The organism is Pseudomonas sp. A34-9 (genome assembly GCF_029543085.1).
Taxonomy (GTDB): domain Bacteria; phylum Pseudomonadota; class Gammaproteobacteria; order Pseudomonadales; family Pseudomonadaceae; genus Aquipseudomonas.
Genome location: NZ_CP119967.1, coordinates 4373041 through 4430711 on the forward strand (window position 1 = coordinate 4373041; position 57671 = coordinate 4430711).

At 58.2% G+C, this 57671-nt stretch carries 53 protein-coding genes and 1 pseudogene (2 of these 54 only partly in view); 23 read left to right on the forward strand and 31 right to left on the reverse strand.

Going from position 1 to position 57671, the window contains the following annotated elements:
* A protein-coding gene (locus P3G59_RS19415) for a sce7725 family protein (RefSeq protein WP_277758582.1) crosses the window boundary here: on the reverse strand, positions 1–270 show its 5' end (the start). 648 nt of this gene lie to the left of the window's left edge; only the first 270 of its 918 coding nucleotides appear in the window; its start codon is at positions 268–270; its stop codon lies beyond the left edge, outside the window.
* Complete coding sequence (locus P3G59_RS19420; protein WP_277758583.1) at positions 231–1115, reverse strand: sce7726 family protein; 885 nt, start codon at positions 1113–1115, stop codon at positions 231–233. Before P3G59_RS19420 ends, P3G59_RS19415 begins: the two co-directional genes overlap by 40 nt.
* 273 nt (positions 1116–1388) lie before the next feature.
* Between P3G59_RS19420 and dusA the strand changes: the two genes are divergently transcribed.
* Positions 1389–2384, forward strand: a complete 996-nt coding sequence (gene dusA, locus P3G59_RS19425) for a tRNA dihydrouridine(20/20a) synthase DusA (RefSeq protein WP_277758584.1) — start codon at positions 1389–1391, stop codon at positions 2382–2384.
* A 75-nt stretch (positions 2385–2459) separates the two neighbouring features.
* Positions 2460–2831, forward strand: coding sequence for a DUF2388 domain-containing protein (locus P3G59_RS19430; RefSeq protein ID WP_277758585.1), 372 nt, complete (start codon positions 2460–2462; stop codon positions 2829–2831).
* Here the strand turns inward: P3G59_RS19430 and P3G59_RS19435 are convergent, their stop codons facing one another.
* Positions 2832–3665 (reverse strand): undecaprenyl-diphosphate phosphatase, encoded by an 834-nt coding sequence (locus P3G59_RS19435; protein ID WP_277758586.1) that lies wholly within the window; start codon positions 3663–3665, stop codon positions 2832–2834.
* A gap of 505 nt (positions 3666–4170) precedes the next feature.
* Here P3G59_RS19435 and P3G59_RS19440 point away from each other — a divergent pair.
* From P3G59_RS19440 to P3G59_RS19450, 3 genes are all read left to right on the forward strand, one after another.
* Positions 4171–4911, forward strand: coding sequence for a winged helix-turn-helix domain-containing protein (locus tag P3G59_RS19440; protein WP_277758587.1), 741 nt, complete (start codon positions 4171–4173; stop codon positions 4909–4911).
* A 279-nt stretch (positions 4912–5190) separates the two neighbouring features.
* Entirely contained in the window at positions 5191–5823 is a 633-nt protein-coding gene (locus P3G59_RS19445; protein WP_277758588.1) for a winged helix-turn-helix domain-containing protein, read from the forward strand.
* Positions 5824–6214: 391 nt separating this feature from the next.
* Positions 6215–7609 carry an undecaprenyl-phosphate glucose phosphotransferase gene (locus P3G59_RS19450; RefSeq protein ID WP_277758589.1) on the forward strand — a complete coding sequence of 465 codons (1395 nt, stop codon included), beginning with the start codon at positions 6215–6217 and terminating at the stop codon, positions 7607–7609.
* A 484-nt stretch (positions 7610–8093) separates the two neighbouring features.
* Here the strand turns inward: P3G59_RS19450 and P3G59_RS19455 are convergent, their stop codons facing one another.
* From P3G59_RS19455 to galE, 6 genes are all read right to left on the reverse strand, one after another.
* A complete protein-coding gene (locus P3G59_RS19455) occupies positions 8094–10172 on the reverse strand; it encodes a YjbH domain-containing protein (RefSeq protein ID WP_277758590.1) in 2079 nt (692 codons plus the stop codon).
* Entirely contained in the window at positions 10169–10927 is a 759-nt protein-coding gene (locus P3G59_RS19460) for a capsule biosynthesis GfcC family protein (RefSeq protein ID WP_277758591.1), read from the reverse strand. The genes P3G59_RS19455 and P3G59_RS19460 overlap by 4 nt, the downstream gene beginning before the upstream one ends.
* Positions 10927–11592 (reverse strand): YjbF family lipoprotein, encoded by a 666-nt coding sequence (locus tag P3G59_RS19465; protein WP_277758592.1) that lies wholly within the window; start codon positions 11590–11592, stop codon positions 10927–10929. The genes P3G59_RS19460 and P3G59_RS19465 overlap by 1 nt, the downstream gene beginning before the upstream one ends.
* A gap of 11 nt (positions 11593–11603) precedes the next feature.
* Positions 11604–12665: a polysaccharide biosynthesis/export family protein gene (locus P3G59_RS19470; RefSeq protein ID WP_277758593.1), complete on the reverse strand. Its 1062-nt coding sequence runs from the start codon at positions 12663–12665 to the stop codon at positions 11604–11606.
* Between the two features lie 144 nt (positions 12666–12809).
* Positions 12810–13046: a hypothetical protein gene (locus tag P3G59_RS19475; RefSeq protein ID WP_007910552.1), complete on the reverse strand. Its 237-nt coding sequence runs from the start codon at positions 13044–13046 to the stop codon at positions 12810–12812.
* Between the two features lie 230 nt (positions 13047–13276).
* On the reverse strand, positions 13277–14293 hold the full coding sequence (gene galE / locus P3G59_RS19480; protein ID WP_277758594.1) for a UDP-glucose 4-epimerase GalE: 1017 nt from the start codon (positions 14291–14293) through the stop codon (positions 13277–13279).
* Positions 14294–14685: 392 nt separating this feature from the next.
* Here galE and galU point away from each other — a divergent pair, with 392 nt between their 5' ends.
* Both galU and P3G59_RS19490 read left to right on the forward strand, forming a co-directional pair.
* A complete protein-coding gene (galU, locus tag P3G59_RS19485) occupies positions 14686–15519 on the forward strand; it encodes a UTP--glucose-1-phosphate uridylyltransferase GalU (protein ID WP_277758595.1) in 834 nt (277 codons plus the stop codon).
* A gap of 29 nt (positions 15520–15548) precedes the next feature.
* Positions 15549–15953 (forward strand): mannose-1-phosphate guanylyltransferase, encoded by a 405-nt coding sequence (locus tag P3G59_RS19490; protein ID WP_277758596.1) that lies wholly within the window; start codon positions 15549–15551, stop codon positions 15951–15953.
* A 186-nt stretch (positions 15954–16139) separates the two neighbouring features.
* Here P3G59_RS19490 and P3G59_RS19495 read toward each other — a convergent pair whose 3' ends face one another.
* The 8 genes from P3G59_RS19495 to P3G59_RS19530 all read right to left on the reverse strand — a co-directional run bounded on the left by P3G59_RS19495 (position 16140) and on the right by P3G59_RS19530 (position 25863).
* Positions 16140–17270, reverse strand: a complete 1131-nt coding sequence (locus tag P3G59_RS19495; RefSeq protein ID WP_277758597.1) for a GDSL-type esterase/lipase family protein — start codon at positions 17268–17270, stop codon at positions 16140–16142.
* Positions 17271–17521: 251 nt separating this feature from the next.
* Positions 17522–18568 carry an acyltransferase gene (locus P3G59_RS19500; protein WP_277758598.1) on the reverse strand — a complete coding sequence of 349 codons (1047 nt, stop codon included), beginning with the start codon at positions 18566–18568 and terminating at the stop codon, positions 17522–17524.
* Between the two features lie 12 nt (positions 18569–18580).
* The gene (locus tag P3G59_RS19505; protein WP_160058802.1) at positions 18581–19684 is read right to left on the reverse strand and encodes a hypothetical protein; all 1104 of its coding nucleotides are present in this window, start codon (positions 19682–19684) and stop codon (positions 18581–18583) included.
* Entirely contained in the window at positions 19675–20907 is a 1233-nt protein-coding gene (locus P3G59_RS19510) for a polysaccharide biosynthesis C-terminal domain-containing protein (RefSeq protein WP_277758599.1), read from the reverse strand. The genes P3G59_RS19505 and P3G59_RS19510 overlap by 10 nt, the downstream gene beginning before the upstream one ends.
* Complete coding sequence (locus P3G59_RS19515; protein WP_277758600.1) at positions 20904–22016, reverse strand: polysaccharide pyruvyl transferase family protein; 1113 nt, start codon at positions 22014–22016, stop codon at positions 20904–20906. Before P3G59_RS19515 ends, P3G59_RS19510 begins: the two co-directional genes overlap by 4 nt.
* Positions 22017–22031: 15 nt before the next feature.
* Positions 22032–23114: a glycosyltransferase family 4 protein gene (locus tag P3G59_RS19520; protein ID WP_277758601.1), complete on the reverse strand. Its 1083-nt coding sequence runs from the start codon at positions 23112–23114 to the stop codon at positions 22032–22034.
* A gap of 40 nt (positions 23115–23154) precedes the next feature.
* Positions 23155–25383 (reverse strand): polysaccharide biosynthesis tyrosine autokinase, encoded by a 2229-nt coding sequence (locus tag P3G59_RS19525; protein ID WP_277758602.1) that lies wholly within the window; start codon positions 25381–25383, stop codon positions 23155–23157.
* Positions 25384–25422: 39 nt separating this feature from the next.
* On the reverse strand, positions 25423–25863 hold the full coding sequence (locus P3G59_RS19530; protein ID WP_277758603.1) for a low molecular weight protein-tyrosine-phosphatase: 441 nt from the start codon (positions 25861–25863) through the stop codon (positions 25423–25425).
* A gap of 294 nt (positions 25864–26157) precedes the next feature.
* On the opposite strand from P3G59_RS19530, the gene P3G59_RS19535 reads away from it, so the two are divergent.
* Both P3G59_RS19535 and tal read left to right on the forward strand, forming a co-directional pair.
* A complete protein-coding gene (locus P3G59_RS19535; RefSeq protein WP_277758604.1) occupies positions 26158–27111 on the forward strand; it encodes a cellulase family glycosylhydrolase in 954 nt (317 codons plus the stop codon).
* Between the two features lie 202 nt (positions 27112–27313).
* Complete coding sequence (gene tal / locus P3G59_RS19540; RefSeq protein ID WP_016986723.1) at positions 27314–28240, forward strand: transaldolase; 927 nt, start codon at positions 27314–27316, stop codon at positions 28238–28240.
* A gap of 215 nt (positions 28241–28455) precedes the next feature.
* Here tal and rssC read toward each other — a convergent pair whose 3' ends face one another.
* Both rssC and rssB read right to left on the reverse strand, forming a co-directional pair.
* Positions 28456–28938 carry an anti-sigma factor antagonist RssC gene (rssC, locus tag P3G59_RS19545; protein ID WP_003226553.1) on the reverse strand — a complete coding sequence of 161 codons (483 nt, stop codon included), beginning with the start codon at positions 28936–28938 and terminating at the stop codon, positions 28456–28458.
* Complete coding sequence (rssB, locus tag P3G59_RS19550) at positions 28938–30119, reverse strand: two-component system response regulator RssB (RefSeq protein WP_064392805.1); 1182 nt, start codon at positions 30117–30119, stop codon at positions 28938–28940. The genes rssC and rssB overlap by 1 nt, the downstream gene beginning before the upstream one ends.
* Positions 30120–30394: 275 nt before the next feature.
* On the opposite strand from rssB, the gene P3G59_RS19555 reads away from it, so the two are divergent.
* On the forward strand, positions 30395–30694 hold the full coding sequence (locus P3G59_RS19555; protein WP_277758605.1) for a PilZ domain-containing protein: 300 nt from the start codon (positions 30395–30397) through the stop codon (positions 30692–30694).
* A gap of 52 nt (positions 30695–30746) precedes the next feature.
* Here the strand turns inward: P3G59_RS19555 and P3G59_RS19560 are convergent, their stop codons facing one another.
* A complete protein-coding gene (locus P3G59_RS19560) occupies positions 30747–31436 on the reverse strand; it encodes a VacJ family lipoprotein (protein WP_277758606.1) in 690 nt (229 codons plus the stop codon).
* A 199-nt stretch (positions 31437–31635) separates the two neighbouring features.
* Here P3G59_RS19560 and P3G59_RS19565 point away from each other — a divergent pair, with 199 nt between their 5' ends.
* From P3G59_RS19565 to P3G59_RS19575, 3 genes and pseudogenes are all read left to right on the forward strand, one after another.
* Positions 31636–32256: an HAD family phosphatase gene (locus P3G59_RS19565; RefSeq protein ID WP_277758607.1), complete on the forward strand. Its 621-nt coding sequence runs from the start codon at positions 31636–31638 to the stop codon at positions 32254–32256.
* Between the two features lie 108 nt (positions 32257–32364).
* On the forward strand, positions 32365–32628 hold the full coding sequence (locus tag P3G59_RS19570; RefSeq protein WP_083368391.1) for a DUF4404 family protein: 264 nt from the start codon (positions 32365–32367) through the stop codon (positions 32626–32628).
* Between the two features lie 54 nt (positions 32629–32682).
* A pseudogene (locus P3G59_RS19575) lies at positions 32683–32790 on the forward strand (metal ABC transporter ATP-binding protein); the annotation flags it as partial.
* 26 nt (positions 32791–32816) lie between these two features.
* Here P3G59_RS19575 and queF read toward each other — a convergent pair.
* Together queF and P3G59_RS19585 are read right to left on the reverse strand one after the other, a co-directional pair.
* Positions 32817–33647, reverse strand: coding sequence for an NADPH-dependent 7-cyano-7-deazaguanine reductase QueF (gene queF, locus P3G59_RS19580; RefSeq protein ID WP_277758608.1), 831 nt, complete (start codon positions 33645–33647; stop codon positions 32817–32819).
* 61 nt (positions 33648–33708) lie between these two features.
* A complete protein-coding gene (locus P3G59_RS19585) occupies positions 33709–34242 on the reverse strand; it encodes a cupredoxin family protein (RefSeq protein WP_277758609.1) in 534 nt (177 codons plus the stop codon).
* 164 nt (positions 34243–34406) lie between these two features.
* On the opposite strand from P3G59_RS19585, the gene P3G59_RS19590 reads away from it, so the two are divergent.
* On the forward strand, positions 34407–35087 hold the full coding sequence (locus P3G59_RS19590; protein WP_277758610.1) for a heavy metal response regulator transcription factor: 681 nt from the start codon (positions 34407–34409) through the stop codon (positions 35085–35087).
* Entirely contained in the window at positions 35087–36433 is a 1347-nt protein-coding gene (locus tag P3G59_RS19595) for a heavy metal sensor histidine kinase (RefSeq protein ID WP_277758611.1), read from the forward strand. Before P3G59_RS19590 ends, P3G59_RS19595 begins: the two co-directional genes overlap by 1 nt.
* 117 nt (positions 36434–36550) lie before the next feature.
* Here P3G59_RS19595 and P3G59_RS19600 read toward each other — a convergent pair whose 3' ends face one another.
* The 3 genes from P3G59_RS19600 to P3G59_RS19610 form a co-directional block, all read right to left on the reverse strand.
* Positions 36551–37795, reverse strand: coding sequence for a lipoprotein-releasing ABC transporter permease subunit (locus tag P3G59_RS19600; RefSeq protein WP_141127466.1), 1245 nt, complete (start codon positions 37793–37795; stop codon positions 36551–36553).
* Between the two features lie 63 nt (positions 37796–37858).
* Positions 37859–38542 (reverse strand): lipoprotein-releasing ABC transporter ATP-binding protein LolD, encoded by a 684-nt coding sequence (gene lolD / locus P3G59_RS19605; protein WP_277758612.1) that lies wholly within the window; start codon positions 38540–38542, stop codon positions 37859–37861.
* A 7-nt stretch (positions 38543–38549) separates the two neighbouring features.
* Entirely contained in the window at positions 38550–39800 is a 1251-nt protein-coding gene (locus tag P3G59_RS19610) for a lipoprotein-releasing ABC transporter permease subunit (RefSeq protein WP_277758613.1), read from the reverse strand.
* 94 nt (positions 39801–39894) lie between these two features.
* Between P3G59_RS19610 and P3G59_RS19615 the strand changes: the two genes are divergently transcribed.
* Positions 39895–40476 (forward strand): PilZ domain-containing protein, encoded by a 582-nt coding sequence (locus P3G59_RS19615; RefSeq protein ID WP_034156427.1) that lies wholly within the window; start codon positions 39895–39897, stop codon positions 40474–40476.
* A gap of 14 nt (positions 40477–40490) precedes the next feature.
* Positions 40491–41213: a glycerophosphodiester phosphodiesterase gene (locus tag P3G59_RS19620; protein WP_007910500.1), complete on the forward strand. Its 723-nt coding sequence runs from the start codon at positions 40491–40493 to the stop codon at positions 41211–41213.
* A 42-nt stretch (positions 41214–41255) separates the two neighbouring features.
* Here the strand turns inward: P3G59_RS19620 and sthA are convergent, their stop codons facing one another.
* Together sthA and P3G59_RS19630 are read right to left on the reverse strand one after the other, a co-directional pair.
* Complete coding sequence (sthA, locus tag P3G59_RS19625) at positions 41256–42650, reverse strand: Si-specific NAD(P)(+) transhydrogenase (protein ID WP_064117858.1); 1395 nt, start codon at positions 42648–42650, stop codon at positions 41256–41258.
* Positions 42651–42847: 197 nt separating this feature from the next.
* Entirely contained in the window at positions 42848–43864 is a 1017-nt protein-coding gene (locus tag P3G59_RS19630) for an FAD:protein FMN transferase (RefSeq protein ID WP_277758614.1), read from the reverse strand.
* 105 nt (positions 43865–43969) lie between these two features.
* Between P3G59_RS19630 and P3G59_RS19635 the strand changes: the two genes are divergently transcribed.
* On the forward strand, positions 43970–45271 hold the full coding sequence (locus tag P3G59_RS19635) for an MFS transporter (protein WP_277758615.1): 1302 nt from the start codon (positions 43970–43972) through the stop codon (positions 45269–45271).
* Positions 45272–45441: 170 nt separating this feature from the next.
* Here P3G59_RS19635 and P3G59_RS19640 read toward each other — a convergent pair whose 3' ends face one another.
* On the reverse strand, positions 45442–46905 hold the full coding sequence (locus tag P3G59_RS19640) for a glyceraldehyde-3-phosphate dehydrogenase (protein WP_007910488.1): 1464 nt from the start codon (positions 46903–46905) through the stop codon (positions 45442–45444).
* Between the two features lie 354 nt (positions 46906–47259).
* Between P3G59_RS19640 and mfd the strand changes: the two genes are divergently transcribed.
* From mfd to P3G59_RS19655, 3 genes are read left to right on the forward strand one after another with little or no spacing between them, the layout of a single operon-like run.
* Positions 47260–50709: a transcription-repair coupling factor gene (gene mfd, locus P3G59_RS19645; protein WP_277758616.1), complete on the forward strand. Its 3450-nt coding sequence runs from the start codon at positions 47260–47262 to the stop codon at positions 50707–50709.
* Between the two features lie 10 nt (positions 50710–50719).
* On the forward strand, positions 50720–51286 hold the full coding sequence (locus tag P3G59_RS19650; protein ID WP_277758617.1) for a CsiV family protein: 567 nt from the start codon (positions 50720–50722) through the stop codon (positions 51284–51286).
* A gap of 11 nt (positions 51287–51297) precedes the next feature.
* Complete coding sequence (locus tag P3G59_RS19655; protein WP_277758618.1) at positions 51298–53988, forward strand: DEAD/DEAH box helicase; 2691 nt, start codon at positions 51298–51300, stop codon at positions 53986–53988.
* A 126-nt stretch (positions 53989–54114) separates the two neighbouring features.
* Here the strand turns inward: P3G59_RS19655 and P3G59_RS19660 are convergent, their stop codons facing one another.
* The 3 genes from P3G59_RS19660 to P3G59_RS19670 all read right to left on the reverse strand — a co-directional run bounded on the left by P3G59_RS19660 (position 54115) and on the right by P3G59_RS19670 (position 56741).
* A complete protein-coding gene (locus tag P3G59_RS19660) occupies positions 54115–54852 on the reverse strand; it encodes an S-methyl-5'-thioinosine phosphorylase (protein WP_277758619.1) in 738 nt (245 codons plus the stop codon).
* A 12-nt stretch (positions 54853–54864) separates the two neighbouring features.
* The gene (gene nagZ / locus P3G59_RS19665) at positions 54865–55875 is read right to left on the reverse strand and encodes a beta-N-acetylhexosaminidase (protein ID WP_277758620.1); all 1011 of its coding nucleotides are present in this window, start codon (positions 55873–55875) and stop codon (positions 54865–54867) included.
* Between the two features lie 158 nt (positions 55876–56033).
* On the reverse strand, positions 56034–56741 hold the full coding sequence (locus P3G59_RS19670) for a TetR/AcrR family transcriptional regulator (protein ID WP_007910473.1): 708 nt from the start codon (positions 56739–56741) through the stop codon (positions 56034–56036).
* 229 nt (positions 56742–56970) lie between these two features.
* Here P3G59_RS19670 and lexA point away from each other — a divergent pair, with 229 nt between their 5' ends.
* Complete coding sequence (gene lexA / locus P3G59_RS19675) at positions 56971–57579, forward strand: transcriptional repressor LexA (RefSeq protein WP_003226590.1); 609 nt, start codon at positions 56971–56973, stop codon at positions 57577–57579.
* Between the two features lie 10 nt (positions 57580–57589).
* Positions 57590–57671, forward strand: the 5' end (the start) of a protein-coding gene (gene sulA / locus P3G59_RS19680; RefSeq protein ID WP_007910472.1) for an SOS-induced cell division inhibitor SulA. It continues 392 nt past the right edge of the window; 82 of the gene's 474 nt are visible here — the first part of the coding sequence; the start codon lies at positions 57590–57592; its stop codon lies beyond the right edge, outside the window.

Here is a 57671-nt window from a genome sequence, read left to right on the forward strand (position 1 = left end):
GGTAAACTTATTAGCTGATTTCAAATTCGACTGAAGCTGACCAAACACATTTGCGGAAGAAGCAGATGAAAAATATCCTTGAGAAGGATTTATCACAACCAATGGAATCACAGAATGCTTGTGCAACTGTTCTACTGCATCGATCACTTCTCGAGCCGAGTTATTTACCGGCTCTATAACCGGTCTATATTTTACCGCACTCAACCTACTTGACAGATCATACAACGTATTCAACTCGTGCCGCTTAGCCTTAAGAATTGGGTAGTACATAAAGTTTCCTTACTAAAATGTAAATTTAAATTTTCCAACAGCCCAACTTTATCCGCTGCCGAAATGCGATATTCGATACCAGCAGCCAACAAACTAACCGGCAACCCCTCAATATAGGACCTATCTATCTTCCGGGTAGCCTTCAGAACCTTACAAAAGGCGCTTCTTAATTTATCAGAATCCGCCCCTTCGAGAGCGATGCGACACTCATCATAAATTTTTGTATTCGGAGCAGTAGGTACATCTCCATACAATTCCTTGACCAAAGCAAGATACTCATGACGCCGTAATGAGGCCATTAAAACACCCACATCAACGGATGCAGAAGTTTGAAGAGCAGGTCTAACCTCAGTAAAACCATGCCTTTTGCTCAAGGCCAAAATACCAACACACTCCGGAATTCTTTTTTCTACTTTTGATAGATGCCCATCACCGACCACAACGTTAACTTTGTCAAATATTCTCAAGTAAGAATTGAGTTGATCCGAAAGCCTACTCAAACCATCAAATTCCGATTTAATCTCGTAACAAGTGCTGCTACCATTCAAAATAACACTATCAGCCTTATTTTCACCCACCCTGAATTCGTTCAGCAGGGTTGCCGTATTTAATGAGTAGCGGCCAATCAAGATTTTTTCAACAATCAAATTCTTAATATAATACTCAAACTTGTAGCCAGAACGAAGAACCTTAAAACTCTCTTGAAAAACATCGCTCACACTGAAGACATCACCAAGCAATTCATAGATATCGCTAGCAACTTTCAATAAAAAATCAAAATCTCCGCGCGCAACAGCATTTACTTCTTTGCTGCTGAATATTTTCGCAACATCCTTGGTATTCAATTGCGCACCAGCATCCCTAAAATACATACTTAACCCTAATCTATTTGCTCCATAGTAAGGAGCGGTCAAATGTAGAGTTTAAAGAACAAGATATTTTCATACATCCATTTTTTACCAAAAAGCGACACGCTGCACTTTTGAGATCATAGCGCCATCACCAAAGTGATGCATATGATTTTTTAAGATTAGGTCAGTCTGTTGTCCACGGAACAGTCCGACTTCAATCCTGATAAACTCCCCCACCTCCCAGCCACACCCAGCCCAGAACCGCCAATGTCCCCTATCACCGCCACACCCGCCCCACTCTCCCGCCGCTTCTCCGTCGCCCCGATGATGGATTGGACTGATAGGCATTGCAGGTACTTCCTACGCCTCCTATCGAAGAACGCCCTGCTCTACACCGAAATGGTCACCACAGGCGCACTGCTCAACGGCGATCACGAGCGTTTCCTCCGTCACAACGAAGCCGAGCACCCGCTCGCGTTGCAGTTGGGCGGTAGCGTTCCTTTGGATCTAGCCGCCTGCGCGCGCATGGCTCAGGAACACGGCTACGACGAGGTAAACCTAAACGTCGGTTGCCCAAGCGATCGCGTACAGAACAACATGATCGGCGCGTGCCTGATGGGTCATCCGCAACTGGTGGCAGATTGTGTGAAGGCGATGCGTGACGCGGTGTCGATTCCTGTGACGGTAAAGCACCGCATCGGCATCAACGGTCGGGACAGTTACGCAGAGCTGTGCGATTTCGTCGGCACCGTGCGCGATGCCGGGTGCACCAGTTTTACCGTGCATGCGCGGATTGCGATTCTGGAGGGGTTGTCGCCGAAGGAGAATCGTGACATTCCGCCGCTGCGCTATGACGTGGCGGCGCAGCTGAAGGCGGATTTTCCGGAACTGGAGATTGTGCTGAACGGCGGGATCAAGACGATGGAGGCCTGCCATGAGCATTTGCAGACGTTTGACGGTGTGATGTTGGGGCGTGAGGCTTATCACAATCCGTATTTGCTGGCGGAGGTGGATCAGCAGTTGTTTGGCAGTTCGGCGCCGGTGATCAGTCGGGCTGAGGCGTTGGCGCAGTTGCGTCCTTATATAGCCGAGCATTTGCTGGCCGGTGGGTCGATGCATCACATCACACGGCATGTTTTGGGCTTGGGCACGGGGTTCCCGGGGGCGCGGAAATTTCGTCAATTGTTGTCGGTGGATATTCACAAGGCCAAGGATCCGTTGGCGTTGCTGGATCAGGCGGCTGAGTTGCTTGAAGGTCGTTGATTGAAGTTTTGAGTGTGCGGGCGACGCCTGAGCGTTGCCCGGCGTTTTGATGTACTGACAGGATGTCTTTTGTTTATGCCCGCGTTTGGTTTTTCTGCTTTCAAGCGTTTCATCCTCCTCGCCTTGTTCAGCTTCACCTCCGACGTTTATGCGCACTGCGATGGCTTTTGTATGGGCCGTACCGATACGCCGTGGGAGGTGACGCAGATTTCCGGCCTCACCTTGGTGTCTTTATTCCTCGCACCTTTTTCGGCTAGCCAGGAAACGACTGACAGTCACAAGCGTGTTTACTCTGCCGAGGAGCAGGAAGATGCGCGATTGTATCTGGCCAGCGACGGCATGCTGCAAGCCGCGTATTTCACCTCGGCCTTGCAGCGCTATCGCCAGGAGTCGCCGGATTCGGCGTTAAACGATCTCGCCGTTGCGGCGTTGATCAGCAGCCAGTGATCAGGCTGCCGCTGCGGCGGTCCAGTTGACCCAGCCGAACAGCCACGTTGCCAAAATCAGCAAACCAAACGCGATCCGGTACCAGGCGAACGCGGCGTAGCTGTGGTTGGCAATAAACTTGAGCAAGCCGCGCACGGCGATCATGGCGAAGATGAACGCGGTGACGAAGCCGAGGGCGAAGACTGGCAGGTCGTTAGGCTGGAACAGGTCGCGGTATTTGTAGCCGGAGTACACGGCGGCGCCAACCATGGTGGGCATGGCGAGGAAGAACGAGAACTCGGTGGCGGCTTTGCGCGACAGGCCGAAGAGCAGACCGCCGATGATGGTCGAACCGGAGCGCGAGGTGCCGGGAATCATCGCCAGGCATTGTACGAAACCGATCTTCAGTGCGTCAGACCAGCGCATGTCGTCGACGTGTTCGACGCTGATCACATGGCTGCGCTGTTCGGCCCACAGCATGATGACGCCGCCGACGACCAGTGCCACGGCGACGGTGATCGGGTTGAACAGGTATTCGTGGATGGCGTCGGCGAACAACACACCCAAGACTACGGCGGGCAGGAAGGCGATCAGCAAGTTGAGGGAAAAGCGTTGGGCATTACGTTCAGTGGGCAGGCCTTTGATGATGTCGAAGATCTTCGGTCGAAACTCCCAGACGACGGCAAGAATGGCACCCAGTTGAATAATGATGTTGAACGCCATGGCGCGTTCGCCGCCGAACTCCAGCAAGTCGGCGACGATGATCTGGTGGCCGGTACTCGAGATCGGCAAGAACTCGGTCAGGCCTTCTACCGCACCTAATATCAACACCTGGAAAAGGGTCCAGAAATCCATTAATCCTCCGTCAGAGCGCTCTTGGCGAGCGACCGGGTAATAACACTCAGGGGTTGAGTATCTGCAGTGAGACCATTGACATACATAAATGCAAAAGTTCATCAGCCACAAAGATTACGTCTTATTAAAAGACACACTCAAGCCATGTTAGTAATCGTCGGCTGACGAACTACGCAGAAAATATTTAGGCCTTTTTGCAGAAAAAAGTTGCTCCGACAGTAAAGTGTGATCAATATCACATTATCCAGAGATGGCCAGACAGTGGCAATTGGACATAGACAAAGCCATCGCAATAAGCTCAAAATAGTGGCACCATTGCATATCGCCACCATCTAAGCAGTAGTTCACCCCTCCGAGAAAATCAACTAAAAGCTTGAAAAGCTTAATTATTGTTAGAAAACTCGCGAGACACGTCTAAAAACCGCGTAAATGTTACCAATTGTCAGTCACAGATGAGAACCGGTGCTTTAACATCCCGATGTCAGCACTTAATTCGAGTCAATGCATGATGCTCTCAGGGAACTTAGCGACTAGAAGCCCGCGCCCGACAAACGACGAACCTGGTGTTCTTACTCTGGGTCGTACCCGTGGCGTGGCTGAACATTTCAAAGCGCTAGTCGCCCAGCATATACGTGCCGATATGGCGCTCGAAGCCAGTGCGTACACTAGTTCATATCAGTTGAATGAACAGTCTGGTTCGTATCGAGCGATCTTCCTTGTTATCGACAGCCCACAGGCCCTCGAAGACAATCTTGCCCTGGTCGAGAACCTGCGCAGCGACAACTTGAAACCGATCATTTGCGCGGTCATCACCGGTCGCGGCGCCTTCAACAAGATCAAATACTATCTGGCTGGCGCGGATGTTTGTATCAAGTTCAACACCCTTTCCGACGATGGCGCCGAGTTGCTGGGCGAGTTCTTCAACAGTGAAGAATGGCAACGCGATATCGATCTGACGCTTGATCCGACCCGTATCTGCCTGATGGGCACCAGCAAGAAACTCGACATCTCGTTTGCCGAAATGAAGATCCTCGAAGCCTTCGCGCAAACCAGTAATCACATTCTGAGCCATGATGAAATCGCGGGCATCATGGGCCTCAACACCAATTTCTACGACCCTCGAGCACTGGAGAAATCAATCAGTCGCTTGCGTGGAAAAATCAAGGACATGTATGGTACAAACGCGATTCAGAGTATTCGCGGCTATGGCTATCGCCTGCTGCGGGGTCTGATATCGACTGCCTGACTCTCGGGCAGCCTTCCCTTTTGCATACGTACGAAGGATCGTCTGATGCAACCATATAGCTCCCGTTCTGCTTCACGTCTGTTTGAAATCAAGCAATTGAATGAGCGCGACAACACGACCCATAACAATAAAACTCCATAACATAGCAGCAGATCGAGTGGAATTTATCGAGGGCCATTCTTGGGCCCAGACCCTGCCTATCGATTACTTCCGAGGAAGTCATTGCTCGCCTGCCGATTTATCTTTTAGCCAATTTTGGTATGTATTCAGGAGAGAGACATGGAAACTAGTACAACCCTCCCAAGGAAATATTTTGTTGTCGTGACTCACAGTACAACGTCGCAACGTGAACTGGAGAGCATGCTGTCCAGTGAACGTTTCAATTCGTTCGAAGGGGTTGATTCGCCCTCTTCCGCTCCAATGGTGATGGAGTTCACATATCCAGGCATCAGTCGCAAAAATGCCCCGCGCAGTATCGAACACGATACTCAGCGAATACTGGCCACGCTCGAGTCAGAATGGCGCGCAGCGCAATCGGCTAATCCTTTCCAGAATGTCCCGGCCATTACCGGGGAAACCCGCAACATGCCGCCTGCCGTTGAAGGTGATATGCCCGGCAATGAAACCTGGCATCTCGACCCTGATCAGGGTGCACTGATCAAAGAAGGTGTCGAAATCAGCCTGACTGGCCTGGAAACAGCATTGGTCAGAAAAATGCTCAGCCATGAAGAGCGTGTTGTCAGTCGTGACGAGCTGATCCTCAGCATCGGCCGGGAGCCGGAACAATATCGCGGCCTGGAAATGTGCCTGAGTCGCCTGCAAGACAAATTCAAAAGCGCCAGCCATGGCGAACGACTGTTTCGTGCTGTCAGAAACCGCGGTTATTGCCTGATTCAGGAAATCGTCGCGTAACCACGAAAAATCTCCACGAACAGAACAAACAGATAAAAGTGCGATTACAAAAACAACAAGAGCACTCTGTTTGGCTTCATCTTCCTCCCTGAATTAACCATTCCCTGCCTCCACCCTCCAACAGTAACAAATACAACATCATTTATTCACCCCTTCCTCTGCGACCTTTTCTAACACTCTTATATTTAATTATTAAAAAGTTGGCACTGTGCCATCTTGTTAGAACTCGTCAGACACCATTCCCGGCAATAACTTAGTGTATTGACTGACGACAGTTCGGCATATCGATGTTGTTACCTCAGGACACTCGCTACAACAAAAACAATAAGTCTGCATAACAACTCGGATTTCAACTGTTGAAACCTGAATGGACGTCTTTTGGGGATACCGTATGGATCTTTCTCTAAGTATCAATCGAAGCACAGGCCTCAAGGGACTGACCTTTTGGGGCCAATGGGCGCTGGCACAGGGCTTTGTGGTGACGCTGTTGTTCATACTGGCCGAGCAGCACACCGGGACGGTCGCGTTTTACTACCGTATGTGTGCAACGCTGGCGGTACTGGCGTCGGTGCCGGCTTATACGTTTAGCGGTGTTTATCGCAAGCGTGACAACTACCTGACCGGCCTCGGTCGACTGTTCATGGGTTGGTCGATGACCATGGCGGCACTGGCGTGCATCGCCTTTGTCTGCCAGGCCGATGAGCTGTTTTCGCGACAGGTGATCCTGAGCTGGGCGGTGTATGGCTTCCTCGGTCAGGCATTTCTCTACGCGCCGCTGCATGCGTTTTCCAAGTACTACCAGCGCTCGCGCAAAAGCGAGCACAAGACGCTGATCGTCGGCACCGGCGACCTGGCGTTGGGTCTGGCGAAGAAACTCAGTCAACTGGAAAATCTGCCGTTGGTAGGTTTGGTCAGCAATGGCGATGTGTCTGTGCTGGGTCCGGATGCACCGCGCGTTGTCGGCGATCAGGAACAGTTGCTGGAGCTGATCGAAGCGCATGACATCCGTCGTTTGTACATCACCTTGCCGCTGTGTGAAGCGGCGAAGATCGAAGCGATTTATGGCGATTTGCTGGGTGCCAACGTCGACGTTGTGTGGGTGCCGGACTTGAACAGTCTGACCCTGCTCAATCACTCGGTGAAGGTCGTGGACGGTCTGCCGGCGATCTACTTGAACGAGAGCCCGTTGACCAGCCGCCCTACTGCTGCTTTGAGCAAGAGCCTGGTAGAGAAAACCGTGGCGTTTCTGGCGATCATCGCGCTGAGTCCGATCCTGCTGATCATTGCGCTGGCAGTGAAGATCAACTCGCCCGGCCCGGTGTTCTTCAAGCAGGATCGTCATGGCTGGAACGGCAAGGTGATCAAGGTCTGGAAGTTCCGCTCGATGCGTGTTCACGATGACCGTGACGTGAAGCAGGCCAGCCGTAATGACTCGCGCATTACCCCGGTCGGTCGCTTTATCCGTCGCACTTCGCTGGATGAGTTGCCGCAACTGTTCAACGTGCTGCAGGGGCACATGGCGCTGGTCGGCCCTCGCCCGCACGCCGTTGCGCACAACAACTACTACTCGGGGAAAATCCTCGCGTACATGGCACGCCACCGGATTAAACCGGGGATCACCGGGCTGGCCCAGATCAGCGGCTGCCGCGGTGAGACAGATACCATCGACAAGATGCAAAAGCGTGTGGAGATTGACCTGCAGTACATCAACAGCTGGTCGTTGTGGCTGGATCTGAAGATCCTGGTGAAGACGCCGTTTACGTTGCTGTCGAAAGATATTTACTGAGGTTCAACGCTGGATACCGCAAGGGGACGAAAGTCCCCTTTTTTGTGCCTGGGATTTGGGAGCGGATCTGGATTGCGGGTGAATGCAAATACTGTGGGAGCGAGCCTGCTCGCGAAATCGGTGGGTCAGGTAACGGGGATGCTGACTGTGCTGACGCCTTCGCGAGCAGGCTCGCTCCCACAGGGATTTGGGAATGGTTCAGGATTTGTGGCGTGACAGATAACCATTGTAGGCCTTCGCCTGCTCGCGATGGCAGTGGGTCAGGCAACAGGGATGGCGGCTGTTCGGACGCTATCGCGAGCAGGCGAAGGCCTACAGGGGATTTGTGGTTGGCTCGGGATTTGTGGCGTTACAAATAACCAATGTGGGAGCGAGCTTGCTCGCGAAAGCGGTGGGTCAGGCAATGATGATGATGCTGACTGTGCTGACGCTTTCGCGAGCAAGCTCGCTCCCACAGGTCTTCGGGTGTTCGGGAGATCCGCGCTTACTCCGTGATCTTCTCGAAATTACGGTAGAACATGTCCCCTTCCCGGCTATCGGTCATCGAATGCAGTTGGTAGCTGCGATTGAGTCGCGCACCACCGTCACGGGTCAGCGGTGCCCAGACCAGGTTGGCGCGGCGCATGGTCGACATGCTCATCATTTCGTCGAACGGGATCGACAGGTAGATGCCTTTATCGAAACTACCTTCGCCATACTCCGCGCTACCCGCCGTGGTGATCGTCGCCCACGCACCAAAACGCACGCCATTGAAAAACTCGCGCGAGATGTCCAGCGTGCCGCCCCAGTCACCGGCCAGATAACGCCCGACGCTAACCGCCGCCAGCGTATCGAACGGCAGATCCGTATAGCCAGTGATATGCCCGGTCACCACCGAGTAATCGCGCAGCGCAAAGCCTTGATCAAAATCGCGCTGGCGCACCCAGTTCAGGTCCGCCCCCACCGACCAGCGTTCACCGGTCGGGCGGAACAGCACCTCACCGCCGACACCGGCAAACATCGACTCCAGATAACCGCCATACACCATCCCATACCAGTCTTTATCCAACTGCTCGGCATGGCTGACCTGGAACAACGGCATGGTCGTGTTAGACGTTGTCAGGTACTGGCGCAAATCCGTACGCACGCGCGGCAAACCGCTCGGTGCGTCGTAGGTGAATTTGTCGAAGTTGTTGGCAAGGTTGGCACTGAGCAAACCACTCCACCAAGTGTTGCGGTTGAAGCGGTATTCGGCGTCGGCATCGGCACTCAATTGATAGAGCAAACCGTCCGGACCACCGACGTTCTGCTTGAAGCCCAGCCCCACGCCGTAACTGAAGTGCTGCGGCGCTTCGCTGTAGAGGGTTTTCTCGTTGTGCGGCATCGCCGGGTTGATCTCGGTGGTGCGGTGCAGCGACTGCAACGGCTCCTCGTTGTTGATCACTTCGCGGAAGGTCTGGCGCGGCACGCTGGTTTCTTCCAGCGGCAGGTCGTAGCGCTTGTTGACCACGGTGAACCAGTCGATGTCGTCGTTGACGCTGTTGTCGAGAATCCGGCTCGCCCGCCCGACGGCCTTCGACGAATGGAAGTAACGCTGCTGCTCGCCATACACGATCAGATCGGAATCACGCTGGGCGATGCGCTCGACTTTGTAGCCGGCGTTCTGCTGCAAGCGCTGCGACACATTCGCCCAGTTGACCTGATCCATCGCCGTGGTCGGTGCCTTCGCGGGCAGCGGTTCCGGGGTCGGATCATAAGTCTTGGCCGGTGCCTTGCGGCTGACGAAATTGGTGTGGAAGGTCACGCCGAACATCGCCGTGTTGCCGCGCTCCCACGCCGCGCTGACATCAACCGAATCGGTCACCTTGAACACTGCACCCAGGTTGATCGGCGAGTCCTGCTTGATCTCGTTGTCCTTCGGTTCGTGTTTGTAATCGTTGCCTTCATATTCGAGTTTCAGGCTGAGGCGATCCCACGGCGTCTGATAGCTCACGCCACCGAAAAACGATGGCCGACCGCGAAAGTACGAACCCGAGTTGACGTCACCGGTGCCTTCGAGGGCCGGCCGGGTATCGAAGCGATCACTGACATAGCCCAACGGGTTGTCGATGTCGCCGCGATTGCCGAGATAACCCCAGGCGATCCCGGCGCTGAAATCGAAGTTGTCGTAGCGCTTGTTGGCGACGAAAAATTCACTGGAGAACAAACCCGTACCGCCGACGTCTCGGAAGCCCAGCGCCACGTCGGGCAGCCAGTGACTCTCCTGCCACAGCCGGACTTTGACGTCGACCGCCTTGTCCTTATAGCTTTGACTGCCGCTGAGGGCCTCCGAGCCGTACGGCCGGTTGGTGATCGCGGTATAGCGAAACGAGCCTTCGAGCCAGTCCAGCGGCTGCAACGACACGCTGTAGCGGCTGTACGGATCGGTGCGGTTGGCGTTGACGCTCAACTCGCCGGCCGGGGCCATGCGCGCGGTCGGCGTCTGCAACAGCCCGGTGCCACCGAAGTCATTCTGGGTAATGCGCGGCTCTGCATGAGCCAAACCACACGGCAATAACAACACAGCTGCAAAACGTAACTTCAACGAACCACCTCGGCCAGCTGCGTGGCAATAAATTCAGCCAACTGCTGATTCAGCTCAGGGATAGGCGGATCAAGATCATCATTTTTCACCGGCACCAGAATCTTGCTGCCGGCCACCGGAAACTGCCCGGACTCGCGATTCCAGTGGGCAATGCCGACGCGCCGCGACTCGCCATTGGGCTGGATCAGCCACAGGTAATCGGCTTCGGCGTCGGCCAGAATCGAGCAGCCTTGCAGGTATTCACGCGCCTCCTGCAACGGCTGATACGGCAAGTGGCACGGCTCGGCGACCGCGCCCAGCACTTGCACCTCGTCGACGCGTTTCGGGTAGATCAGCCGATCGCCATTATCGAGACGAATGTTGCGCGCGAAGCCGACTTCCAGCGCCACCGGATCGAGATCGGCAATCTGCCTTCCGGTCACTGGCATCTGGCGGACTTCTTCGGCGATGCGTTGCGCCAGCGCCGCCCGACTCGGCCGGTCGAACAGCCTCGACATGCGCTGCAGCACATCCAGATCAAACAGCACGCCGACCTTGAGCCGCGTCTGCTCTTCAATCAGCGATTGGCGCAGTAACCCGCCCGCCAGCCAATAGCCTTCGGCATTCGGCACGGCTTCGCTGATCACGTCGAGCAAACGCCCGCCGGGTGGCAACTCGACCGGCCCGGGATGGGCGACATCGCCCGACACGGTGACGGCCGCCTGACTCACACTCGCGACCAGCATCAGGCTCGCCGATAACATGCTCAGGCGCATCACGGCAGGTGCCTGCGATCAGGGGTCAGTTGCACAACCTTGACGCGCAACTGCGAGGTCAGTTGCTGCTCGCTCTGCAAGATGAAACCGTCACGCGGGTCGACCCAGTAACGATTGGTCGCGCTCAGGCCAATGGCCGGGGCGTCAATCTGCTCATCGACACGCAGCACGGTGTATTCCTTGTCGAGAATCTGCAGGGTCTGTTCGGCGCGGCGCGAGAAGCGGCTGTTGACGATCACCCCGACTTCCTGGCCCTTGTAGAGGTCGATCCAGCGGCGCGTGGTGAAACCGTCGGCAACGTGATGCAGGCCCTGCTTGAACGGCGAGTCATCGGCCAGCCGCGTGCCATCGAGATCGCCCTCCAGACCGAGACCGATACTGCGCACGGCGAGGCCATTGCGCAGCAGCAGCACTTGTTTGCCCGAGGCGACCCAGAACTGCAGGTCTTCGCGCTCGCGCACCAGCGCCAGCACCCCGGAGCCGGACGGCGTGGTCAGTTTCAGTTGCGGATAGTCGACCCCGGCCACCTCGGCCGCCGACACGTCGACTTCATCCGGGCCGACGACCGCCGCTTTAAGGTTGTTCAACGAAGCGCTCATCAGCGGGTTACAGCCGCACAGCAACGAGGCCGCCAGCAGGCACAGGCCAACTTTCAAAATATTCAAAGTCGGCGACCTTATTTGCTGTTGTTACTGTATTCGCTCCAGTTCTTCGCAGCGGAAGCGCCAGTGCCGACAATCGATGCCGACGGCACCAATTGACTGATCAGACGATTCCAGCGAGTCACGTTGGCAGGCCCGACATACACCACGTCCTGCGGGCGGACTTCGAAGTGCGAAGCGAGCGCCATGGCGGTCGGCGATTCGGCTTCCAGCTGGTAGATCTTCGCCGGTTCGACATCGAGGTTTTCCACACCACGAATGACGTACACCGCGTTGCCGTTGGAAGTGGTCTGGCTCAAGCCGCCGACCGAACCGAGCACGTCGGTAAGGTTCATCGTCGCGGTCTTGAAACTCAATGCGCGCGGCTGATTGACCTCGCCCATCACGTAAATGCGCTTGTTGTCGTTGTACGGCAGATACAGCTGATCGCCGCCCTTGAGGTAGACGTTCTGCAACTCGGAATCCTGCTGATTGAGCGAGTCGAGGTTGAGCGGATAAGTGCGGCCGTTGCGGGTCAGCAACAGCCCCGACAAATCGGCGTTGTTGGTGTCGATGCCGGCGGAACCGAGGGCTTCGACCACGCTCAGCGGATTGGTCGAAATCGCTTGCGGGCCGGCCTTGGCCACCGCGCCGGTGACCACGACTTTCTGGCTGGCAAAACGCAACACCGCAACATCCACCTGCGGCTCGGCGATGAATGCCGATAGCCGCTGTTCAATGTCCGAGCGCAGTTGCTGGATGGTCCGGCCGGCGGCCTGGACTTCCTTGATGAACGGGTAATAGAGCGTGCCATCGGAACGCACCAGACGGCCGTTGGCATCGATCTGTTGTTGCGCGCCGGACGGGGCCGTCAGCTCAGGGTGATCCCAGACTGTGATGTACAGGACGTCGTTGTTGCCGATGCGGTATTCGGCCGGGGTCGCCAACAGCTCAGGCGGCAGCGACTCACGCTTTTGCGTGGCGCGGTTCATGGCAATCAGCTTGGGCGTGATCGGAATCAGCTCGACCCGGCTGCTTTCGCTGGCGCCCTGGCGGGTGATGCTGCCGGTGCTGAGGTATTGACCGGGGGAAAACATGCAACCTTGCAAAGCGAGACTTGCCAACATTAAAAGATAAACACTACGAGTCATAATGGCACTACGCTATTCAAGGGCGAATCCAAAAACAAAGTCACCCGACTTGCGTCGGGCGACCTTGTACTGCACTAACAGAACTTCCTGTTAGTTATGCGTGCCGGTGGTGCCGGTGGTACCCGTCGTACCGGTGGTACCGCCGTTGGCACTGCCACCGCTGTTAGACGCCGCTACAGCACTGGCAACCATTGCAGTACTGGCTGCGGGCGCTTGAGAAGCCGCCACGTTGCCACCTACATTGGTTACCGCTGTCAGCGGTGCTTCAGCGGCGGCAGCCCAGTTGCTCAACATCGTCAACAGGGCAACTGCCATCACTTTTTTCATATCAACTCCTTTCTAACATTCGACCTGTTAAAAAACCGGTCTGAGTTAGCGGTGGTGAGTTCAAGTCCGCAAAAAGCGCGAACAAGATCCGTTGTTCTTTCACAGTCTTACCCAACTGATAAAAGTCGAACGGCAGGTTTATATCTACGGACTTGCAAAAGGCATTGCCAGTGTAATTTCCCGACGTTATCTAACAACCTGACTGAAAATAACATTGGGTTAAATGGCCATCATCCCAAGTAGCCTTTGGGGTGGTTGGATTGCCAGCGCCAAGTGTCGGTGACCATGTCCTGCAAGTTGCGTGTGGCTTTCCAGCCCAGCTCTTTTGCAGCCTTGGAAGCGTCGGCCCAACTCTCGGCAATATCCCCGGAGCGGCGCGGCATCATCCGATACGGCACCGGTTGCCCGCAGGCCTGTTCGAAGGCGTGGAGCACTTGCAGCACGCTGTAGCCATCGCCCGTGCCAAGGTTCCAGGTATGAATGCCGGTGCGTCCGGAGATGGACTGCAACGCCTTCAGGTGACCGTCCGCGAGATCGACGACGTGGATGTAATCGCGCACGCCGGTGCCGTCGATGGTCGGGTAATCGTTGCCGAAGATCGACAGCTCTTGCAGGCTGCCGACCGCCACCTGACTGATGTAAGGCACCAGATTATTCGGGATGCCGTTGGGGTCTTCGCCCATGTGCCCGCTGGCGTGGGCGCCGATCGGGTTGAAGTAACGCAGCAAAGCGATGCTCCAGCGCGGCTCGGCCAAGCTCAGGTCACGCAGGACGTTCTCGACGATCAGCTTGGACTGGCCGTAAGGATTGGTCGGATTTCCGGTGGGAAAATCCTCGCGGATCGGCATCTGCTCAGGCTCGCCATAAACCGTGGCCGACGAGCTGAACACCAGTCGAAACACCCCCGCCGCGGCCATCGCCTGGCACAGATTAATGCTGCCGCTGACGTTGGTCTCGTAGTACTCGAGCGGTTTGCGCACGCTCTCGCCGACCGCTTTCAGGCCAGCGAAATGCAGCACCGCTTCGATGTTGTGCTCGCGGAAGATCCGGTCGAGCAGTGCCCGGTCACAGACATCGCCGCGAATCATCCAGGCACTCTTGCCGCAGATGGTTTCAACGGCGTGCAATGCCGCTTCGCTGCTGTTGCAAAGATTATCCAGTACAACAACTTCATAACCTGCTTCAAGCAATGCAAGTGTGGTATGCGAGCCGATATAGCCGGCGCCACCCGTTACCAGAATCTTCATAGCGCGGTCCGTCTTTGGAATGAGTGACAAGTAACGTGTCAAGCCCGTTTTATTGAAGATGTGTCACAATCCACACAAACCAGGCGACAACAATCGAAAACAAAACTAGTTCAATGACTGGCAATAAATATTTTTGCAGGTCAGACTGTATTGCTCGCTACTTATTAGCACTCCCCGCACACTCATCACTATCAACAGATACCGACTAAAAATAACTAACAAGGCACTAACCGACATCTCATAACATTGTCGCGCTTTACCGTCACGAGCATTTGCCATTAATAACCTGACTCAGGTATTAAAGTAAGCCTTCAATCCAACATTGAAACTTGCGGCCGTTGTTAAAGGCCCGCATCCGTCGCCTGTGTTCCATGACTGTCCAGGATACTTTTATGATTCGTAAATGTTTGTTCCCCGCTGCCGGCTATGGCACGCGTTTCCTGCCGGCCACCAAAGCCATGCCGAAAGAAATGCTGCCGATCGTCAACAAGCCGTTGATCGAATACGCCGTTGAAGAAGCGCGGGACGCCGGCCTGCAACACATGGCCATCGTCACCGGTCGTGGCAAGCGTGCGCTGGAAGACCATTTCGACATCAGCTACGAACTCGAACACCAGATCCGTGGCACCGAGAAAGAGAAATTCCTCGCCGGCACCCGCGAGCTGATCAACACCTGCACCTTCTCCTACACCCGTCAGGTGGAAATGAAGGGCCTGGGCCACGCGATTCTCAGCGGTCGCCCGCTGATCGGCGACGAACCCTTCGCCGTGGTGCTGGCCGATGACCTGTGCCTGAACCTGGAAGGTGACGGCGTGCTCACGCAGATGATTGAGCTGTACAAGAAATTCCGCTGCTCGATCGTCGCCATCCAGGAAGTCCCGGCCGACCAGACCCACAAGTACGGGGTGATCGCCGGCGAGCTGATGTCCGACGGCATCTACCGGGTCAACAACATGGTGGAAAAACCGGCCCCGCAAGACGCGCCATCGAACCTGGCGATCATCGGCCGCTACATCCTCACCCCGGACATTTTCGACCTGATCGCCGACACCCAACCGGGCAAGGGCGGCGAAATCCAGATCACCGACGCGCTGATGAAACAGGCACAGAACGGTTGCGTGCTGGCCTACAAGTTCAAAGGCCTGCGCTTTGACTGCGGCGACGCCGAGGGTTACTTGCAGGCGACCAATTTCTGCTACGAAAACGTTTACCTCAAAGGCCGCTGAGACGGCTCCCTTCACCCAACGAGGCCACCATGAACATTGCACAACATTCCGTAGAGATTGAACGCGAGGTGGGTAACCTCGGGGTGATGAGTTGGTTGTCACGCCATCAGCCGTTGCCCAGCGCCAATGAGTCCTGGCTGGGGACGATTCTGCTGGTGGAGCGGATTGGCGTGTTTCCCGCGTCCGGCGATATTCGCCGGCCGCTGCGCGATCCCTATCCCCTGCTCGCCCATCTGAAGAAAATGTATGGCGAGCAGGCGCTGGAAATGGATGACCGTGACGGGTTGAAGGTGATCTTCGGTGACTGGCGCTTTCGCGTGCGGATTTGCTGCAACGACCCGGCGATCATCATCAACGTGGAGACCCGTTGTGATACACGCTTGATGCCGCAGAAGCTTGCGGAATTGCTCGAGCAGGTCGACGCCTTCGAATAACTCCTCAGCTGAGCGCTCCCACGCGGAGCAACTGATCGTTCCCATGCGGAGCACCTGATCGTTCCCACGCTCCGCGTGGGAATGCATCCAGTGACGCTCTGCGTCACCCAGCGAAGGGACGCGGAGCATCTCGGGCGGCATTCCCACGCGAAGCGTGGGAACGATCACCGCTCCAGGGTTTGCGTGTTATTCAGGGGCGGCGTCGCAACGATCCTTGGCGCCCATGATCCAGCCATAAAAGTAATCAGCAATCACCTTCCCACCCGTGGCCGGCACCGGATGAATCTTGTCCGGGCCGATCATCGCCGCCGCATAGCGCTTGACGTCGGGACCGAACGCACACTGAAGATTGGCGTACCCCAAGTGCTGCTCCCGCGCCCAAGGCGCAAGCACTTGCGCATACGCCGACATCGGATAAGCGCTGGAGCGCGTGGTGTCCTGACGCATGATCAGGTTGATGCTCGCCTGCGGTTGAATCTCGCGCAGCATGCCCACCAGCCCCTGAACGTTCTGCAGGTACTGCGCAGGCTTCACGCCGAAACCCTGATCGTTGCCACCGAGCATGATCAGGTAAACGTCTGCGGGGATCTTCGACACGGCGGCTTTCCACTGCACCTGCCATTGCGGATCCTGGTGATAGAAATCCGCAGAGGCCGCGCCCGATGCCGCCAGTTTCGACACCCGCACGCCGTTCTGATCGTTGCTCATCCACAGGCCGAACAACGTCGGTGCGCCCTTCACCACTTCCAGTTTGAAGGACCAGTCTTTCGCTGCGGACAGGCCTGCCAATGGCATTTCCTGAACCCCGGCGCCTGTCAGCGTCATGGGCTGCCAATCTGCTGAAGGGGACCAGCGGTAACGGATCTCAGCGGATTCGCCAGTGCCCAGGTAAAGCAATTTCGCCTGAGTAACCGCCGTATCGATGCGCGGCGTAGGGCTGGCATCGACTTGCAGCCAGGCGCCGGGCCGGCCTGTGACCGTGCGACTGTCCGGACTCGCCTGGCCCAGGCCTGAAACCTTCCAGTCGCCGCCAAAGTACTTGTCACTGCTGCGGGTGTATTTGAAATGCGTGCCGCCCAGCGCGGCACCGTGGTTGAAACCGACGTAACCCGGCCCGGCAAAACCGACGTCCCCGGCCACGCGCTGCACCAGTTTGTTCAGGTAGAAATCCTGCCCGGCGGTGTAGCTGTCGCCGATTACCGAGACTGACAACACCTTGCCGGCCTTGCCATCACGCCACTGCGCAAAACGCTCGCGCGCATCGCCTGCCTCAACTACCGAGGCCGCGACGGGTTGCGCGTCATCCACTGCCAACATGCAAAATTTCCTTCAGTCTGGAATGGCCCCTTCGCGAGCAGGTCGAATCGTCGCACCGTCGCTCCCACAGGGATTGTGTGATTTGCAGAGATATCTTGTAGGAGCTGTCGAGTGAAACGAGGCTGCGATCTTTTGATCCTGCGCTTTAAAAAACAAGATCAAAAGATCGCAGCGTGCCGCAGCTCCTACAGGGGGCTTGTGTACGACATGTGAGAGCGACGGTGCGACGATTCGACCTGCTCGCGAAGCGCTTAGCTGCTTTGGGTTTGCACCACCGGAGTGATGGGCGCCAAAGGTTTCTTCTTCGCCGCACGTTCGCCAAGGAACAGCACGGAAGTGAAATTGAACCGACTGAAAATCATCGACAACACCACCGGCCCAAGCAAGCCAAAGCTCAGCCCACCCAACACCAGCAAGCTCTCATCCTTCACCCCCAACCGCCCCAGCACAAACCGCGACGTCGCGGCGAACAGCACATGGAACAGGAAGATCGCATAGGAATAGCCACCGAGCCAGGTCAGCGCTCTGGAACGCATATCACTGGACAGCAACGCGATGCAGGACACACAACCCACGGTCAAACCGATCAGGCTGCGACGGTCGACAATCAACTCACGATCAATCGCCGCGACGTACAGCAACGTCAGCGAAATCAACACAAACACCAACGGCCCGATCACCTTGAAGCGCTGTTTCAACGCATCGACGTTCTCCTGGCCAATCATCCCGGCGACAAAAAACGGCAACAGATAAATCGCGCCGTTGATCCCGAACGCATCGAACTTGAACGGCGGCAGCAAAAACAACAGCGCCGCAAACGCGAACAGCCCATACAAGCGCGTCGCCGAACGCAGCATCCCGCGCCACTCCAGCAACCCGACGAACATGAAAATGATGAACACCGCCTGCAAGAACCAGAAGTGGTTCACCGGTACCCAGAACGACAACAACGCGTCGATCACCCCGACGTCCTTGTTCACCCCCGGCCCCACCGCTTGCAGCACCGAGAACGGCACACCGACGCAAAACAGCGGCACGATCAAGCGGCGCACCTTGCCGCTGAAGAATGCAGAAAAGTCATTGCCACGGATTTTGTAGATCGAATAGATGTACCCGGAAATAAAGGTGAACAGCGGCATGCGCACATACACCATCGAGTCGGCGATCACCCGGAACGGCGAGCCGAGGTCGATTTTCAACCCGCCGCCCAACGGCCCGATAACGTGATAGAGCACCAGCAACAGGCACGCCAGGCCACGCAGGGTTTCGATCTCCAGGGACTTTTTCTTGCTCGACATAAAGCACCTGCCTCAATTCAGAATTCGTGATTCAACCTGCACCGGTTTGTTCGCCCGCAGCATCAAGCCCAGGCCGACGAACAACACCGGCACCACCATCGAAAAGTGCCGGGCGAAGGAGCCGAAGTCCGGCTCGAACAGGCCTTGCACCAGCAGAAACGCCAGCGGGATCGCGATCAGTTCCTTGGGTTTGGTCTGGATCGGCGCGCCCTTGTAATCGGTCGAGGTGATGACTTTGAACAGCAGTAATGCAGTCATGATCATCAAGGCGACGAAGATCACCTGCCCCGGCCCCGAGAGCAGAATCAGCTCCACCGGGAACGACAGCCGGAAGAAGATGATCATCGAGTCCAGCGCCTGCGAAACAAAGTCGCTGCCCGTCAGCCACGACACGATCAACGACTTCGAACCCTCCTCGCCCGCCGTGCGCAACTCGTTGTTGCTGGCGCGAATCGACGACACCGGGAAGCCCAGGGCAAGCTGAATCGACATCGCCACCGCGAGGTAGAACAGGAACAACATCAGGAAGAACGTCGTGCGCGACACGTACTTTTTCATCACGCAGACGCCGACCCACGACAGCGAAAACAGAATCCAGTAGGGCCGGATCAGCACGCCATAGATCACCGCCGAGAGGAAAAACCCGCCGCGGTATTTGCGCGTCAGCGAGCTGAGCAAAATGCTCAACACCGCCACCGACACGATGATTTCCTTGGTCAGGTTCTCCAGGAAGAACGAGCGCACGATGCCCCACAGACACAGGGTGCCGAAGATCGCCAATGGCATGCGCCGGAACACCACCACCGGAATCGCCGTGAGGAAAAAATTGCAGAACATGCCGTAGGCCCAGGCATTGGTCAGGTTGATCCCGGTGGGCCGCAGCAGGAACGCGGAACACTCGTAGGACGAGCGATCCGGCGAGAACGGGTTCCAGAAGTTGCAGTTGTCGGCCCGCGCGTAGGACGACCACAAGGTCATCGCATCCGGCCCCGGATCACGCGGGATCAACAGCGGCATCGCCACCGACAAAAACAGCCCGGTAAAGAGGATCAGAAACGAGATCGAGGAATCGAGCCGCTTGCCGCGAAACTCGATGCACGGCAGTTTCAGGCCCATGACAATGCGGCCTTTTTCCCGGCCGTTGCGCGGGTCAGCACTGCAATCACCAGCAGTTGCACGATGATCGCGAAGACGTTGCCCCACGCCGCGCCGTAGATCGAATAGTGCTTGATCAGCAGCCAACTGACCGGCACCGAAACCAACAGGCAGATCGCGGCACTGGCGAGTGATACGCGACTGTTTTTCGAAGCAATCAGACCGCCCCAGACAATGTCGCCAATCGCGCGCAAAGCGAAGGAAAAAATCAGCACAGCAAGGATTGCGTTGTCTGGACGCGGCACACTGGTGGCGACGTAATCGAGCACCACGTTGAAGAACAGATAAATCGCCACCGCCACCGCCGCCGACACGACAAGCGAACGCATGACCCACTTGTTGACGAACAACTGCTTGACCGTGAACGCCTGCTGATCCGCCTGAAAACGCTTGGCCAGCACCGGAATCCCGACCACCGCGACCACCGCGTACGACAACGCCTGCAAGGTGTTCGCCGCCGACCACGCGTAGACGTACTTACCGAGACTGGCGTAGGGCTCCAGGTCAATGATCAAGAAACGCTCGGCGTACTGACTCAGCGCGATCAACCCGGTGCCGAGGTAAAACGGCAACCCGGCCTTCCACACCGTGGCCGTGGCCAAGGTGCCGGCGACCCGGCCCTTGTGCACGTTCACCACGATCAAGTAACCGGCGATGATCACCAGCACGTTGGCGGCCACCCACAGCCACAATACACTGGCGATTCCCGAGACCCAGTCAAGCATCATCCCGCCCACCGCCAACACCGCCCACAGACCGGTCTTGATGAAGAACAGCAATGCGCCCGCCGTGGCTTTCTGCGCGGAAAACACGAACGAATTGATCTCGAACGACAGGTGTTCGGTGAGCAGCACCAGGGTCACGCAAAGGATCAGTGCCGTGGTCGCCTCAACCGCCTGGAACAGCGAATAAATCAGCACCGTCGCGACCGACAGCAACAGCCCCACCGCCAGATACAGCAGCAGGACTTTGTCGACCACGCGGCGCGAACTGCCGCCGACGCTGATCAGTCGATTGATTTCGGAACTGAAGCCGACGCTGTAGAACTTGGAGGCGATCAACGATGCCGCGACCACCACGCCGTAAAAGCCCAGCGCCTCATAACCGAGGTAATGGGTGATCGCCAACACCAGCAAAAACTTCGCGCCTAACGCTCCGCCGCGAAGCAGCAGCCGAAATATCATCGAATGACACCCTTGATGATGTCGTCCATGGCCACGGTTTTTGCTTCGATTTCACGGCAGGTATCCGTCAGGCGCTTGCCGAAATTCGACAGCGCATTTGGCGCGTAAACCGTGTCGATGATGGTGTCGACATTGATGTCGCCGCCGTTGATCACCCAGTCCTCGACGCCCATGTCCTGATAGGCGCCAAAGCCTTTGCGCTCATAGCTGATGTGGTACGCCGGCACCCCCGAGAGCAGCGATTCGATGGCGCCGTGCAAGCGTACGGAAATCACCAGGTCCGGTTGATATTTGGCAATCGTCGCCTTCAACGACAACAAATCTTCGGTGATGCCCAGTTCGCGATAGAACGCGCCGTCGTCGTTGCCACGCACAGCGCTCTGTACCGCACAGACCACTTTGCTTTTGTTCTTCAGGCGCTGCAGCAGCAACTTCAGGTTGGCCACGTAAGCGACTTTCTTCTCTTTGCTCCACTCCGGCGGCTTGCGCAGTACCACGCAGACCGTGGCCGGCGAAGATGCGCAACGGGTGAACTTCGCTTGCTGGAGAATTTTGCTCGCCAACGACTGCACCGCCAGATCCGGCGCGCGGTAGACGTTTGCACAGGCGTCGAAAATCGCCGAAGAACGATTGTCGCGCACGAACACTGCGTCAGCGCTGGCGTAATGCTCGACGATCTTGCTGCTCTCGCCGTGGAACGGGCCGATGCTTTGCGGCAGGTACACCGACGGCACTTTGCTGAGGATCGCGGTTTCCAGTTGCTTGGCGTGGCCGAGTTTCAGCTTGATGTGTTCGAAGGCGCTTTTCGAGCGCATGTAGCCGCCGCCGACACCGACAATCAGATCGGTTTTCTTCAACAGATCCGCCAGCCCCGCGTAGGACTGATTGAGGAACACCGCTTGCTTGACCCGGCCCAAACCCTTGGCCGCCATCACCGGTGCGTCGAAACGCGGGTGCGGCAAGTAGCTGAAAGAATCCGGATCGGAAGCCACCACGCTGATCGCGGTGTCTTCGCCAAAGTTGCGCTGCACCAGGGCAATGGCCAGATCGACGAGCAAGCCGTCACCGGAGTTGGACGCACTGTAGCCATGCAAAATCGTTACGTTCATATGCTTGAGTTCTACTTAAAAAGTGGGAGCGCGATACAGGTCGTAGGTCTGGCGAATCATCAACGCGGCACTGAAACGCTCGCGGACGATGCTCCGTCCTTCGTTGCCGAGGTCGAGCAGGCGTGGCTTCTGGATGATCGTCAGCACATCGGCCAATGCCTGGTGATCACCGGACGGGAAGACATAGCCGGACACTTCATTGGTGACCAGTTCAGGCAGCGACGTGCAGTTGCTGGCGATCACCGGCAAGCCCATGGCCATGCCTTCCAGCGGCACCATGGCGAAACCTTCCCAGCGGCTTGGCACAATCAGCGCATCGGCTTTCTGGTACAGCGCCTGCACCTCGCTCGGCGTGACCCATGGCAAATATTCAACGGCGTCCATCGGTGGGCACTCCACCGTATCCTCGTTCACCGCACTGCCGACAACGGTCAGTTTCAGGTCGTTGCGCTGCACTTTGGCGAAGGCCTTGAGCAACACGTCGAAGCCTTTCTGGTAATCGAGACGGCCAACGAAGAGCAGATGAATCGGCTCGGGACTCGCCGCTTTCGGCGCGTCATCCCGGCGGTGAATGCCGTTGTAGATCAGCTTCATGCGCTTGCGCTCGATGCCGAAGCGCGCGGCTTTGTCGAGCTCGTACTGGCTGACGCAAATGATCACGTCGGTGACTTTTTGCAGCACCCGCTCGATCCACGCATAGACTTTCTGCTTGGTCGGCGAGCTTTCCATCAGGAACGAAAACGCGTGCGGGCAGTAGACGATTTTCGGCTTGCGCCACGGTCGCAGCAGCACACACACGCAGCGGCCGATCACTCCGGAAAAGGTACTGTGCAAATGCACCACGTCGGGTTTTTCCTTGAGCATCACCTGAGTCAGGCGCCAGGCGAAACGCAGCAACGACGGCACATTGCGCCCGGTGCGGGCGAAGGTGCGGATCTGCTGCGCGCCGATGCCGTGCAACTCTTTGGCCTGATCATCCGGCACCAGATAAACCAGCTCGTAGTTCGCCGCATCACCTTCGGGCGAGGCCGAAATCGTACGGATCACCGTCGCGACGCCACCTTTGATCGTCTCTGCCACGTGCAGTATTTTTTTCACAAATCACCCACTTCAAAGAGGAAAAAACAGTCGCTGACAGTCAGGATTTGTCGGACGCGTATTCGTAGTTGTAATAGCCGTAACCGCCGTTGCCGTAGTAGCTGGCGGCGCGCTTCTCGACGCCGTTGAACACCGCGCCTTTCAACTCGATGCCGTTCTGCGCGAAGCGGCGGATGGTCAACTCGATCTCCTTGGCCGGGTTCACCCCGAAGCGCGTGACGATCAGGCTGATCCCGGCTTCACGGCCAACGATGGCCGCATCGGTCACCGCCAGCAGCGGCGGCGTATCGATGATCACCAGGTCGTAACGCTCGCTCAGCTCGGCGAGCAACTCGCGGAAGTTGGCGTGCATCAGCAGCTCGGACGGATTGGGCGGCACCTGACCGCGGCTGATGAAATGCAGGTTGTCGACTTCGACTTTGTTGATCGCCTGATCGATGCTGCAACGCTTGACCAGCAGGTCGGACAAACCGTTAGTGATCGGTGTGTTGAGGGTTTTGTGCAGGTGCCCTTTGCGCATGTCGGCATCGATCAGCACCACACGCTGGCCGCTCAGCGCCATCACCGCTGCGAGGTTGGACGAGACGAAGGTCTTGCCGACTTGCGGGCTCGGCCCGGAAATCATGATGCGGTTATTGGTCGAATCGAGCCCGGCGAAGTGCAGGCAGGTGCGCAGGCTGCGGATCGACTCGATCGACAGATCGGTCGGGTTACGCAGCGCCAGCAGGTAAGCCGGTTTATCGACGCCATCGCGGGCACGACCTTTTTTGTTGTCCTCTTCCTGCTGCAAGGCGCTGTAGGGAATCGACGCGTACACCGGCAGGCCGAGTTGCTCGATGGCTTCCGGGCCTTCCAGGCCACGGCTCAGGGATTTACGCAGCAGCACCAGCGCCACACCAACGAAGGCACCGAGGAATGTGGCGATGATAACGATCAGGGCTTTTTTCGGTTTGACCGGGCTGGTCAGGTCGACATCCGCCGCATCGACCAAACGTACGTTACCCACGGCACCGGCGCGAACGATGTCCAGCTCTTGGGATTTGTTCAGCAATTGCGTGTAGATCTGCGACGCCACTTCGACATCGCGGGTCAGGTTGAGCAATTCCTGTTGGGTCGCGGGCAGATCACCGACCTTGCCTTCCAGCGACTTCTGTTGCTGGGTCAACTCGCCGATCTGGCTCATCAGTGCGCGATAGGCCGGGTGCTGTTTGGTGAACTTGCGGTCCATCTCCGCCTGCTGCATTTTCAGCTCGGAAATCCGCGTTTCCAGCGCCACCGACTGACCGAGCACCGACTGGGTTTCCAGCGAGATGTTCACGGTCTTGCCATGGGTCTGGTAGGCGTTCAATGCATCGCTGGCCTTGGCCAGATCGCGTTTGACCTGCGGCAACTGGCTTTGCAGAAAGGCCAGGCTCTGCGCCGCTTCTGCCGAGGTACGGCGCACGTTCTGATCCACGTACAGGGCGGCAATCTTGTTGAGAATCTTCACCGCTTCAGCGGCGTCTGAGCTGGCCAGCGCCAGACGGATAATCCCCGACTCCTTGCCTTGCTCAGAGATATCCAGCGCGTCCTGATAACCCTGAATGGTCACGATCCGAGGGTTGCGTACCACTTCGAAACGGGTGCCGGGGTTGGCCAGCAACTGGGTGAGCTGCCCTTCGACGCCGTCTTGCGCGAACGCTTCACCGGCGGTGCCTTCGACCAGCAGATTGTCGTTGTCATCGAGCAACTGGAAGCGCTTCTGCTCGCCAGCAATCAGGGTGAGTTTCTTGCCCAACAACTCTTTGGGCAGATTGAGCCGGGCAAACTCCAGGCGCTCACCGCCCCAGGCGTAGCTGTTCAAACCGAAACGCGGGGCGGCGACACTGGTCTCGGTCTCGCCGCGATAACGCCGGGCGAGAAAGCCGCCAATCATCGGGAAGGTGTTGGGGGTGACATCGATGTCCAGGCGCAGGTCGTCGACGGTTTTACCGATCACCGCGCGGGATTTGATGATGCCGATTTCGGTCACCGACGGCGATTGCCCGCCGAGCATGCTGTTGAGGTCGGAGAAACCAAGCATGTCGTTCTTTTTCGGCTCGACCTGCACCAGCGCATTCGCCAGGTACACGGGCGTGGCCAACACTGCATAGGCCACACCGGTGACCATAAAGGCGCCGGTTAGCGCACCGATCAACCATTTCTGGTCGATCAAACTGCCGAATATGCCGAGAAGATCAATACTGTCTTGATCATTGTCGCGGGTGCCGATGACGGACGGTAACTGCATAAGTCTGTTCTTACCATTCATTGATCTGAAGAATATTCATCAACGCGCGAGGCGTTGCGCCCATGAGCTGACAGCATCTTCAATCAATGCATGGGCATGAATAAAAGCGGCCTTGCCTTGACGATACGGGTCGTGTATTTCGCGCTCGCTCTGCCACTTGCCGAGCAGAAAAACTTTGCCTCTGGCGTGAGAGGCAATCTTCAGTACTTGATTAACATGCTGTTTTTCCATGACCAGAATCAGGTCTGATTCATTGACGATGTCTGCCGTCAGTTGCCGCGCCATGAAGCCGTCGGTGCTATGCCCATGGTCTTCCAGCACCTGGCGCGCGGAAGTTTCGACACCCTCGCCAACCCGCGCCGACAGGCCTGCGGAGGAGACGGTGATCGCTGAAGGGGCCAGCGCGTTACGCAGCATCAGTTCTGCCGTCGGACTACGGCATATATTGCCCACGCAAACGACAAGGATCTTTCTGAACAAGGTTTTACTTTCCTGTGTAATGTCAAACGGCCAACATCTCGAGAGCCATTGAATGAACCCTCAAGATCTTCCTGCACTCAGAAATAGATTCGCCCTGTTAGTACCGAAGTATTAAGTACCACAGCGTTTAAAAGCGCCCCAACCACAATTAGCGGACTAAAAATAACTGTGATTTTCGGCTGATTGATTTCCGACAAAAAATAACATTCGTGCACTAAGTGCCATCACCTCACTCGAAAATTGAGTAACGAGATAAAACATTCGAAGTTGTCACTTCTCTTCGGGAGAGCAGACATGAAATCAACACATCTCAAACGACTTGGCGCGCTGGCGCTGATGGCGCTGGGTGCAACTCAGGTTCACGCCAGCGAACTGTTCCCTAACCTTCCAGCCAAGAACATTGGCGTTCAGGTAAAGATCCAGAACTTCACGGCAGCCGATGCCGCGCAGATCAAAACGGCAGGCTTCGGTTTTGTCCGCTTCGGCGTGTGGAGCGAAAGCCTGACGGCCAAGGCTTATCAGCAACAAGTCAGCGACGCTTTTGCGGCAGCCAAGTCTGCAGGGCTGCAGGTGCTGTTGACGGTCCGCGCGATCAAGCCGTTGCCCGCCACTTCAAACGCGGAACTGGCCAGCGCCGGTGAAGGCTTCGCCAAAGCCGTGACCGGGCTGGAACAGTCGTACGCCTCGCAAATGGTCGCGATTGAGTTATGGAACGAGCCTGACCTGGAAACCTATTGGCCGACGGGCAAGTTCGACACCACGTTTGTGCCGTTCATGAGCGCCGTGTGCAAGACCCTGCAAGGGCAACCGCCCTCGACCCCGGTGATCGGCTTCGGCTTCGCCCGGCCACCCAGCGCGGGCTCGGCCTCAACCGTGGCGCTTAATCGTATCGTCAGCGAATACCCGAAATGCCTCAGCGCGGTGTCCTATCACCCCTATGGCATGACCGCCACGCAGATCAGCAACGCACAAAACTTCATCCAGCAGAACTTCCATCTGCCGGGAGTCATCAGTGAATGGGGGATCTCGGCACTCGCGTCCAATGGCGGGCCTGAAGGGCAAGCGAGCAAGATCAACGCGTTTATCGGCGATGTTAAAAAACTCAACATCCCGCTGACCTCCATCTACGAATGGAAAAACAGCGATACCGGCAGCAATGAACGCGAGAAGAACTTCGGCCTGCTGACCTCTGACGGCCAACCGAAACCGGCACGCATGTCGGTCGAAGCGCTGTTGAACGCCCAGTAGTGCGTGCACAACCGATCTGTACGCAGGTCGGTTGCTTTGAACCTGTTGGCCGTTTTGGCATCGTATTCATCGATACCGTGCCCTACCTTTCAAACAATCGTTTTCAGGTTGTTGCCACAGGGGCCGTCGATACACGTACGCGCCCTTGAGTGGCTGTCAGCGCTCGGGTAATGTCGTCAAACCCACAGGACAGAGCACACACATGACTTCCAAGCTGGAACAACTCAAACAATTCACCACCGTCGTTGCCGACACCGGCGACTTCGAAGCGATCGCCCGAGTCAAACCGGTCGACGCCACCACCAACCCGTCCCTGCTGCTCAAAGCGGCGGCCATTCCGGCCTACGCCGAACTGCTGAACGCCTGCGTCAGCGACTGCAAGGGCGATGTCGGCCTGGCCAGCGACCGTTTCGGCGTCGCGGTCGGCCAGGAAATTCTCAAAGTCATCCCTGGGCGTATTTCCACCGAAGTGGATGCGCGCCTGTCGTTTGATAAAGATGCCGTGCTCAAACGCGCACATCGCCTGATCGAGCTGTACGACAAGGCCGGCATTGGCCGTGATCGCGTACTGATCAAGATCGCCTCGACCTGGGAAGGCATCCGCGCCGCCGAAGTGCTGGAAAAGGAAGGCATCCAGACCAACCTGACCCTGCTGTTCTCCTTCGCTCAGGCCGCCGCGTGCGCTGACGCGGGTGTGTTCCTGATTTCGCCATTCGTGGGCCGCATTTACGACTGGTACAAGAAAGCCAACGGCAACGACTACACCGGCGCCGATGATCCGGGCGTACAGTCGGTCACGCGCATCTACAACTACTACAAGGCCAATGACTACAAGACCGTGGTCATGGGCGCGAGCTTCCGCAACCTCAACCAGATCGAGCAACTGGCAGGCTGCGACCGTCTGACCATCAGCCCGGACCTGATCGACAAACTGGCGGCCGACACCGGCAAGCTGGAGCGTAAACTGGCCCCGGGCAACGCCGGTGAAGCCCGTCTGAGCCTCAACGAAGCGCAGTTCCGCTGGTTGTCGAACGAAGACGCGATGGCCACCGAGAAACTGGCTGAGGGCATTCGTCAGTTTGCTCGCGACCAGGAGAAGCTTGAGGCGCTGTTGCAGGCCAAGCTGTGATTTGAGTTGGTGAAATGCAAAAAGGGCGAACCTTGGCGGGTTCGCCCTTTTTTGTGGGTGCTGAATAATTCCAGTGTTCTTGCGAGAGCTATCGCGAGCAGGCTCACTCCTACAGGGATCTGTGGTCTGATCGCGATGATGTGTCGAATGAAGAACCCTGTCGGAGTGAGCCTACTCGCGATAGGGCCAGCCGGCCCTGCCCTCATCTCAAACCATCAATGCCGCTCAAGGGCATTGACCAGGTCATGGAACGCTTCACGATTGGAGTCGTTGAGGCCCATGAGAATCTTGTGCGCTTCGAGCACCTTGATCCGCACCACTTCTTCCGACTGGTCCTGATCCGGCAGGTCGTCCAGGCACTCCGGGCATGGCACCGGGTGGTTGACGATATTGAACACCTGCTCAAAACCCATCGATTGCAGCAGACGGGTGATGTCTTCGTGGGTGGTGACGACGGTCGGCAACAGGCCGACCTTCTGCCGCGACAGGATCGACAGTTTGGCCAGCAGGCCCAACGTCGTACTGTCGATGCTGCGGGTTTCGGTCAAATCGATCACGATCGCGTTGAAATTCAGCGCGGTGAAGATTTTCTCAATAGTCGCATCCAACGCCGAACACAGGGTCAGGCGAACTTCACCGACGAACTTCAGGACGAAGGTGCCGTCCTGCTCGGCGAACTGGATTCTACCGGTACTCATTAAAGATTCCTGCTCAACACCAACAGGGCGATATCATCCGGCATCTCCCCTAGCGTGGCCAATCCAAACACTTGCCGCAGACCATCCAGGCTGCCGCCCGCCGACTTCACCCGTTGAGGCAAAGCGGCTTCTTTTTCTTTGAGCGTAGGTTCTGGCAAAAGATCCAGAATGCCATCGGACATCAGCGTCAGGCTGAACGTCGGCGGCAGCTCAAGCACGTGATCTTCGTAGGTGGCTTCATTGAAGAGGCCCACCGGCAAACCACGCCCTTCGAGATAACGAACACTGTCAGGCGTGTACAACACTGGCAACGGCAGATGGCCGCCGATGCTATAGGTCAACAAACCGGTCTCCTCGTCGATGACTCCACCGACCATTGTGACGTGTTTACCCAGCTTACAACTGATCAGCCCCCGGTTGATATGACCAAGGACTTCCGAAGGCTTGAATTCCGGCAAGGTGCCGTTGCGCTTGGATTCGAACAGCAAGCGCGTGGTCATGAACTTCAGCAGTACGGTGACAAACGCTGAAGAGGCGCCATGACCGGAGACATCGGCCAGGTAAAACGCGACCCGGCGCTCGTCGACACGGAAATAGTCGACAAAATCACCCGACAGGTACAACGACGGGATGATCTGATGAGCAAACTTGAACTCGTCAATGCTCCACGGGCTTTCCGGCAGCATGTTCATCTGCACCTGGCGACCGGCGTTCTGGTCTTCCTGGAGCAGGTTCAGGCTGGCCTCGAGCTCGCGGTTGGCCTTTTCCAGCTTTTCGCGGTAACGCTGGTTTTCCAGCAGCAGACGCGCGCGATCCAGGGCCCGGCGCACAGAGTGCTCGAGCACAGCCAGATCTTCGAGAGGCTTGATCAGGTAGTCCGCCGCTCCCAGGCGCAGGGCCTCGACCGCGTCGTTCATCACGCCGGCACCCGAGACCACGATCACCGGCGTTTGCGGTGACAGCTCGGTGACCTGACGGATCAATTCGAGACCGCCCATCTGCGGCATGCGCAGATCGCAGATGACCAAGTCGGGCGTGTCTTGCTCGAATACCTGAAGACCCTGTTGGCCGTTGCTGGCCTGCAGGACGCTGAAACCACTGTCTTCCAAATAGGCCGCGAGGCTCGCGCGCACTACTTCGTCATCATCGATTATCAGCAGCGTGGCACTGGTTTTTGGCATGTGGGCAAACGGCGCCAGAATTAGGTTGGCGTAGCTGGCGAGGCATTTGGCCCTGCGCAGACTACTGGATTCGCTTTCTAGCCTCTCTGCTGCACCGCTTTCGAGCATTGGCTCCAAACGCGGTGACACCAGAGGTGCCCTTCTAAGGCGCAGACGGTACTCCCATCCGCAGAGCGTTTCAAGCATGCGCCGATGGTCGCTTGACGACTTTACTTGTCAAATCACCGAGAGTTATAAGAACAGCTCAAACCGTAACCCAATGGAAGGACGAACCTATGAGTCAAACCGGTCGGGACTACAGCGAAAAGCGCGATTTTATCCGCATGCGGGTCGATGCCGATGTCGTGTTGATTCATGAAGGCGATCAAATTTCAGCGGTGTGCATCGACCTCTCCAGCAGTGGCATGCAGGTCGAGGCGCCCCGCCAGTTTACGGTTGGCGACCGTTTGAGCGTGCGTATCGACTCCGACCACGCCGCGCTCAGCGGCCTTGAAGCGGAAACCGAGGTGGTCTGGGTCAAGGCACAGGATAGCCAGAGTCAGCGACTGGGCCTGACCATCCTGAAGATGAAATAGCTGCACACAAAAAAGGCGACCCTGAGGTCGCCTTTCTTTTTACCGGTCGAGATTAAAAATCGTCTTCGACCTGGCCGTCCTTCACCTTGAACTCGCGGTTCTGCAAGTAAGCGTTGCGGATGAAGGTGTACTTGTCACCGCTGATCAGCTTCTCGCTCGACAGCAGGCTGGCGCGGGTGTCGACGATGTTCAGACCGAAGATCGAGTTACGCACCGGCACATCGTTGATGTAGTGGTACATGCCAGTGTAGCTGTCGACGTATTTCGACGGTGCATCACGCAGTGTGCTTGGGCCCAACAGCGGCAGCATCACATACGGACCGCTGCCCACGCCCCAGTAACCGAGAGTCTGACCGAAGTCTTCATCGCTGCGGTTCAGGCCCATTTTGGTGCCGACGTCGAAGAAGCCGAGCAGACCGAAAGTGGTGTTGAAGATCAGGCGCGCCGTGTCGACGCCAGCGGCCGCCGGTTTGGCCTGCAGGATGTTGTTGGCAAGGTTGGTGACGTCACCGACGTTGCGGAACATGTTATGGATGCCGTCTTCGAGGAACTGCGGCGTGACAAACTCATAGCCCTGCGCCAGAGGCTTCAGCGCGTAGGTGTCGACGAAGTCGTTGAACTGGAAGATTGGACGGTTGACGCTTTCCCAAGGGTCTTCTTCCGTTGCGGCCTGAGTGGCGAACGGAGCCAGCAACAGGCTGGCACATACACTTAGCTGAGCGAGCGAATTGCTCCAGCGCATAGAAAAACTCCTTGGAATGGTACTGTCGCGGACCTCGGGGCCCGGCTATTCAGGTCGCTAGTATAAGCGCAAAAGCCCGTTTGGACAGTGTGCGCAATGCAGCAGTCCGTAGGACGCTTCCCGGCGTCGCCCTTCACACTGCTGTCATCCAACTGTCACTGATACGCCCTAGCCTGATCGTTATTTCAGGGACGTTGCCATGACACACGCCGAAACCTTGCCCGTCGCCGCGCCCAGACTGACCGCTTTACTGTTTGGACTCAGCGGTTGCCTGGTGGATTTCGGTGCCCGCGCCCGCCAACAAGCCATCGCCCTGCCTGAATACGCTGAAGCTACGCCGGGCGCATTCGACAGTTTGCACAGTTTGCAGCGCCAGCAGATTCCCTGTGTCTGGCTAGATGAACTGCCCCCCGCCCTCGCCCGGTCCTTGTCGGCCTCCCTGCCGACGTGGATCAAACCTGCGCAACATTCGGCAACAATCAATCCATGGCCTGCGCCGAACGCTTGCTGGCAGGCCCTGATGGACCTGAACGTCAGCAGTCTGGACGGTTGCGTATTGGTCAGCGGTGAGCCGCGCTTGCTGCAAGCGGGCCTTAACGCTGGGTTGTGGACGATCGGTCTCGCCTCCTGCGGCTCGCTGTGCGGCCTGGCACCGGGCGAATGGCAAGCGCTGAGCCAGAAAGAGCGCGAACAACTGCGTGGCAAGGCGACGATGCAGTTATTCGGCCTCGGCGTGCATTCGGTCATCGATCATTTGGGCGAACTCGACACCTGCCTGGCCGACATCAGCCTGCGCCGTCTCAAAGGCGAAAAGCCCTGACCGGGATCATGCAGGTTTGCCGGGAGTGGATTAATCTAAAGGTCAGCCATAGACCTTTGGCGCGCGGCTGCGGTCAATGCCAGTGCCTATTGATAAAAGGAAAACACCATGCCCGCCCAAGAACTGCAAAAACAGCTCGATACCCTGCGCGAGCAGCTGGAGCAGAATCCGCCACTGTCGGAAGCCGAGCGTGAGGATTTGCATGCGCTGATGGCGCAGATTGAATCCGAAATCAAACTGGAAAGTGCCACGCAAGACGCCAGCATCGCCGACGGCGTCAATCTGGCGGTTGATCGCTTCGAACTTGAACACCCGGCCATCGCCGGCACCCTGCGCAACATCGTCAATGCGCTGGGGAGCATGGGGATCTGATTCCCCGCCCTACGAAAAAGCCCTGCCATCACTGGCAGGGCTTTTTCATTTCTACTGCTTGAAACACCGTCTCCTGTGGGAGCGAGCCTGCTCGCGAGGGCGTCGTGTCAGTCGACATCATCGCTGAATGACACACCGCATTCGCGAGCAGGCTCGCTCCCACATTGGATATCGCACATTCCGGGTCTTTATTGACGCACGAGGCGGTGATTCGGCAGCTGTACGCTTTCGGTGCTGCGATACGGGTTGATGTCCAGACCGCCGCGACGCACGTAACGTGCAAATACGGTCAGCTTCTCAGGTTTCAGAAGGCGCTGCAGATCAAGAAAAATCCGCTCCACACACTGCTCATGGAAGTCCGAGTGCTGACGGAAGCTGACGATGTATTCCAGCAAACTCGCATGATCCAGCGCCGAGCCACGATATTCCACCACCACTGTGCCCCAGTCCGGCTGACTGGTCACCGGGCAGTTGGATTTGAGCAGATGGCTGTGCACCGTCTCTTCGACGATCCGCGAATCATCGCAACGCAGCAGTTCCGGGCGTGGATGCTCATAGTTGCTGACACTGATATCCAGATCATCAATGCAAACGCCCGGCAAAGCCACGACACCTTCCGCCTCAACGTCCTTCAGGCTGCGAACCCGCACACCCACCGGTTTGCCGGCGGCGGCCGACAAATCCTTGACCAGCGTCGCTTCAAGCGTCGCGATGTCGGCAAACGCCGTCTGGTTCAACGAGTTGAGGTACAACTTGAACGACTTCGATTCGATGATATTCGGTGAATCCGCCGGGATGCTGAACTCGCCGATCGCCACCACTGGCTTGCCGGATGGCAACAGCCACGACAGCTCGAAGCAATTCCAGAAATCCACACCTTTATACGGCAGGGTTTCGGCGGTCAGGCCCAGCTCGGCCCATTTCGCAGTGCGCGGAATCGGGAACAGCAGGGACGGCGTGTACGTGGCGATGTATTCGCTGGATTTGCCCAGCGGCGAGTGTTCGGCTGCGGGATGCATGGCGGAAACCTGACTGAAGAATCAGCGGATTCTACCAGCCTTTGCCCGCGCCTTTGAGTGCTTACTGACTGACAGTCAGTTTGCCGACCATGCCGGCCTGATAATGCCCGGGAATATTGCAGGCAAACTCCAGGCTGGTGGCTTTGCTGAAGGTCCAGGTCAGCTCAGCGGTTTTGCCCGGTTCGACCAGCACGCTGTTCGGGTCATCATGCTGCATGCCATGGCCCATCGCCGCGTGATCCATGCCGGCCATATCGTGGGACATTTCCTTCATGCCGGTAGGCGTAAGCATGCCGCTTTGCTGCATCTGCAACATTTCCTGCTGGTGCTTGGCATGCATCGCTGCGTCACCGAGGTTGAATTCATGCAACAGCTGGCCTTTATTCACCAGCACAAAACGAACGGTCTCACCGGCCTTGATCTGAATGGCCTTCGGATCAAAGGACATATCACCCATCACCACTTCGATGCTGCGCGTGGCCTTGGCGGCAGGCGCTGGCTGGCCGAAGTCGTAAGTGTGTGTCGGCGCGGCCCACACTGGCGAACTCAGCGCCAGCAGACAGGCGGCCAACGTCAGGGATTGGCGTAAAAACATGGTCGTTCTCCAACAAGATAAGGTTCAGCCTGTGGGAAACTTTAGCCGGCCTGCGCTGGCATCTAGCTGACAGGCAGATTACAACTTTGTCAGGTTGGCGCTTGTCGCGTGCTCTCAAGGTATAAAGCTTTCGTTTCTACACCCCGAACAAACCCGAGTCGCCCATGAAACTGTTGATCGTCGAAGACCAAGCAAAAACCGGCCAATACTTGCGCCAGGGCCTGACCGAGGCCGGGTTCAACACGGAACTGGTGGCCGACGGCAACAGCGGTCAGCAACTGGCATTGAGCGGTGATTACGCGTTGTTGATTCTCGACGTGATGCTGCCCGGGCGCAGTGGCTGGCAGATCCTGCAAGCGGTGCGCAGCGCCGGGCTGGATACGCCGGTACTTTTTCTCACGGCCAAAGATGCCGTAGAGGACAGGGTTCATGGCCTCGAACTGGGCGCTGACGATTATCTGGTCAAACCCTTCGCCTTCTCCGAGCTGCTGGCGCGGGTGCGTAGCCTGTTACGTCGCGGCAGCGCTACGCCGCAGGAAACCAGCCTGCAACTGGCCGATTTGCGCCTGGATCTGATTCGTCGCCGCGTCGAACGCGGCGGCCAGCGTATCGACCTGACGGCCAAGGAATTTGCGCTATTGGAAATGCTCCTGCGTCGCCAAGGCGAGGTGCTGCCAAAGTCGCTGATCGCCTCACAGGTCTGGGACATGAATTTCGACAGCGACACCAATGTCATTGAAGTAGCGATCCGCCGTTTGCGTCTGAAAATCGATGACGAATTCCCCAACAAACTGATCCACACCGTGCGCGGCATGGGTTACGTGCTCGAAGAGCGTTTCGCCTGATGCGTCGGCTGTCATTGAGCTCGCGCCTGGCCTTGTTGTTTGCCGCTTGCACCGCCGTGGTTTCGCTGTTCGCCGGGGTGTTGTTCAACCGCGCCAGCGAAGCGCACTTTATCGAACTCGACCAGCAGCAACTGGACGGCAAACTGATCGGCCTGCGCCGCGCCTTGCAGGATCTTCAACCCGGTCAACGTGAAGCACGGCTGGCGGATGAACTGAGCCGCCAGGCCGATCTGTCGCTGCGCATCACGGGCAGCGATGGCCAGCGCTGGTACGACAGTTCGACGCAAATCCCCAAGGATTTACCACAGCCACCCGGCCTGTCGACGATCAGCAACGACGGCACGGATTACCGTGTGCTTAACGCCCCGCTCTACCCGGAGAAAGCCGATTCACCGCAACTGTCCTTGTTGCTGGACATCACCCATCACCAACACTTCCTGCAACGCATGCAACATCTGATCTGGCTGACGGTTGGGTTGTCAGCGCTGGCGACGGCGCTGCTCGGCGCCTGGGCTGCACGCAGCGGCTTGCGGCCATTGCGGCGCATGAGTGCTGTCGCTCGTGGGATTTCCGCTCAATCGCTGAATGCCCGACTGCCGGAAGCACAAATGCCGCCCGAGCTTGCGGAAATGGCCCACAGCTTCAACGCCATGCTCGCACGCCTCGACGACTCGTTTCAGCGGCTCTCGGCGTTTTCCGCCGACATCGCCCATGAACTGCGCACACCGCTGTCGAACCTGCTGACCCACACTCAGGTCACCCTTACCCGCCCCCGGCCGATCGAGGACTACCGCGAAGCGCTGCACAGCAACCTCGAAGAGCTGCAATGGATGGCGCAACTGGTCAACGACATGTTGTATCTGGCCAAGGCTGACCACGGTTTGCTGATGCCCAGGCGTGAACCGCTGGATTTGGCGGATGAGGCGGATGCGTTGCTGGACTTTTTTACGCCACTGGCCGAGGACGCCGGGGTGACGCTGAGCCGTGAAGGCAGTGCGCGAATCGAAGGTGACCGCAGCATGTTGCGCCGGGCCTTGTCGAATTTGCTGGATAACGCGTTGCGCTTTACCCCCGCTGAGGGCTATGTGAGCTTGCGGATCGTTGATCAACCGAATGCTGCGCGTATTTCAGTCGAGAACAGTGGCGAAGGTATTTCTGCAGAGTTGTTGCCACGGTTGTTCGACCGATTCTATCGGGCCGATCCTGCGCGCCATGAAGGCAGCAGTGAGCATGCGGGGTTGGGGTTGGCGATTACGCAATCGATTGTCCAGGCCCATGGCGGGCAGATTCATTGCGAATCTGAAGCGGGTTGGACGCGGTTTGTGATTGAGTTGCCCCGAACCTGATCGTTCCCACGCTCTGCGTGGGAACGCAGCCCGGGACGCTCCGCGCCCCTTAGAGCCGAACGCGGAGCGTCCGTTGAGGCATTCCCACGCAGAGCGTGGGAACGAGCATGCCGTCGCTTACGAATATCTCAGTGCGTGCGCGGGCTCGATCTTCGCCGCCCGCCAGGCCGGATACACCGTCGCCAGAAAGCTCAGAATAAAGCCCGCAGAGCAGATCAACAGCACATCCCCACCCTGCAATTCCGACGGCAGATTGCTGACGAAATACACATCCGAGCTGAAAATATGCTGCCCGCTCACGCGCTCGACCCAGCCGACCAGCTCGCTGACATTCAGCGCCGCGATCACACCGAGCACACCGCCAATCAATGTGCCGACAATGCCGATCACCGTGCCCTGCACCATGAAGATCGCCATGATCTGCCGTGGCGTAGCGCCGATGGTGCGCAAGATCGCGATATCCGCGCCCTTGTCATTCACCACCATGATCAACGTCGCGATGATGTTGAAGGCCGCCACCGCGACGATCATCAGCAACAGCAGGCCGATCATGGTTTTTTCCATTTTCATTGCGCTGAACAGGCTGCCCTGGGTGTGGGTCCAGTCGTCAGCCTTGAAGTCCGCGCCCAAACCGGCAGCGATGTCCGAGGAGACTTTCGGCGCGGCGTATAAGTCTTTGACCGCCAGACGCACGCTCTGCACCTGATTCGGCTCCCAGTGCTGCATGGTCGCGGCATCGGCGACGTGGATCAGGCCCATGGAGCCGTCCAGCTCGGCACCGACCTTGAACACGCCGACCACGTTCAGGCGCTGCATGCGCGGGGTGATGCCGCCCGGCGCAGTGCTGACTTCCGGGACGATCAGGGTGATTTTGTCGCCGACATTGAGGCGAAATCGTCGCGCGGTGATTTCACCGATCACTACACCGAACTCGCCCGGTTTCAAGGCATCGAGACGGCCCTGCACAATGTGCTGGGCAACGATCGACACCTTGCCTTCCTGGGCCGGATCGACGCCGCTGATCTGGATCGGCTGCATCAACCCTTTATAAGAGAGCATGCCTTCCATCTCGGTGAACGGCACGGCGGCGGTTACTTCCGGGTTTTTCATCGCAGCGGCGGCGACAGGCTGCCAGTCATCAATCGGCTTTACGCCGACGATGGTTGCGTGCGGCACCATGCCGAGGATGCGCGAACTCATTTCGCGCTGGAAGCCGTTCATCACCGACAACACCACGATCATTGCCAGTACGCCGAGGGCGAGGCCGATCATCGAGGTCATCGAAATGAACGAAACAAAGCGATTGCGGCGCTTGGCGCGGGTATAGCGCGTGCCGATAAAGATCGATAACGGTCTGAACATTCGCTGGGGCACCGTATAAAAATAAAAGACCCGACGTCTTCGCAGACGCCGGGTTTCAGCCAATCAGATGGGCGTGAGGCAACCTTCTTTCAGGTGCAGTACGCGATCCATCTGGCGGGCCAGGTTCATGTCGTGGGTCACTACCAGAAACGCGGTGCGCATCGAGGTGCTGAGTTCCAGCATCAAATCCTGAATGCCCTGGGCGGTGTGAGAGTCGAGGTTGCCGGTTGGTTCGTCGAGCATCACCAGGCCTGGCTTGTTCACCAGCGCACGGGCGATGGCCACGCGCTGACGTTCACCACCGGACAGTTCCGCCGGTTTGTGTTCCAGACGATGACCGAGGCCGACGCGCTCCAGCAATGCCGTGGCGCGCTGACGGGCTTCCGGGATCGGCGTCTTGCCGATCAGCAGCGGCATGCAGACGTTTTCCAGCGCAGTGAATTCCGGCAGCAAGTGGTGAAACTGGTAAACGAAACCGAGCGCACGGTTACGCAGCAGGCCACGCTTCTTCTCGCTCAGCGCCGACAGCTCTTCGCCGTCGAGCCAGACGCTGCCCTTGGTCGGCGTATCGAGGCCGCCGAGCAGGTTGAGCAACGTACTTTTGCCCGACCCCGAGGTGCCGACGATCGCGACACGCTCGCCCGGGTGCAGCTCCAGTTGCAGGCCGGCCAATACCTCTACCGATTCCGGGCCTTCCTCGTAGGATTTGCCCAGGTTACGGCAGCTCAAGATTGCTTGTTCACTCATGCCCGACTCACTCATAACGTAGCGCCTCCGCCGGCTGGGTGCGCGCGGCACGCCAGGCGGGATACAGGGTGGCGAGGAAACTCAGAACCAACGCCGCCGCGCAGACCATGACCACATCCTGGCTCTGCACCTGCGACGGAAGATAATCAATGAAATACACGTCAGCATTAAGGAATTTGTGGCCGATCAGGCCTTCCAGTGCCGAGATCGCCGCGCTGACGTTGAGCGCAGCGAAAATACCGACCACCGCACCAATCGCCGTGCCGACCACACCGATCACCGTGCCTTGCACCATGAACGTGCGCATGATCGTGCCCGGCGTCGCGCCCAACGTGCGCAGAATGGCGATGTCGCCCTTCTTGTCGTTGACCACCATCACCAGCGTGGAAATGATGTTGAACGCCGCCACGGCGACAATCAGCAGCAACAGCAGACCGATCATGGCTTTTTCCATGCGGATCGCCTGATACAGATTGCCGTGGGTTCGTGTCCAGTCGCGGGCGTAGTAATGGTCTTCGCCAAGCTGCTGGGCGATGTTCCATGCCACGCGCGGTGCCTGGAACAGATCGTCGAATTTCAAGCGGATGCCCTGCACCTGATCCGGTTTCCAGCGGTGCATCTTCGCCAGATCCTGCAGGTTGGTGACGCCCAGATAGCCGTCGAGCTCGCCGGCGCCGACATGAAAAATGCCGACCACGGTGAAGCGCTTCATGCGCGGGAACATCCCGGCCGGGGTCACGCTGACCTCCGGCGCGACGAAGGTGACCTTGTCACCGATGCCGACGCCGAGCTTGGTCGCGGCCTTGTCGCCGATGACGATGCCGAAGCTGCCCGGCGTCAGATCGTCGAGTTTGCCCTGCTGCATGAAGTTGTCGATGATCGACACATTGCGCTCCAGCGCAGGGTCGATGGCGTTGAGCAACACCTTGGACACCTGACCGTTATTCGTCAGCAGGCCCTGCATCTGGGTGAACGGCGCAACCGCCGTCACCTGTGGGTTCTGCTTGACCTTGGTGGCCAGGCTTTGCCAATCGTTGATCGGTTCAGTGGATTCAATGGTCGCGTGGGGCACCATGCCCAGCACGCGGGTGCGCATCTCATGATCGAAGCCATTCATCACCGACAGCACGACGATCATCACGACCACGCCAAGGGCGAGCCCGATCATCGAAGTCAGGGAAATGAATGACACAAAATGATTGCGACGCTTTGCACGGGTATAACGCGTGCCGATAAATACGAAGAGAGGTCTGAACATGTCGGGGCTTGTTCGGAGGGAAAAGGAACGTCCTTGTGGCGGGGGTCGATAACCAGCTTTACACTCAGACCACCGCCGCTACCATGGGTTCGCCATGTCGACATTAGATGAAGAAGATCGCCGCGAATACTACCGTATCGAGGACACGATCGCACTGGAAATTCGGCCCCTGTCCGCTCCCGAAGCCGCAGGCCAGGAAGTGTTGCAGGATGCTTCCCCATTGTTCAACCTGCTCAGTGAACTGCACCTGAGCGAATTCGAGTCGCAGCACCTGCTGCGCCAGATCAGCGAGCGCGACCGGGCCATCGCCGCGTTCCTGAAATCCCAGAACAAACGCATCGACCTGCTCAGCCAGGTGGTCGCCCTGACCGTGCTCGGCCATATCGGCGAGCCGCAACCGGTGATCATCTCCGAAGGCGGAATCGACTTTCAGCACCCGACACCGATTGCCACCGGCGCACACCTGTCGGTGAAACTGGTGCTGATGCCGCAAGCGCTGGGCCTGTTGCTGCGCGCCCGCGTCACCCATTGCGACCGCAAGGGCGAGGGTTATGACGTCGGCACCGAGTTCGAACACTTGACCGACGCCCAACGCCAGTTGCTCGCCCGCTACATCTTGCAGAAGCAGGCCCAGGAACGACGTCTGGCCCGCGAACAGAACGAATCAGGCATTTAATTTAAGGAAGAACCGTGACCCTCATCTACGGCCACCGCGGCGCCAAGGGCGAAGCACCGGAAAACACCCTGAGCAGTTTCCAGGAATGTCTCAAGCACGGCGTGCGCCGCTGCGAACTCGATCTGCACCTGTCCAAGGACGGCGAGTTGATGGTCATTCACGACCCGACCCTCAAACGCACCACGGAACGGCGCGGCAAGGTCGTCGAACACACGGCCGCCGAACTGGTCACTTACGACGCGCGCAAGGGTGGCCCGGGCTGGATCAAACCCTGCCCGATTCCGACGCTGGAAGAGCTGTTCGAAAAATGCGATTTCGAGCACTGGCAACTGGAAGTCAAAAGCGCTTCGCGTACTCGCGCGGCAACCACCGTGCTGGCGATTCGTGAAATGGCTCAGCGCCATGGCCTGCTCGACAAGGTGACGATCACCTCGAGTTCGCGGGAAGTGCTGAAAGCGGCGCTGGATCTGGTGCCGGACGTGTCACGCGGACTGGTGGCCGAATACGCCTGGCTCGACCCGTTGAAGGTAGCGGCCAGCTATGGCTGTGAGATTCTGGCTTTGAACTGGACGCTGTGTACGCCGGAACGCCTGCAGAAGGCTCAGCGTCAGGGGCTGCATGTGTCGGTGTGGACCGTCAACGAGCCTGCACTGATGCGCAGACTCGCCGACTTCGGCGTTGACAGCCTGATTACAGACTTTCCCGGTTTGGCCACTGCCACCCTCGAGAATTGCTGAAATCGGTCTCCCCGGCCGGCTCAGGCCACCGGCCGGAGCCCGTCAAAAAAGCCGGTTGAGGCCGTCGTACGCCGCTACCCGATAGGCTTCGGCCATGGTCGGGTAGTTGAACGTCGTGTTGACGAAGTACTTCAGGGTGTTCAGTTCGCCCGGCTGGCTCATGATCGCCTGACCGATGTGCACGATCTCCGACGCCTGATAACCGAAGCAGTGAACGCCGAGCACTTCCAGGGTTTCACGGTGGAACAGGATCTTCAGCATGCCTTGCGGCTCGCCGGCGATCTGCGCTCGCGCCATGCTTTTGAAGAACGCCTTGCCGACTTCGTAAGGCACCTTGGCCTGAGTCAGCTCCTGCTCGTTCTTGCCGATCGAGCTGATCTCCGGAATGGTGTAGATGCCGGTCGGCACGTCATTCACAAAGCGCCAGCTACCGTTATCGACAATGCTGCCGGCCGCCGAACGACCCTGGTCGTGAGCAGCACTGGCCAGGCTCGGCCAGCCGATCACGTCACCGGCACCGTAGATGTTCGGCACGCAAGTGCGGTAAGCCTCGTCGACCTCGATCTGGCCACGGCTGTTGACCTTGACGCCGATGTTTTCCAGACCCAACTGGTCAGTGTTACCGGTACGGCCGTTGCACCAGAGCAAGGCGTCGGCCTTGATCTTCTTGCCGGACTTGAGGTGCAGGATCACGCCGTTGTCGACGCCTTCAACGCGATCGTAATCTTCGTTGTGGCGCACGGTGATGTTGTTGTTGCTGAAGTGATAGCTCAACGCCTGGGAGATTTCCGAGTCGAGGAAGCTCAGCAACTGACCACGGTTATCGACCAGTTCAACCAGCACACCCAGACCACTGAAGATCGACGCGTATTCGCAACCGATCACGCCGGCGCCGTAAACGATCAGTTTGCGCGGGGTGTGGCCGAGGCTGAGGATGGTGTCGCTATCGTAGATGCGCGGGTGGTGGAAATCGATGTCCGCCGGGCGATAAGGACGCGAACCGGTGGCAATAATGATGTGCTTGGCCACCAGTTTCTCGACCACACCGTTGGCGCAGACCACTTCGATGGTTTGCTCGTCGGCGAAGCTGCCGGTGCCAAAGAACACGTCGACGCGGTTACGGGCGTAGTAGCCGGTACGCGAAGCGACTTGTTTGGAAATGACTTTCTCGGCGCTTTTCAACACGTCCGGGAAGGAAAACCAGCGTGGCTCGCCGATCGCCCGGAACATGGGGTTAGTGTTGAACTGCATGATCTGCCGCACCGAGTGACGCAGTGCCTTGGACGGGATGGTGCCGAGGTGGGTGCAGTTGCCGCCGACCTGGCGACGGCTGTCGACCATCGCGACCTTGCGCCCTGCTTTGGCAGCGTTCATTGCCGCGCCTTCTCCCGCCGGGCCGGAACCCAGCACCACCACGTCGTAGTTGTAGACAGCCATGCGTACTCCTCAGAACAGGCCGCGGTGCCAGCAGCACCTGCGGCTAAATCACGCCGAACGGCGGCGCGAAGGAACAATTGGGGGTCAATCAAGAACCCGGACACAGTCTATAGAAGCGTCAACGCCGCGCACATTAACCCTTGGTCGCGTCGTAGGCTACTTTTGCCTGCACTACAACGCCAGCTTTCGTATTGTTCTCAGTCAGTTTTTTCGCCACTGAGACGTTCGAAAGCCTTGTTGGTGCGGACGACAAAACCTGTATCGGCACGAATCACAAAGAATGCACCAATGTCATGTTTTTCGGCATAGTCCCACGCCCTTTCAGGGCCGAGAATCAGCAACAGCGTCGATAGGCCATCGGCCATCAACGCTGAAGGATGAATGACCGTGACTGACGCCAGATCGTGTAGGACCGGCGCACCGGTGCGCGCATCGAACGTGTGGGAATAGCGCCGGCCGTCCTGCAGGAAATAGTTGCGGTAATCGCCGGAGGTGGAAACGCCGTAGCCGTCGACATTGATGATGCGCTCGGCGACCTGCTGATCGTCGCGAGGCTCCTCCAGGGCAATACGCCAGGGTGAACCGTCGAGTTTTTTGCCTTTGGCCTTGAGCTCACCCGTGGCCTCGGCCAGATAATCATGAATACCCATGGCATCGAGCCTGCCCGCAATGGTATCGACGGCATAACCGGCGGCGATGCTGTTGAAGTCGACTTCGACGGCGGCGTCTTTGCACAATTGGTCGCCATTTATATGCAAATGCTGATGGCCAACACGCTGCATCACCTCGGCCAGCGCCGCGGCGTCAGGGACTTTCTCTTCGCGGCCTTGTGGGCCGAAACCCCACAGATTCATCAGCGGTTCGACAGTGAGGTCGTAGGAGCCTTCGCTTTGCGCTGAGAGCTGTTCGCCTGTGCGGACCAGTTCAAGCACTGGCGCGGGCATTGTCTGACAGCTATTGGCCGGCAAGGCGTTGAAGCGCTCAATGTCCGAATCCTGGCGATAAGTGGACAGTTGTCGGTCGACCTCACCGAGGATGCCTTCCACTTCCCGGCGAACTTGCGCGGAATCCGCCAGGCCGGCATGACGCACGTATTTGATCGAATAGGTGCTGCCCATGGTCGGCCCGCCGAAGCTTTCCATGGCATCGCCATTGGCGCAGCCTGCCAACGCCCCAGCCAAAATCACAACCGCAAGTAACCGTCCAGTGAACAATTATTCATCTCCCTGCAAAACCGCGACGGCCATTATGGATTAAAGGGCCCGCTCGCTCCCAACGGATGCAATGCGTTTATAAAATCCAATAATGAGTAACTGAACATGTCCACCACCACGGGCAAAGGCAAAGCGATTTTTCGCGTTGTCAGCGGCAACTTTCTCGAAATGTTCGACTTCATGGTCTACGGCTTTTACGCCACGGCCATCGCCAAGACCTTCTTCCCCGCCGACAGCGCCTTCGCTTCGCTGATGCTGTCACTGGCTACATTTGGTGCCGGTTTCCTGATGCGTCCGCTCGGGGCGATTTTCCTCGGCGCCTACATCGACCGTCATGGCCGCCGCCAAGGCTTGATCATCACCCTCGCGTTAATGGCTGCCGGCACGGTGCTGATTGCCTGCGTTCCGGGCTACGCGACCCTTGGCGTCGCTGCGCCATTGATCGTGCTGTTCGGGCGCTTGTTGCAAGGCTTCTCGGCTGGCGTGGAACTGGGCGGCGTATCGGTCTATCTGGCAGAGATTGCCACACCGGGCCGCAAGGGTTTCTTTGTCAGTTGGCAATCTGCGAGCCAGCAAGCGGCAGTGGTCTTCGCCGGGTTGCTCGGCGTCGGCCTCAACCATTGGCTGAGCCCGGAGCAGATGGGTGACTGGGGCTGGCGCGTGCCTTTCCTGATCGGCTGCATGATTGTGCCGGTGATCTTCGTCATTCGTCGCTCACTGGAGGAAACCCCGGAATTCCAGGCGCGGAAACATCGCCCGACCCTGCGGGAAATCGTCCGCTCGATCGGTCAGAACTTTGGCATTGTCATCGCAGGCATGGCGCTGGTGGTGATGACCACGGTGTCTTTCTACCTGATCACCGCGTACACCCCGACATTCGGCAAGGCTGAACTGCACCTGTCGGACTTCGACGCATTGCTGGTTACAGTGTGCATCGGCCTGTCTAACTTTTTCTGGTTGCCGGTGATGGGTTCAGTGTCTGACAAGATCGGACGTAAACCACTGCTGCTCGCGGCGACGATTCTGGCGATTCTGACCGCCTACCCTGCCCTGTCGTGGCTGGTGGCGAACCCGAGCTTCAGCCATTTGCTGATCGTCGAGTTGTGGCTGTCGTTCCTGTACGGCTCGTACAACGGCGCGATGGTCGTGGCGCTGACCGAGATCATGCCGGTGGAAGTGCGTACGACCGGGTTCTCGCTGGCTTACAGCCTGGCGACAGCGACGTTCGGCGGGTTTACGCCAGCGGCGTGTACGTATCTGATTCATGTGTTGGATAACAAGGCTGCGCCGGGGATCTGGCTCAGTGGCGCGGCGGTGTTGGGGTTGATTGCGACGCTGGTGTTGTTCCGTGGCAACAAGCATGAACTGCGCACCGCACAAGCGGCCGTACCCGGCGGCGCCCGGTAAATCGCCTTCGCGAGCAAGCTCGCTGCCACAGGGGATTTTCTGAGCGACACAGATCCAGTGTGGGAGCGAGCTTGCTCGCGAAGGGGTCAGCACTGACAACACAGCTCTAAAACGTACACAAACAAAAACGCCCCGACCTAGGTCGGGGCGTTTTCATGTGCCGCTATCGCTTAGCGCGGAAACGCTGGCGGATTTACACCAGCCATGTCTTCCATCACGCGGATAACCTGGCAGCTGTAACCGAACTCGTTGTCATACCAGACGTACAGAACAACGCGGTTGTCCTGAACGATGGTCGCTTCAGCGTCGACCACACCGGCGTGGCGCGAGCCAACGAAGTCAGTCGAAACCACTTCCTGCGAATTAACGAAGTCGATTTGCTTGTGCAGATCGGAGTGCAGCGCCATGTAGCGCAGGTACTCGTTCATTTCTTCACGGGTGGCGGCTTTCTCAAGGTTGAGGTTGAGAATGGCCATCGACACGTTCGGCGTCGGAACACGGATCGCGTTACCGGTCAGCTTGCCGGCCAGCTCAGGCAGGGCCTTGGCAGCAGCGGTAGCGGCACCGGTCTCGGTGATGACCATGTTCAGCGCGGCGCTACGACCACGGCGATCGCCCTTGTGGAAGTTGTCGATCAGGTTCTGGTCGTTGGTGTACGAGTGAACGGTTTCAACGTGACCGTTGATGATGCCGAACTTGTCATTCACAGCTTTCAGCACCGGCACGATGGCGTTGGTGGTGCAGGAAGCGGCGGACACGATCTTGTCATCAGCAGTGATTTCACCGTGGTTGATACCGTGAACGATGTTCTTCAGCTTGCCTTTGCCAGGCGCGGTCAGAACAACACGATCGATACCCGGGCATTGCAAGTGCTGGCCCAGGCCATCAGCGTCACGCCATACACCGGTGTTGTCCACCAGCAGCGCGTCTTTGATGCCGTACTGGGTGTAATCCACCTCGGTCGGGTTCTTCGCGTAGATCACCTGGATCAGGTTACCGTTGGCGGTGATGGTGTTGTTTTCTTCGTCGATGGTAATGGTGCCGTTGAACGAACCGTGTACCGAATCGCGACGCAGCAGGCTGGCGCGCTTGGTCAGGTCGTTGTCGGCGCCTTTGCGCACGACGATGGCACGCAGACGCAGACCGTCGCCACCACCGGTTTTCTCGATCAGGATGCGCGCCAGCAGACGGCCGATACGACCGAAGCCGTACAGCACAACGTCAGTGCCTTTACGTGCGGAAGCGTTTTGCTGGCCAACCACGTCAGCCATTTCTTCACGAACGAACTGCTCGGCGCTGCGGCCGTTGCCTTCGTTGCGGAATTTGAACGCCAACTTGCCCAGATCTACCGAAGCCGCGCCGAGCTTGAGCTCGCTCATGGCTTTGAGCAGTGGGAATGTTTCGTGGACGGAGAGTTCGCTGTCGTCGGAAGAACGGTGGCGCGCAAAGCGGTGAGCTTTGAGAATCGCGATGACAGACTGGTTGATCAGGCTGCGGCCATAGATCGAGCTCACCACGTTGTTATTGCGGTAGAGCTGACCGATAAGCGGAATCATCGCTTCTGCGAGTGCTTCACGGTCGATCCATTCACCAAGACACTGGTCGGGCTTCTGAGTCACGGTAACCTTCCACATGTAGGGGCAGAAAAAAGGGGCTACATTATGCCGCCCACAACCTCATTCAGCAATGCGCGCTTGTCGCGTAATCGGTAACAAAATTCCTTTCAAAAAAATCACACCTCGCGCCAGCCCAGTAAATACGCGGCTTCCAGCGCTGTCAATTTTTCGTCGAGTGTTAGACGATGTCTGTAACCCTCCGTAACACGAGCCAATTTCGGCACTACATAATCGCTAAAAAACCCCTGCTTTTTATGGTTACCACTACATTTCGCCAAAACAGCGAAGATAGACACAGTCTGCAACTGACAGGCGACACCGGACGCCGCTACAATTACCGACTTTGTCGCAAAGCCTGGAGCTCAACCTTCCGTGCCCGTTCTGCGTCTACCGCAACTCCCTGCCGAGGCAGGTAAACAGCATTGGGGCAATTTGCCCGGTGCTGCCCTCAGCCTGGCGATTGCCGAGGCTGCCAGCGCTGCCAAGCGCTTCACCCTGCTACTGACCGCCGACAGCCAGAGCGCTGAACGACTGGAACAGGAGCTGAGTTTCTTCGCCCCGGATTTGCCCGTACTGCATTTCCCCGACTGGGAAACCCTGCCCTACGACCTGTTCTCGCCGCACCAGGACATCATTTCCCAGCGCATTGCCAGCCTGTATAGGTTGCCGGAACTGGTGCATGGCGTGCTGGTGGTGCCGATCACCACGGCGTTGCACCGGTTGGCGCCGACCAAATTCCTGCTCGGCAGCAGCCTGGTGCTGGATGTCGGGCAGAAGCTCGATGTCGAACAAATGCGTGCGCGGCTCGAAGCCAGCGGCTATCGCTACGTCGATACGGTTTATGAACACGGTGAATTCACCGTACGCGGCGCACTGATCGACCTGTTCCCGATGGGCAGCAAACTGCCCTATCGCATTGACCTGTTCGATGACGAAATCGAAACCCTGCGCACCTTCGATCCGGAAAACCAGCGCTCCATCGACAAGGTCGAGTCGGTCAAGCTGCTGCCGGCCCGTGAGTTTCCGCTGCAGAAAGACGCGGTCACCCGCTTCAAGGCGCGCTTCCGTGAGCGCTTCGACGTCGACTTCCGGCGCTGCCCGATCTTTCAGGATCTGAGCAGCGGGATTACCCCGGCCGGCATCGAGTACTACCTGCCGCTGTTCTTCGACGAAACCTCGACCCTGTTCGATTACCTGCCGCAGGACACGCAAGTGTTCTCCCTGCCGGGCATCGAGCAAGCGGCAGAGAATTTCTGGAACGATGTGCGCAATCGCTATGAAGAGCGCCGCGTCGATCCATCGCGGCCTTTATTGCCACCCGCGGAATTGTTCCTGCCGGTGGAAGACTGCTTCGCCCGCCTGAAGAGCTGGCCGCGTGTGGTCGCCAGTCAGCAAGACGTCGAGACCGGCGCTGGTCGCGAGCGCTTCCCCGCGCAAGCCTTGCCGAACCTGGCGATCGAAGCCAAAGCCACGCAACCGCTGGCAGCCCTGGCCGGTTTCCTCGACGAATTCCCCGGTCGCGTGCTGTTCACCGCCGAATCCGCCGGCCGTCGCGAAGTGCTGCTGGAGCTGCTTGAGCGCCTGAAGCTGCGGCCGAAAACCGTCGACAGCTGGCCGGACTTCGTCGCGAGCAAGGATCGCCTGGCGATCACCATTGCCCCGCTCGACGAAGGCCTGATGCTCGACGATCCGGCGCTGGCCCTGGTCGCGGAAAGCCCGCTGTTCGGCCAACGCGTGATGCAGCGTCGCCGCCGCGAGAAGCGTGCCGACGGCAACAACGATGCCGTCATCAAAAACCTCACCGAGCTGCGTGAAGGCGCGCCAGTGGTGCACATCGATCACGGTGTCGGGCGTTATCTGGGCCTGACGATTCTGGAAATCGACAATCAGGCGGCCGAATTCCTTACTCTCGAATACGCCGAGAACGCCAAGCTGTACGTGCCGGTAGCCAACCTGCATTTGATTGCGCGCTACACCGGAAGCGACGATGCGCTGGCCCCGCTGCACCGACTCGGCTCCGAGACCTGGCAGAAGGCCAAGCGCAAAGCCGCCGAACAGGTGCGTGACGTCGCCGCCGAACTGCTCGACATCTATGCCCGTCGCGCCGCTCGCGAAGGTTATGCGTTCGCCGACCCGAAAGCCGATTACGCAACGTTCAGCGCCGGTTTCCCGTTCGAAGAAACCCCGGATCAGCAATCGACCATCGAGGCCGTACGCGAAGACATGCTCGCGCCGAAACCGATGGATCGACTGGTCTGCGGCGACGTTGGCTTCGGCAAGACCGAAGTGGCCATGCGTGCGGCGTTCATCGCCGTGCACGGCGGTCGCCAAGTGGCAATTCTGGTGCCGACCACCCTGCTCGCCCAGCAGCACTACAACAGCTTCCGCGACCGCTTCGCCGATTGGCCGGTGACCGTGGAAGTGATGAGCCGCTTCAAGTCGGCCAAGGAAGTAAACGCGGCGATCGCCGACCTGGCGGAAGGCAAGATCGACATCGTCATCGGCACGCACAAACTGCTGTCCGACGACGTGAAAATCAAAAACCTCGGGCTGGTGATCATCGACGAAGAACACCGTTTCGGTGTGCGTCAGAAAGAACAACTCAAGGCCCTGCGCAGCGAAGTCGACATTCTGACCCTGACCGCCACGCCGATTCCGCGCACGCTGAACATGGCAGTGTCGGGCATGCGCGATCTGTCGATCATCGCCACGCCGCCGGCGCGTCGCTTGTCCGTGCGCACCTTCGTCATGGAGCAGAACAAGAGCACGGTCAAAGAGGCCCTGCTCCGTGAACTGTTGCGTGGCGGCCAGGTTTACTACTTGCACAACGATGTGAAAACCATCGAGAAGTGCGCCGCCGACCTCGCCGAGCTGGTGCCGGAAGCACGCATCGGCATCGGTCATGGACAGATGCGCGAGCGCGAACTCGAACAGGTGATGAGCGACTTCTATCACAAGCGCTTCAACGTGCTGATCGCCTCGACCATCATCGAGACCGGCATCGACGTGCCGAGCGCCAACACCATCATCATCGAGCGCGCCGACAAATTCGGCCTGGCGCAACTGCACCAGTTGCGTGGTCGTGTCGGCCGTAGTCACCACCAGGCTTACGCCTACTTGCTGACGCCGCCGCGCCAGCAAATCACTTCGGACGCGGAAAAACGTCTGGAAGCGATTGCCAATACCCAGGACCTCGGTGCCGGTTTCGTGCTCGCCACCAACGACCTGGAAATCCGTGGCGCCGGCGAACTGCTCGGCGATGGCCAGAGCGGGCAGATTCAAGCCGTCGGCTTCACGCTGTACATGGAGATGCTCGAACGCGCGGTGAAATCGATCCGCAAGGGCGAGCAACCGAACCTCGATCAACCGCTCGGCGGTGGCCCGGAAGTTAACCTGCGCGTGCCGGCGCTGATTCCGGAAGACTATCTGCCGGACGTTCACGCGCGCCTGATTCTGTACAAGCGCATTGCTTCAGCGACCGATGAGGAAGGCCTGAAGGATTTGCAAGTCGAGATGATCGACCGCTTCGGCCTGCTGCCGGAACCGACGAAGAATCTGGTGCGCATCACGGCGTTGAAGTTGCAGGCCGAGCAATTGGGTATCAAGAAGGTCGATGGCGGGCCGCAAGGTGGGCGTATCGAGTTCGCCGCGCAAACGCCGGTTGACCCGATGACGCTGATCAAACTGATCCAGAGCCAGCCAAAACGCTACAAATTCGAAGGCGCGACGATGTTCAAGTTCCAGGTGCCGATGGAACGCCCGGAAGAGCGCTTTAATACTGTAGAGGCGCTGTTTGAGCGCCTCCTCCCGAAATCTGTTTGAAGGACGCCGCATGCGCCTGTTTCGCTCACTGACTTTGCTACTCACCTTCGTAGCTCCGATGGCGTTTGCCGATGACCTGTATCAGGTCGAAATGATTCTGGTCCGGCAGAACGCCGTGCCGGCCATCGTCAGCCGTGCCGCGCCGGAAGACTGGGCCGCTGGCGCCCAGCGCCTGGGCGATGACAGCAAACGTACGCCTGCGCTGAATGACGTGGTTACCAAACTCACCGCCAGCGGCGAGTACAGCGTGCTGATGCACAAGGCCTGGCAGCAAACCCTTGGTGAAGCGCCAGCGAAAGTCGCGGTCAGCGACGGCCAGGAACAGTACGGCCAGTACCCGATCGAGGGCACGCTGGAGATGAAACTCGGGCGCTTTACCGACGTAGCGGCCGATTTCTGGGTCAACCAGATCGACACCAATGGCATGGTCACCGCCAGCGAGCGCCTGAAACAGGACAGCCACACCAAAAATGGCCAACTCAACTACCTCGACAACGGCCATCTGGCCCTGCTGATCAAGATCACTTCCCTGACCGCACCTGCGCCACGGGAAGCACCTGAAGCGATTCCGGACTGATCGAAGTCCTTATGAACCCGCCGCTGAGTAAGCCGTTGGCGCCCTCATGGGTCAGCCGATTCAAGGAACAGAGCCTGGAGCGTGGCCGTCGCTACGCCCTGGAAAACCGGGTACGCATCGCCCAGGTCGGCGATGCAACGATCACCGCCAGCTGCGAAGGCTCTGGCGGTAACGTTTACCGTCAGACGATTCATCTTCGCGAGTCAGCCAAAGGCACTCTGCTGCTGGTCGATGCCGGGTGCACCTGCCCGGTTCGCAGCAACTGCAAACACTGCGCAGCGGTACTGCTGAAAGTGCAGGAAACCCTCGATTACCCCGCTGCAGCCAAAGACGCCGAACTGCTGGAAAAACTGCAAGCCGTACTGGAAAACCGCGGCCCGAAAGCGCCGCCGCAAGTACTGGTCGACAACGTGCAGCCGATGCCACGCCTATGGCTGGCCAGTGTCGAGTTCAGCGCTTTCGAACCCCGCAACGGCAAGATGCAGCGTTATATTCAGCACCGCGCGGCGCTGTCGTTCAGCTATCTGGACGAATACGTCAGCGGGCAGAAGAACAGCGACATCCTGATCCGCCAGGAAACCCAGACGCTGCGGATAAAACGCCACCCGGAAGTCGAACAGTCCTACCGCGAACAGTTAAGAATCCTCGGCTTTCGTATCGCCACGCGGCAAAGCAAAGCGCTGCCGGAGAGCGCGGGCGAACTGTACGAGATGGTCAACGACAGCGCCTGGCTGACGTTCACCCTCAATGATTTGCCAAAGCTGCGCACCCAAGGCTGGGAATTGCAGATTGATGAAGAGTTCGGCTTTGACCTGACCGCTGTGGATGACTGGTACGCCACGGTCGAGCAGGTGCCGGAACGTGACTGGTTCGATCTGGAGCTGGGGATCATCGTCAATGGTGAGCGCCTGAGCCTGCTGCCGATTCTGCTCAATCTGATGCGCTCGCATGCGGAGATTCTCAATCCCGAACGCCTTGCGCGGCGCCGCGATGACGAGCTGATTCTGGTCAACATCCCGCAACGCAACCTTGAGCACGGGCCACTGCAGGTGGCGTTGCCGCTAGGCCGGTTGAAACCTGTGCTGATGACGCTCGGCGAGTTCTATTTGCAGGAGCCCGGCGAAACCACCCTGCGCCTGAGCAAGGCCGACGCAACACGACTCAACTCTCTGGAAGGCCTCCCGCTGCTGTGGGAGGGCGGCGAGCAGATCCGCACGTTCGCTCAACGCCTGCGCGACATTCGTGATTTCAGTGTTGAAGCGCCGGAAGGCTTGAATGCGACGCTGCGCCCGTATCAGCTTGAAGGCTTGAGCTGGATGCAATCGCTGCGACAACTGGAAGTCGGCGGGATTCTCGCGGACGACATGGGTTTGGGCAAAACCCTACAGACCCTGGCGCATATTCTGAGCGAGAAAAACGCCGGGCGTCTCGATCGACCGTGCATGGTGGTGATGCCGACCAGCCTGATTCCGAACTGGCTGGATGAGGCGGCACACTTCACCCCGCAACTGAAAGTAGTCGCGCTGTACGGCGCCACTCGCAAGAAGCATTTTGACAACCTGAGTGACTTCGATCTGATCCTCACCACCTATGCGCTGCTGCCCAAGGACGTCGAACGTCTGGCCAAGCAGCCGCTGCACGTGTTGGTGCTGGATGAAGCGCAGTACATCAAAAATCCGAACAGCAAAGCCGCTCAAGCCGCGCGCGAGCTGAATGCACATCAGCGCTTGTGCTTGAGTGGTACGCCGCTGGAAAACCACCTGGGCGAGTTGTGGTCACTGTTTCACTTCCTGCTGCCGGGCTGGCTTGGCGACGTGAAAAGTTTCAACGCCGATTACCGGGTACCGATTGAAAAGCGCGGCAGTGAAGTCAGACTTCAACACCTGAACGGTCGGATAAAACCGTTTCTGTTGCGCCGTACCAAGGAGCAGGTTGCCACCGAGTTGCCGCCAAAGACTGAAATCATCCACTGGGTCGATCTCAACGAAGCGCAGCGCGATGTGTACGAAACCATGCGCCTGGCGATGGACAAGAAAGTCCGCGACGAGATCACTCGCAAAGGCGTGGCGCGCAGCCAGATCATCATTCTTGAGGCGCTGCTCAAGTTGCGACAGGTCTGCTGCGATCTGCGCCTGGTCAACGATGCCACCCTGCCCGCTCGCGGCAGCACCTCCGGCAAGCTCGACAGCTTGATGGAAATGCTTGAGGAGTTGTTCGAGGAAGGTCGGCGGATTCTGCTGTTCTCGCAATTCACCTCGATGCTGTCATTGATCGAAGACGAGCTGAAAAAACGTAACGTTTCCTACGCGCTGTTGACCGGCCAAACCCGCGATCGACGTACGCCGGTGAAGGAATTCCAGAACGGAAAGCGTCAGATCTTTCTGATCAGCCTGAAGGCTGGCGGTGTTGGCTTGAACCTGACGGAGGCGGACACGGTGATTCACTACGACCCGTGGTGGAACCCGGCGACCGAAAATCAGGCGACTGACCGAGCGTATCGAATCGGTCAGGAGAAACCGGTGTTCGTTTACAAGATGATTGCCCGGGGCACGGTGGAGGAGAAAATTCAGCACCTGCAGAAGGAAAAGTCCGAATTGGCGGCAGGTGTGCTGGATGGGCGCAAGGCCGGGGACTGGAAGTTGCAGAGCGATGATATTGAGGCGTTGTTTGCGCCGTTGCCGGATAAGTCAGACAAACGCTGAAATCTTCGGCGTCAGTTAGAAAGCTATCGCGAGCAGGCTCACTCCTACAATGAATTTGTGGTTGCCACAGATCCAATGTAGGAGTGAGCCTGCTCGCGATTGAGTCGACTCGGTTTCAGATCGGACTCAGCCCTTGAGGACCCGCGCCAACGCCGACTTCACCTTGCCCATCCCGTCATGCAACGCCTGCTCGATCTCGGCCATGGTGATCACTTCCGTGGTCTTGCCCGCCGCCGGGTTCACCACCAGCGCCAGACAGGCGTAATCCAGATCCAGCTCACGCGCCAGTGCCGCTTCCGGCATGCCGGTCATGCCGACGATGTCACAGCCATCGCGTTCCAGACGCACGATCTCGGCAACCGTTTCCAGACGTGGACCCTGGGTGCAGGCATAAACGCCCTGATCGCTGTACTCACAGCCTTCGGCAGCCACTGCAGCAATCAGTTGCTGACGCAATGGCTCGCTGTACGGAAAGCTGAAGTCGATGTGGGTGACGTGCTCCAGATCATCAGCGAAATAGGTGTGCTCGCGACCACTGGTGTAGTCGACGATTTGATGCGGTACGCAGAAGTGCCCGGTGCCCATGGCCGGATGAATCCCGCCCACGGCGTTCACCGCGATGATCGCTTCGGCGCCGGCCTGCTTCAGCGCCCACAGGTTGGCGCGGTAGTTGACCTTGTGCGGCGGGAAGCGATGCGGGTGGCCGTGACGGGCGAGGAACAGCACTTCCTTGCCGGCGTATTCGCCAATCTGCACGTCGGCCGATGGCGCGCCATAGGGCGTGTCCACTGCCAGCGATTGGCGAATGGTCAGGCCTTCGAGCTGGGTCAAGCCGGTGCCGCCGATGATTGCGTAAACCGTCATAGCGAAAAATCCTTAATCGATCAGTTGAGCGTCTTTGAGCGCGCCGATGGCGGTGAGCCAGCGCGGATCCTGGCGGTAATCGGTGCTGGCGAAGGCCTGACCGCGCATACGGGCGATTCGGGCCGATGGCTTGACCTTCATGCGTTGTGCGGCGCTCAGGGCCAGTTCGGCAGCGGCGCGGTCGTTGCACACCAGGCCCATGTCGCAGCCGGCAGTCAGTGCGGCCTCGATGCGACTGGCGGCGTCGCCGACCACGTGGGCACCGGCCATCGACAGGTCATCGCTGAAGATCACGCCGTCGAACTGCAACTCGCCGCGCAGAATGTCCTGCAACCAGCGTCGGGAGAAACCGGCCGGCTGCGAATCCACCTGCGGATAGATGACGTGCGCCGGCATGATCGCGGCCAGTTGTTTGCTCAGCCTGGCGAACGGCACGAGGTCGTTGGCGCGGATCTCGTCGAGGCTGCGCTCATCATTCGGAATCGCCACGTGGGAATCGGCTTCGGCCCAGCCATGACCGGGGAAGTGCTTGCCGGTAGCGGCCATGCCAGCGCTGTTCATGCCGCGAATAAATGCGCCGGCGAGCAGCGCGGCGCGCTCGGAATCGCCTTCGAACGAACGGGTGCCGACCACGGCGCTGCGCTGGTAATCCAGATCGAGCACCGGGGCGAAACTCAGGTCGAGTCCGACCGCCAGCACTTCGGTGGCCATGATCCAGCCACATTGCTCGGCGAGGTATTCAGCATTCGGGTTGTCGGCGATCGCGCGCATGGCCGGCAGACGCACGAAGCCCTGACGCAGGCGCTGCACGCGGCCACCCTCTTGATCCACCGCCAGCAGCAGATCCGGACGAATTGCGCGAATCGAGGCGCTGAGTTCACGCACTTGGCGCGGATGCTCGATGTTGCGGGCAAAAATGATCAGGCCACCCACTTCGGGCTGACGCAACAATTGGCGATCTTCGGCCGTCAGCCAGGTACCGGCGACGTCCACCATCAACGAGCCTTGCAGGCCAGCAGTCATAGAGATTCCTTGAAAACGAAAAACCCGATCCGCAGCAAATCACTACCGTGAGCAATGCTCGGCAGGTCGGCAATTTCCATGGGGATCGGGTTCAGAACGAGAGTCGGCATGGGCGGCTAGCTTAGCGGATACAAGCTGCCGCGCCCACCCGTGCGCGGTTAAACCTTGGCGGCGACCGGCGTAGATTTGCTGCGCGGACGCAATTGCGCGGTGGCCATCGCGGCATCAGTGACGCCGGTTTCGGCGCGCATGCCCGCAGCGAGGAACGGCACCATCAGGCGCATCACTTGCTCGATCGAGGTGTTGACGCCGAAATCGGTCTCGGCGATCGCGCGCAAGGCCTTGATCCCGGACATGCTGAACGCCGCGGCGCCGAGCATGAAGTGCACGCGCCAGAACAGTTCGATCGGCGGAATGCGAGGTGCGGCCTCATTGACCAGCAGCATGTAGCGACGAAACACCTTGCCGTACATGTCTTCCAGATAACGGCGCAAGTGGCCCTGGCTCTGGCTGAACGCGAGGCCGAGCAAGCGCATGAAAATCGACAGATCGTTGCCGCTGCGTGGTTGAACCACGAGGGCCTGCTCGACGAGGATTTCCAGTAGTTCTTCGAGCGTAGGCTTGTTTTCGGGCTTGGCCTGACGGCGCTCCAGCTCTTTGTCGAGGCTGATGCAGAACGGCCCGAGAAAGCGCGAAAAAACCGCCTGAATCAGCGCTTTTTTCGAGCCAAAGTGATAGTTCACCGCTGCCAGGTTGACGCCTGCCTTGCTGGTGATCAAACGCAATGAGGTTTCAGCGAAACCTTTCTCCGCGAACAACTGCTCGGCAGCATCAAGAATGCGTTCAACGGTTTCCGACTGGGCCATGGCTACTCCGCCTGACAAACACTTGTTTGAAACATACGTTTCAGCCTGTGCCTTGTCAAGCCCGCCTGTTCGTTTTGGGAATGGTCGGTCAGCTATTTAACCACACAAGCCCGGTGCGTTAATAAGCACGAAAGCCGACCGTCCGGCGGCGTGGGAAAAAACGGGCATTGCCAAGGGCGCTTCACTGTATATAATCCCAGTCACTGTATAAAAAGACAGAGCGATCAATATGCTAAAGCTGACGCCACGCCAAGCCGAGATTCTGGCCTTTATCAAACGCTGCCTCGAAGACAATGGCTACCCGCCAACCCGCGCGGAAATCGCTCAGGAGCTGGGTTTCAAGTCGCCGAACGCGGCTGAAGAACACCTTAAGGCACTGGCCCGAAAAGGCGCCATCGAGATGACTCCCGGCGCTTCTCGCGGTATTCGCATTCCCGGCTTCGAAGCCAAGGCCGATGACTCTACCCTGCCCATCATTGGCCGGGTCGCTGCCGGCGCGCCAATCCTCGCCCAGCAGCACATCGAAGAATCCTGCAACATCAATCCGGCCTTCTTTCATCCACGCGCTGACTATCTGTTGCGTGTACACGGCATGAGCATGAAGGACATCGGCATTTTCGATGGTGACCTCCTCGCCGTACACACAACCCGAGAAGCACGTAACGGCCAAGTCGTCGTCGCCCGCATCGGCGATGAAGTGACGGTCAAACGCTTCAAGCGTGAAGGCAGCAAGGTCTGGCTGATTGCCGAAAACCCTGAGTTCGCCCCTATCGAAGTCGACCTGAAAGATCAGGAACTGGTGATCGAAGGCTTGAGTGTCGGCGTCATTCGCCGCTAAAGGAGGCTTTATGCAGTTCCCACACACCCCTCAGCAAACACAACTGCCTTTATTCGAAGCGTTTCTGGCGCAACCGATGGCGCCGATCCTGA

Bases quoted from the DNA above. Each gene is read 5' to 3' on its own strand.
- P3G59_RS19460 (WP_277758591.1), bottom strand. From the start codon at position 10,927: ATGCGCCTGAGCATGTTATCGGCGAGCCTGATGCTGGTCGCGAGTGTG.
- P3G59_RS19450 (WP_277758589.1), top strand. From the start codon at position 6,215: ATGGATCTTTCTCTAAGTATCAATCGAAGCACAGGCCTCAAGGGACTG.
- P3G59_RS19500 (WP_277758598.1), bottom strand. From the start codon at position 18,568: ATGTCGAGCAAGAAAAAGTCCCTGGAGATCGAAACCCTGCGTGGCCTG.
- P3G59_RS19505 (WP_160058802.1), bottom strand. From the start codon at position 19,684: ATGGGCCTGAAACTGCCGTGCATCGAGTTTCGCGGCAAGCGGCTCGAT.
- P3G59_RS19560 (WP_277758606.1), bottom strand. From the start codon at position 31,436: ATGCGCTGGAGCAATTCGCTCGCTCAGCTAAGTGTATGTGCCAGCCTG.
- P3G59_RS19600 (WP_141127466.1), bottom strand. From the start codon at position 37,795: ATGTTCAGACCGTTATCGATCTTTATCGGCACGCGCTATACCCGCGCC.
- P3G59_RS19610 (WP_277758613.1), bottom strand. From the start codon at position 39,800: ATGTTCAGACCTCTCTTCGTATTTATCGGCACGCGTTATACCCGTGCA.
- P3G59_RS19670 (WP_007910473.1), bottom strand. From the start codon at position 56,741: ATGGCCCAGTCGGAAACCGTTGAACGCATTCTTGATGCTGCCGAGCAG.
- P3G59_RS19660 (WP_277758619.1), bottom strand. From the start codon at position 54,852: ATGACGGTTTACGCAATCATCGGCGGCACCGGCTTGACCCAGCTCGAA.
- rssB (WP_064392805.1), bottom strand. From the start codon at position 30,119: ATGCCAAAAACCAGTGCCACGCTGCTGATAATCGATGATGACGAAGTA.
- P3G59_RS19650 (WP_277758617.1), top strand. From the start codon at position 50,720: ATGCGCCTGTTTCGCTCACTGACTTTGCTACTCACCTTCGTAGCTCCG.
- sthA (WP_064117858.1), bottom strand. From the start codon at position 42,650: ATGGCTGTCTACAACTACGACGTGGTGGTGCTGGGTTCCGGCCCGGCG.
- lolD (WP_277758612.1), bottom strand. From the start codon at position 38,542: ATGAGTGAACAAGCAATCTTGAGCTGCCGTAACCTGGGCAAATCCTAC.
- P3G59_RS19640 (WP_007910488.1), bottom strand. From the start codon at position 46,905: ATGTGGAAGGTTACCGTGACTCAGAAGCCCGACCAGTGTCTTGGTGAA.
- galE (WP_277758594.1), bottom strand. From the start codon at position 14,293: ATGAAGATTCTGGTAACGGGTGGCGCCGGCTATATCGGCTCGCATACC.
- P3G59_RS19440 (WP_277758587.1), top strand. From the start codon at position 4,171: ATGATGCTCTCAGGGAACTTAGCGACTAGAAGCCCGCGCCCGACAAAC.
- tal (WP_016986723.1), top strand. From the start codon at position 27,314: ATGACTTCCAAGCTGGAACAACTCAAACAATTCACCACCGTCGTTGCC.
- dusA (WP_277758584.1), top strand. From the start codon at position 1,389: ATGTCCCCTATCACCGCCACACCCGCCCCACTCTCCCGCCGCTTCTCC.
- rssC (WP_003226553.1), bottom strand. From the start codon at position 28,938: ATGAGTACCGGTAGAATCCAGTTCGCCGAGCAGGACGGCACCTTCGTC.
- P3G59_RS19515 (WP_277758600.1), bottom strand. From the start codon at position 22,016: ATGAACGTAACGATTTTGCATGGCTACAGTGCGTCCAACTCCGGTGAC.
- P3G59_RS19595 (WP_277758611.1), top strand. From the start codon at position 35,087: ATGCGTCGGCTGTCATTGAGCTCGCGCCTGGCCTTGTTGTTTGCCGCT.
- P3G59_RS19585 (WP_277758609.1), bottom strand. From the start codon at position 34,242: ATGTTTTTACGCCAATCCCTGACGTTGGCCGCCTGTCTGCTGGCGCTG.
- P3G59_RS19525 (WP_277758602.1), bottom strand. From the start codon at position 25,383: ATGCAGTTACCGTCCGTCATCGGCACCCGCGACAATGATCAAGACAGT.
- P3G59_RS19430 (WP_277758585.1), top strand. From the start codon at position 2,460: ATGCCCGCGTTTGGTTTTTCTGCTTTCAAGCGTTTCATCCTCCTCGCC.
- P3G59_RS19565 (WP_277758607.1), top strand. From the start codon at position 31,636: ATGACACACGCCGAAACCTTGCCCGTCGCCGCGCCCAGACTGACCGCT.
- P3G59_RS19570 (WP_083368391.1), top strand. From the start codon at position 32,365: ATGCCCGCCCAAGAACTGCAAAAACAGCTCGATACCCTGCGCGAGCAG.
- P3G59_RS19475 (WP_007910552.1), bottom strand. From the start codon at position 13,046: ATGAAAAAAGTGATGGCAGTTGCCCTGTTGACGATGTTGAGCAACTGG.
- P3G59_RS19655 (WP_277758618.1), top strand. From the start codon at position 51,298: ATGAACCCGCCGCTGAGTAAGCCGTTGGCGCCCTCATGGGTCAGCCGA.
- P3G59_RS19635 (WP_277758615.1), top strand. From the start codon at position 43,970: ATGTCCACCACCACGGGCAAAGGCAAAGCGATTTTTCGCGTTGTCAGC.
- P3G59_RS19615 (WP_034156427.1), top strand. From the start codon at position 39,895: ATGTCGACATTAGATGAAGAAGATCGCCGCGAATACTACCGTATCGAG.
- galU (WP_277758595.1), top strand. From the start codon at position 14,686: ATGATTCGTAAATGTTTGTTCCCCGCTGCCGGCTATGGCACGCGTTTC.
- P3G59_RS19445 (WP_277758588.1), top strand. From the start codon at position 5,191: ATGGAAACTAGTACAACCCTCCCAAGGAAATATTTTGTTGTCGTGACT.
- P3G59_RS19510 (WP_277758599.1), bottom strand. From the start codon at position 20,907: ATGATATTTCGGCTGCTGCTTCGCGGCGGAGCGTTAGGCGCGAAGTTT.
- P3G59_RS19555 (WP_277758605.1), top strand. From the start codon at position 30,395: ATGAGTCAAACCGGTCGGGACTACAGCGAAAAGCGCGATTTTATCCGC.
- lexA (WP_003226590.1), top strand. From the start codon at position 56,971: ATGCTAAAGCTGACGCCACGCCAAGCCGAGATTCTGGCCTTTATCAAA.
- P3G59_RS19490 (WP_277758596.1), top strand. From the start codon at position 15,549: ATGAACATTGCACAACATTCCGTAGAGATTGAACGCGAGGTGGGTAAC.
- P3G59_RS19535 (WP_277758604.1), top strand. From the start codon at position 26,158: ATGAAATCAACACATCTCAAACGACTTGGCGCGCTGGCGCTGATGGCG.
- P3G59_RS19495 (WP_277758597.1), bottom strand. From the start codon at position 17,270: ATGTTGGCAGTGGATGACGCGCAACCCGTCGCGGCCTCGGTAGTTGAG.
- queF (WP_277758608.1), bottom strand. From the start codon at position 33,647: ATGCATCCCGCAGCCGAACACTCGCCGCTGGGCAAATCCAGCGAATAC.
- P3G59_RS19470 (WP_277758593.1), bottom strand. From the start codon at position 12,665: ATGTTTTCCCCCGGTCAATACCTCAGCACCGGCAGCATCACCCGCCAG.
- P3G59_RS19435 (WP_277758586.1), bottom strand. From the start codon at position 3,665: ATGGATTTCTGGACCCTTTTCCAGGTGTTGATATTAGGTGCGGTAGAA.
- nagZ (WP_277758620.1), bottom strand. From the start codon at position 55,875: ATGACTGCTGGCCTGCAAGGCTCGTTGATGGTGGACGTCGCCGGTACC.
- P3G59_RS19590 (WP_277758610.1), top strand. From the start codon at position 34,407: ATGAAACTGTTGATCGTCGAAGACCAAGCAAAAACCGGCCAATACTTG.